Genomic DNA, 48,791 nt, shown 5'->3' on the forward strand with positions numbered 1-48,791 from the left:
ATGTTTAGAAAACTTATCAAGTTACCTAAATTATTTATTAAGGTAATCTGTTTTATACACGTTTAACCTGAATGGACGGGATAGATTTTTCATACGAAGGTAATCTGTTTTATACACGTTTAACCTGAATGGACGGGATAGATTTTTCATACGAAGTATCTATTCCAAGGGGACGTTTCAGCCCAAGCCTGAAGGCATTGGGCGATCTCTACCCCTTGACCCCGCACAAAGTATATTTTGTAAGCTGGTGCGTTTTCATCTTGGGCATGGAAACAAGCACATCACAATCGATGGCAGGCTTTGCGATGTTGGCAGTTTTCAATACCTGGCCATCGATATTTACGGAATATGCACCTGTTGACTCAAAATTAATGAGCTTCCCCCCGTATTCTTCGCAGGCTTTCTTTATCCCCGACATCTCAAGGGATTTCGCAGTGTAGCCGTAGGCGCCCGAGCTATCACCCACCCAGGGAATACCGCCTGCCTCTTTTACTATCTCTGTCATCGCGCCCACAACTGCAGGATGAGTCGTCGCGGCGCGCTCGGGTGGAAAGCCTATGATGACATTTACCTTTAGCAGCACCGAGTTTCCGGGTTTTACTATTTCCCCGATACCGCCGATGAGTTCAAGGCTCTTTATAATAGCGTTTTTAACTTTCTGGTGCTCGTAGTTTTTACATTTTACTATCGAAACTGTCATTTATTGTTCCTCCCTTTTTATTAAACTAATTTTCAGGCTCTGCAAGCTCTCCATCCTTAAGCCATATAACCCTGTCAACGTAATTTCTATCCTCAGGCTCATGCGTTACCATCAATATCGTAAGCCCAATCTCGCGATTGAGCTTCCTGAAAAGTTCAAGGACCTGTTTTGACGAGACACTGTCCAGGTTTGCGGCAGGCTCATCTGCAAACAGCATATCCGGCTTATTGATAAGCGCCCTTGCGATTGCGACCCGCTGCTGCTCCCCGCCTGACATCTCACGCGGGCGGTGATCCAGCCTTTCACCAAGCCCGACCTGTCCAAGCACTTCCTTTGCGGCCCCGACATATTCTTCCTTCTTCCTGCCAAGCGCCATCGCAGGTAAATATACATTCTCAAGTGCGGTAAGCTCAGGCAGCAGCGCGTACTCCTGGAACACATAGCCGAAACGCTCAAGCCTGAACCTTGCCTTTTGTGTTCCTGACATCTTTAAAACATTCTCACCGCCTATAATGATCTCGCCAGATGTTGGTGTATCAAGCAATCCGAGCTGGTGCAGCAGGGTTGATTTGCCGCTTCCGCTTTTTCCCATAATGGCCACGAATTCCGCGGGTTTTGTGGAAATATCGAAGGATACGTTATTCAGCGCCTTCACCTGCACCTCACCCATGACGTAAATCCTGCAAAGGTTCCTTACCATGACAGGTGCCTGATTGCCAATTTCGGCGTTCCTTGCCATATTAATTACCCCACATCGCTTCTACTATCGTTTCGCGCACTGCCATCATCGATGGCACAAGCCCGGCTGCAAGCGCCGCAATTACCAGGCTTATCGCGCTAACAGCCACCCTTTCAGGAAGTATCAGTAATGAGATTTTCCCGATGGAGAAATCCAGCGGGTGAGTAACGAACCACGGTGCGATGATAAAGAACATTATGAGCAATCCTGCAACAATCCCGCATATTACAATGAACATCGCCTGGAAAAAATACGTATTTATGATGACTGATTCTTTTATTCCGACAGCTCGCGATATGCCTATCTGCCTCTTCTTGCTGATGGTGTTCATATAAATGATTATGAATATGGTCACGCCTGCAACAAACAGCCCTATGCCTGAGATAAGCATGGCGATTACATCAAAACTTTCTGTTATGTCCCTTACCATGGATGCATAATCCTGCCATGGCTTAATTGTTTCACTTATCCCGAACCCAAGGAGCTGTTTTATGTAGCTGTCTTCATTTCCGATGTCTTCGGTCCTTACCAGTATTTGCGATGCCTTATCTTCCATACCTGTTATGGATTCCATCTCTTTCTGGCTGACATATGCAGTAGTGTCCGACCCCCTGAAGTTGACGCCAAAAATGCCTTTTACCCTGTAGCTGCGCTTAACGCCATTATTGAAAAACGCGTCGATTGTATCCCCGACTTTGACCCCACCGAGCGAACGATCCTCCTCATTGCCATACCCGCCTGCGATCTCTTTACCGAGTATGATTTCGTTTTCGTCCTGTTTGCTAAGATATTCGCCGTCAATCATGAAATTATGGATTGTTGTAACCGTAACTTCATCATCTGGATTGATCGAGTGTACGTTCCATGCCCCGCTTTTATCCTTGTAAGAGAGCACGGCGCCAGTTACGTACTGTGCAGATACGCCCTTTACACCGGGCACGCTGCTAATCTTTTGCTTCAGGGAATAAACGCCATCGATGTATTTTTCATCTTTTTTAGGTTCAATAACAACCGTACCATACATCGTATTTATGATCTGGTCGTTGATAGTGTTTGTAAGCCCGAGGAAAAGGGATGAGACAAAAACCGAATTTACAAATACAAGAGCCATAATGAATATGGTCAGGACAAGTGTGCCCTTGTTTCCCTTTGTTATTGATTTCTGTGCCAGGAACAGAGCCAGTTTATGATCACTTAACATAATCCTCTTTATTTAAACTTCGATTTACTGCCTGTCAATTAACCCTTTTTTTCCATCCGAATCGGTAAAATATCGCTGCAACAACTACTGCAATAATACTGGCCGATGACATCAGGCTATTCCCCTCTTTGCCTGAAACATACTGGTTAAGTTCCCATGTCTGCGTGTGGATCCCAAGATCATCTTCAAACTCTACAGAAGCAGAATATGGGATATTGCCACTTTCAGACGCGATGAACGTGAATATGGCAGGAGCATCATCATTTGGCTTTATTTTACCAAGAAATGCTGTTTTATTTCCCTCAAGAGGAGTTATAAACGTTATCTTTGCAGATTTAGCATCGCCTGTCCCTGAATTCTCAATCCGCATCGTAACTGTGAAATGTTCACCCTGTGAAGGATTTTGAGGTTCAGTCTTGATATTTGCGATGGAAAGTTTTGCCCTGCCAAGGACTTTAACGCCAACCATACTTTGCGAGCTGATATTTGTCCCATTTTCATCTTTATATTCCATCTTTATGGGTAGCGAGTAGGATGAAATATCTGCTTTATCTTTAACCATTATCCGGAAGCCCAGCTGATTTTCTTCATCCCTGACAAGTGTTTTTATTACTTCTGTATTAGTTCCTACTGTAACAAAAGGCAGTCCTTCTGTAACAGTACTGATCGTAACATCACGTGCGATGCCGGTTCCCCTGTTTGAAACTACAAATGCCAAGTCAAACGTATCCAGCGGGCTTATCGGTTCGGGAGCTATCGTGATATTCGAAATCGCAAGCTGCGGCATTCCCCTTACTATGACGCTGATGGTTTTATTGGATATGCGCAACTGGCCATTATTCAACCAGCGGGCACTTAAATCGATTTCATAAGATCCGGAAACTGCATTAGAATCAGCATGCAACCTGTAGGTTTTGGCGAAAGCACCGTATTTGATTATATTTCCAATAGTAGTGACACGATCGTTTTCGTTTTTCAATATAATATACGAATCAGGAAGTATAGTAAGTGCAACATCACTTACATCGCTATTTTCATTGGAAAGAGTTACTGAAAGCACAAAATCCTGACCTGGTTCCACAGGCTGGGGCGAGAGGCTATCAAGAACAACCTCAAGTTCAGCATTTACAGGATTAATGATGAAAATGATAGCAAGCGTTGCTGCAATAACATATTTTATATTATTTATAGATTTGATATCCACCATATTTTCCTCTTTTTGATTTTAAATTATAATTGCTACTATCTTAAATAGTAGCTTTTATTGAAAATAGTATTAAAAGTATTTAAGTTTTACTGTATTACGAAACTTTTATTATGAATAGTAGCTTAAGATAACAACTAATGATTGATAGCAATAAGAAAAATACGCTTAATATGAATGAGTTATTGGAAGTACTGGGGCCGCTTGAAAAAGAGATTATGGAGATAGTCTGGAACAGGGAAGAAACATCAACGCATGATGTTCTTGAGGAATTACGAAAAAAAAGGGACATTGCAATGACGACAGTGAGCAGTACCCTGAACAGGTTATATGACAAGAATCTTTTGAAAAGAAGAAGTGATAAAGGCGTAAGGGGGCTCTGTTATTATTATGCTCCTCTCTTAAATAAAGAGGAGTTTAATAATATAATAACAGTCAAAGTCATGGATAAACTCCTGAAAGATTTCCGTGAGCCTATGACTGCATACTTTATCGAGGAACTGGCAAAGAGTGACCCTATAAAGTTACAGGAACTGCGAAAAAAGATTGAGGAATCTTTGAAAGGATATGAACCCAGATAAGAGGAAATTTTATTATGATTTTAAAGCTGTTATACTGCTGGCAATACCAGTTCTCATAACTCTCCATAAATTATCAGCGCAAGAACTTATTGAGGAAAAATATTTTCAAATATCCCCCAGTTACTTAAAAATATTGGTCATGGCCACAGGAACGGTTGTGGGTATATTATTTTTTTTGATGAAATACACCAAATTTAACGATATGACTGCTAAAACCACAAGCCGCATGGAATTCCCGGAGGTTTTCACAATTATAGAAAACCTGAGCAAAAAAATCAAGATGGATGTTCCTGAAGTCGGCTTCCTGGAATCAAGTATCCCAAATGCTTTTGTGTATAAGCGCAAAAAAAAGCCTGTCCTGGTTCTGACTGTCCCGCTTATTGAGATATTAGATAATAAAGAGCTTGAGACCGTACTTGCTCATGAACTCACCCATATCAAGAATTATGATCTTGAGATTCGCAAATTCGGCCTGCTCATCAGATTTGCGTTTTTCCTGAATCCCCTTGTTCACCTGATAGAGCCTTTTATTTCAAGAAGCAGGGAGTACCTGGCTGATGAAACCGCCGCATGGATCACCAGCGCACCGAATAAACTTGCCTCAGCACTGCTAAAAGTCGAAGATTATACAAATTCGTATCATAATACGAAATTCTCAACTTCAACACCACCGGATGTTTTCTTTTTTGAATGCCATCCGTGCTCACCTTACATATTCAGCAGGTGCCCTTCAACTGAGAGCAGGGTTAAAAGATTGATGTCCTTATCTAAAATGTTACAATAAGTCTTCAATATCCTTAAAATCAATACGCGCAGTCGTATCAAGTGAAAGCGGAGTTACTGAAATATGTCCGTTTTTCATAACAGCCTTAACATCAGTTCCTTCTTCTGCATCCCTGATAAGCTCCCCGTTAATCCAGTAGTACGGTCTGCCCCTTGGATCAAACCTTTCCTCCACACCTGTCAGGAATATTTTCCTGGCAAGGCGGGTTATCTCTATCTCTGTATCCATATTCACATGTTTCGGTATATTGATATTGAGCAGATCCACGCCAGCGGGAAGGCCTTTGCAAATTACTTTACGTGCTATCCTGTTAACTATTTTTATACCTGTCTTAAAGTCGTAACTATATGTGCGGTGATCATCAAACTTATCCCCCTCATCAAGTACCTGTATGGATGCAGCAAGTGCAGGTATGCCATAGCTTGCAGCTTCAAGCGCTGCGCCGATTGTTCCGCTTGTTGTTACGGTATCCGTACTGATGTTCTCACCGATATTGAAACCTGAAAGAACAAGGTCAGGCTGCTTCTTTAGTATGGAGAATAAACCGATTATTACTGAATCAGTGGGTGTTCCTGCAACAGCGTATGCTTTAAAACCGTTCACAGGGGCAAGTGAAACCCTGAGTGGTTCAAAGATAGATATGCCGCGTCCTACACCACTTTTCTGGCTGGAAGGTGCAACAACCGTTACTTCTCCAAGGTCGCATACACTATCATAAGCCGCTTTAAGCCCGGTCGAATACACACCGTCATCATTGGTCAAGAGAATGTTTTTCATTGCTAGCAAATAAGCCGATGATAAAATAAATCTGTGTCTTCTTGACCTCCTGACAGTAAGTAAGTATTTTATACCTTTGATACATCAAGAACGCAAAAAAAAGGACATGATTTATTATGACTATTGAGAAAGGCGATTTTATAAGAGTTTCATATTCCGGAAAAACGGATGAAGGCCGTATTTTTGATACGACTGAAGAAGATGTTGCAAAAGCAAACAACATTTATAATGAAAAGGGGAAATACGGCGGAGATGTCGTTATAGTAGGTGCAAAGCATACAATTGCAGGATTGGATGAGGATTTTGTGGGAAAAGAAGCTGGATACAAAGGCAGCGTGACGATCCCTCCTGAGAAAGCATTCGGCCAGAGGAATCCTGAACTTATAGAAAACATACCTGCACACAAATTCGATAAAAAAGTACAGGTCGGAATGCCAGTAGAGGTTGAGGGCCGCCCGGGATTTGTAATAAGAGCAATCGGCAGGATGGTGCAGGTTGACTTTAACAGGTTCCTTGCAGGGCAGACCGTAACATACGACTATGAAATAAAAGAGAAAATCGAAGATGACGAGGGCAAGATAAAAGGTCTTATCGGGTTATATGTCGGAAAGGACCTGCCTGTCCAGTTAAATGATGGTACGGCAACAGTTGAGATCGAGCCTGAGATGACATATAGCCAGAGATGGCTCATGTCCAAAAGGCAGATCGCACGTGAAGTGATCGATAATACCGGAATCAAAGAAATAATTTACACTGAGAAATATAACAAGGAAATATTAGAGCCAAAAAATAGTGAATAATTAACCAATAGCAAATGCAGGTCTGATAACTTCCCAGAGGATAAGAATGACTATTGTGGCCTCCAGCAACATGGCAAGCTGTTCTGTGGAAAGTTCTCTTGCAGTTGTGTAAAGATCTTGCAGCGAGTCGATCTTATGCTGCACAACTTTTCCAAAGTCCCATACTTTGAGAGTGTTAAGCATCTTCTGATATGCTGACTGGTAATACCAGTCCTGCGTTACTTTATGGGGATTCATTATATCTTCGATTTCATCAAGTATCACAAGCCCTATCTCGCTCACTTTAAGGAGTGATTTTTCAAGTTTTCTTGGTGCCTGTGTCAGGAAATAGTATCTGGAGCTGCTTAGTTTTTTTATTGCATCAAAAGCATTACCGATTTCAGAATCAATTTTGTGGTCATATATCTGGAATAAAAGTAAAAGTGTGATCGCAAGCTCCAGCAACTCGCGCAGCTCCTTGATGTAATCCTCGCATCCTAAAATAAATGCGCCTTCTGTTGAAGCAAGGAACAGGTCTTCATCATAGTAAGAAAGGTCATTTGCAAGTTTCTCAGTAATTTCCTTACGATGAAGGGCTCGAATAGATGTTTCACCTGACAGGAAACGGGTTATTATTTCACCATATTGTTCTTTCAACCCTTTCTGGTCAAGCCTGGGTGTGAATTCCCTGAGCCTGAGAAGTGTATATTTTTTCAGATTGGGATAATATGAAATCTTCTTCCCCGGATTTAGTTTTTCACGGATCTCATTGATCTTCATATTGGCAAATGACTGGAAATCCAGTCCTTCAACAATGATAGTATTTGAATGAAGGGCTACCAGGATATCATTGAAATACATTTTGTCCCTGATCTCGATTTCAGTCCGAAGTATCGAAACACCTGCTATAAAAACATCGGTGTAAATATTTGCGGTGCATGTGATTTTTTCACTTCCCGCAACAATTACTGCCACACCTTCTGACTGTTCCACTTCTATGGGTTTATTCCATCTTTCTGCTATTACTTCACTACCGATGAATTTCTTTAACTGGATCTTGTCCAGTTCTCCTCCATGCCCAAAAGCCAGAAGAATTGTGAGTTTGCCATTTAAAATGGTCAAATCGCCTGCAGCATCCATATGTATGAATAATGTGTTGAAAAGTATATAAAGATATTATACTAAAATTATACTGAAATTATAATGAAATTATAAATACTATATTAATGATGTCCATCTTATAAATATGATATTAATGATGTCCCGGTCATCTCTTCAGGTTTTTTAATATTCAAGACCTCAAGAAGTGTCGGGGCAATATCTGCAAGTATTCCGTCCCTTAGCCTGACCCTGGTGTCACAGAAAAGGAAAGGTACAGGGTTGCAGGTATGTGCTGTGTGTATTCCGCCTGTTTCATCAAGCATCTGCTCGGCATTGCCATGGTCTGCCGACAATATCAATATTCCGCCTGCCGAGCTTACTGCTTCAAACACCTTTCCAACGCAATTATCCACAGCTTCAGTAGCTTTCACGGCTGCTTCAAATATCCCGGTATGCCCGACCATGTCAAGATTTGCATAATTCAGGATAATTATATCAAATTTGCCTGATGAGACTGCTTTTACAACTTCATCGGTTACAGGATAAGCGCTCATTTCCGGCTTATGATCATAGGTAGCTACTTTCGGGGAGGGTACCAATATCCGTTCCTCGCCATCAACAGGCATCTCTCTCCCGCCGTTAAAGAAAAATGTAACGTGCGCGTATTTTTCAGTTTCTGCTATCCGGAGCTGTTTTAAATTGTTGCGGGACAGGACATCTGCAAGAATATTTTTAAGAGACTCAGGAGGAAATGCTACCGGAACTTTGAATGTCTCATCATATTGCGTCAGGCACACAAAATGTGTATGCGGGAAAATTTTTCGTTTAAAGCCACTGAAATCGTTATCAATAAATGCCCTGGTTATTTCGCGGGCGCGGTCAGAGCGGAAATTAAAGAAAATGACAGAATCGTTATTCGAAATTACAGAAACGGGTTCATTATTTTTCAAAATAATAGTAGGGGCGACAAATTCATCATTCTCACCGCGCTCGTAGGCTTTCTCAACTGCCTGGCTGGCTGATTGCGCCGTCTGGCCTGTTCCGGTCATTGCGTCGTATGCTTTTTCAATCCTGTCCCACCTTCTGTCCCTGTCCATGGAAAAATACCTGCCAGATATTGTTGCAAATTCTCCTCCCAGTTCATTCATTCTTTTTTCCGCATCTTCAATATAAGAAAGGGCGCTCTTTGGTGGCACATCCCTGCCGTCAAGGAATGCATGGATGAAAACATGCTGGACACCATGTTTTTTTGCAAGTTTTAGAAGAGCATACAGGTGAGTGTTGTGGCTGTGTACTCCACCATCCGAGAGCAATCCCATAAGATGCAGCGATGAGCCTTTTGTTTTGACATTTTCAATTGCATCAATAAGGGTTGGATTGTTGAAAAAATCCCCCTCCTTTATCGATTTTGTAATCCTTGTCAGGTCCTGATAAACGATCCTTCCAGCTCCGATATTAAGATGCCCCACCTCGGAATTTCCCATCTGGCCTTCGGGAAGCCCGACCGACATGCCTGATGCCTGAAGGGTTGAATGAGGATAGGTTGAAAAAAGCCGGTCAATGTTAGGCTTTTTTGCGGCTGCAATAGCATTTCCTTCTTTTTTATTACTAAGGCCAAAGCCATCGAGGATCATTAGAAGGATGGGTCTTTTATTAATAATGATGCTTGAGTATCCATTTGCCATTTTGCGTGTTTTCTCCTTTATGAATTTTTCAAGAAATGTATTTTAATATTGAGTTAGCAAACTGTTTGATATCGTTGATATCTCCAGACATTATGATAAAAATCCTTTTTGTATCTATTTTACCATATCTATGCACGAGCAGATTCCTGAATTGAGCCATTTCCTGAAGCTTCGCAGATAAACCCGGGTCTATGACTCTTTCTTCTTCGAGAACCTTATAAATATCTTTGTAATCATCCGCTCTTCTGAAACCTTTTTCAGCTATTATGTGACTTCCTATGTCCAGACATGCCTCTATGGATTCCTGCAATGAGTGCTTTGCAGCCTGGATATCCCTAAAATTTTTTGAGAATGATTCAAATCCCTGCATCTTGATTTCTTCGATAAGCTTAAGATTCTCTTCAATTAGATCTATCATGGCGTTTATAACCTCATTACTTATCATATGCCTGCCCTCGCTCGCCTGGCAGCATCGTACTTTTCAAGATGGGGTTTGAAATCATAATAAAGATCTAATGAGGATGTTTCAAATTCAATTCTTTTTTTCTCATCTTTTGAGAACAGAAGCTTTCCGAATCTTAAGACCTGACTTCGAAACCTGAGGGTTGAACCATTGAGAATCCTTATGTCAACTGTCTTTTTTTCAGGCAGTGCTCTCTCAATCTTTATTGCAAGCCTTGAAGGATATAATGGATCTTTTTCAACCAGGCTCTCATCAACCAGATAAATAGCAATATCAATGTCACTGTTTTCATTTTGTATGCCTTTTGCATACGAGCCGAAAAGGAAAGAAAAGAGGATTTCAGGTTCTTTTTCAAGTATTTTTATGATTGTTTCCACGTAATATAAATGTGCAGAGGGTTTTATAAACTCTTTGAATCAAATAATTATGCAATTTTATTACCAGAACGATTAAGTAATATCAAAATAAAAGTATTACTAATATGAAATCAAAACAAAGAATAGTTGGTATTACATCAAAAGGCCAGGCAACAATTCCTGTTGAAATGAGACGGCGGCATAAACTCGAAAAACGGGCCCTCATAGTGGATACCGATAAAGGACTGTTGATTCTTCCAGTTCCAAGACCAGAGGATGAAAAAGGAAGCCTGAAGGCACTTTTTGATAAAAAAGCCCACGAACTCTTAAGGAATGCGCGAAAAAAGGATGAACTCCGGGAAAAAGCACTGGAGGAGCTTTGAAATACGTTTTTGATACCGAAGTATTGTTGAAATTTTATCTTGATGAAGACGGGGCGCAAAAAATACTGGAATTATTTAAGAGCGTTCAGGATAAAAAGATAAAGGGCTATATCAGCGTAATCAATTTAACTGAATTCTATTATATTCTTTATCGCAAAAGTCCTGAGATCGCAAGACAAAAAGTGGATAATCTTCTTTCTTTTGGATTGATACTATCTGAAATAAAAGATGATGAACTCTGGAGAGAAGCAGGAAAACTTAAGGCGATCCACAATATCCCGCTTGCTGATGCATTTGCTGCTGCGACTGCAAATCATCTGAAAGCCACCCTTGTTGCAGGAAAGGATGCTGATTTTGAAGGGGTCGATGTTGAGATGGTAAGGGTATGAGTACCGATGGTAAAATATCTCTCTGGAACTGATCACCATTTCCCTGACCTGATTATTGAAATAAGAAGCCCTAATCCCAAAAATCCCGCAATAAGGAACCCGATTATACCAAGAAGCGGTACTCCGAACACGCTCGGTGACATCCTGGTCTGGATAATAAGTGAAGAACCCACGATCAATGCAGCAATTATCATACTGAAAGATAACCTGTTGCTGATAATATCTAATTCCTCGACAAGACCGTCAAGCCCCACGTGTTCGAGTTCAAATTTGAGTGTCCCTTTTTCAGCTTTTGAAAGTAAATGATTAAACCTTCTCGGGAAATTTTTCATAAGGTTAACAAAATCTATTACTGTTTTTTCAGCGCTCTTTAATATATGTGAAGCTTTTGTGCGTTCTTCAAGCATTTTCTTGATATAAGGCCGGGTCATTTCTCCAAAATTATGATCTGGATCAAGCTTTCGGCTTATTTCATCCCTTATTATGAGTGTTTTTGACAAAAGTATTAAATTTGTCGGGATACTGCCTTTTGTTTGTGATAAAATATTGATTAAATCACGCAGGAACGCAGTCGGATCAATGAATTTGCTTGACAGGCTATAATACTTGTCCAGAAGCTCTTCAAGTTTAATCCGGAGCACAAGGTTTTCGCTACCTGAATCATAAATAAGTCCAAGTTCAGATAAAGCTTCAATAAGAAAGTCCATATCATTCAATTGTATAGCTATTAAAAGACGTGCAAGACTCTCGCGAAGCACAGGATCAATATATCCTGCCATCCCGAAATCAAGAAAGATTATTTTCTCACTCGAAACAAGAATATTCCCAGGATGCGGGTCAGCATGATAAAAACCATCCTCAAATATCATTTTCAAATATGCGTTTGCAAGGTCTGTTGATATTTTTCTCTTATCAAGCCCGGCCGCCTCAATTTTATCGATATCCGTAATTTTTATTCCATCTGAAAATTCCTGGCAAAGAACATGCCTTGTGGAATATTCCCAGTACATTTTAGGGATCTTGACGGTCTCACTTCCCTGGAAGTTGGAGTAAAACCTGTCTGCATTCTGGGCTTCATGCGCATAATCGATCTCATGCCTTATGATCCGGGAAAACTCGTCTACAAAACCCACAGGATTAAAAAATTTACTTTCTCTGATATGCTTTTTCGCAAATTTTGCCATACTGACAAGAATCGCAAGGTCGGTCTCAATAATATCCTCTATCCCCGGTCTCATTACTTTAACTGCCACTTCTTCGCCCTGGTATAATGTGGCATGATAGACCTGTCCTATTGAAGCCGAAGCTATCTGTTCCCGGTTAAATGTCCTGAAAATATCCTCGATTTTTTTCCCGAATTCTCTCTCAATGACCTTTTTTGCTTCAAGGAAGTCAAATGGCGGAACGTGATCCTGGAGCTTTTCGAGTTCCTTTATGTAAACTTCCGGAACAATATCATGTCTTGTACTTAATACCTGCCCGAATTTAATAAAAGTAGGCCCAAGTTCTTCCAGCGCCAGGCGAAGCCTTTGCGCTTCCGAAAAGATTAGCATTTCTTCCTTGAGAGGCCTGGGCCCGAACAGTCTCTCGCGAAACGATCTGAAAGGGCGAAGCCCAAACCTGTCTACAAGGTATCCGAAACCATGCTTGACCATTACGTCGATGATTTGCCGGTATCGCCTCACGTAAACGTATTGTTTATCCAGCAGGTTCACGATCTAATTCCTGGAATAATCTAATCTATTTCCTGTTTTGTTGCCATTGCCTCGATTGTCTTTTCAAGCTTCTCTATCTTTTTCTCAAGAGCGGTAATATCACTTTTCATCACTACGCCGCTTTTTCTAAGGGTTTCCTTTACTTTCTCATTGATCTTTTCTTCAAAATCTTCCATCTGTTTTTCTTTTTCTGAAAGAACTTCCTTTACGAATTTTTTCCCTTCTTCCCTACTCATCTCCCCTTTTTTTATCATTTCCTGTGAAAATTCCTCGATCTTTTCCTGTGTAAGTGATATTACACCTACCCCGAACAATCCCATTTTCTTGAACATCTCGGACATTTCAGTCATTGTACCTCCAATTTTTCAGGCGCAAGATTTATTATAACGCCCCAATATGAAATTGGTTTATTAACTGATAATCTTTTTGATAAAGGAGGCGAAATGAAATTAATTTTTAGCGGCATAGTGATTCCCATTTCCACTATAGACTGGTACGGCAGGTCTGTATCTGTGATTTTTTTTAACGGATGTAACTTTAAGTGTTTATATTGTTCCAACAATAATTTCATAAAAGTTGCAAACCAGCGCATAGAGCCCCTGTATAAAGGAGGGAGCGTTATGGAAATAGAAGAAATAGAAAAAAAGATCCTTGATGCAAGATCCTTTATTAGCGCCGTAGTTTTCTCAGGGGGGGAACCCACGACACAGTATGATGCGTTAGAACATCTTGCAAGATTCGCAAAAGAACTGGGGTTGCTTGTTGGCATCGAAACGAACGGGTATTATCCTGAGCGGCTTTCAAGGCTGATAGAGAAAAAGCTCCTTGATAAAATATTTCTTGATATTAAAGCTCCCCTTGATGATGTGCAAAAATATAGCATCATAACAGGAAGAGATGATGCTGCGGGGCGCGCAAGAAAGTCGCTGGACTTGGATGGTATTGATATTGAAGTCAGGACAACCGTTTTTCGCCCATTTTCGGATGTTCTGGGAATTTCCAGGACACTTGTGGGAAGGGAGTGCACCTATGTAATCCAGCAGGGTATTCCTGAAAATGCCCCTGAAGGTGAGATCAGGAAAGAGAAAGTGCTTACGAGGGATGAGATGATTGTCCTTGCGAAGAGCGTTTCTTTTTTGAAGAATGTGAGGATCAGGACTAAAGAGAAAGGGGAGGAAAAGATAGTTTAATGGCCTTATTTTAATTCCCCGAAAAGAAGTGATAATTTATCTGTGGCAATATTCAATGAATGTGGCTGAAAAGGTATATAATTCTTAAGCTATGTACTATATCATAAGACAACCAACACTGATTTATTTTACAGAGGTTTCAAATGCCTACACTAACAGCATATATCGAAAAAGACCCGGAAACTGGCTTGTATGTGGCTATTGTTCCGGGAATTCCTGGCGCTCATACTCAGGCAGAGACTCTCGATGAGCTTCAAGAGAACCTTAAAGAGGTACTGGAATTGTGCCTGGAAGAAATGGAGCCTGAGAACAAGCAATATTTGCCTCAATTTGTCGGAATTCAACAAGTTGAGGTGGGTGTTTGAGCAGGCTTCGGATAATCGATGCCAGAAAAATGGAAAAGTTGTTGTTCAAGCTTGGCTTTGAGAGAGTTCGTCAAAAATGGAGCCATGTGTTCTACAGGCATCCTGATGGAAGAACCACAAGTGTCCCGCATCATCGAGGAAGAGATTTAGCGCGCCCATTAATAAAAGAGATTTTAAGGGAGATAGAACTCAATTCAGATGAATATGAGGAGTTTTTGAGGACGTTGTAAACTTATATTATGTTTACTATTTCATGCCTATAGATCCCGAATCAAAAAAATATCGCTTTGATGTCCAATAAGTCTCAGAGTTTTTCATGCGTTCAACACCACAAAGGACGCAAAGACCGCAAAGCATAGCAGCAATGTTCTTTGAGTCCTTTGTGCTCTTTGCGGTGGGATTACATACGCAGAATCGCTTATTGAATTCCTTTCGCAGCAAAAAATGAATCCGTTACTAACTCTTACTCAGACTCAGAACAACTCTCTTTATCTCCTCCATACTCGCATCAGTCTTGAAGGAAATCCCTGAAAAATGCGTTCGTGAAGCTTGAAAACTCCGCTCCTTCAAAGTAGAAATAACATCGACAGTTGATATTGCAGTTATTCCCAGCGCTTTACAAACCTTATGAATGTCGTAATGCATCGGGATCTCAAGCTCATCCCTGCATGTGGCAATCAATTTCAGCACCTCCTTAAATTCCCTCTTTTCAGCCTCGATTAACACCTTCTCGCAAAAATCCCGTTCATGTAGTTTTCCGAGCCACAGCGGCCCTGCAAGCGATGTGGTATGTCCGCACACAGGACATTTTTCTTCCAGGTGGACAGCCAGCCCGAATTTCCACTTCCTATCGCCGCAATTAAAGCAATGCGAGAGAAATCCCATAACTTTTAAGGATTCATCCGCTTCCTTGATACCTTTTTTCACCGATACAAATAGCCTCACGTAATGCGCCGAGGCATAAGAGAGTAAAGGCGTCATGGCTTTATCATATTTGGCAAGCGTCCTGGCAACTGCTCCCATAAGGATCCTGACTCCCATCTCAGGATAGTATTCAGTTTTAAGAGGGAGAGCAGAATAGTTCCTAATACCTGCTTTTTTGTGTGCGCCGCAAAGAGGCGCGGTATCTGTGGCCGTTACGCAAAGCAGCCGTTTTGTTGAGTAACAGGCTGCATCCAGGAATGGCGCAGGGGTTCCGAAAGGGTCCAGATCTGTAATATCGAAACTGCCATCCAACATCACCACATTGGCATTCCTTTTCATTGCAGTGCAATTCGTGAGATTATTGAGTTCGATATTCTTTTTTATTAATTCAAATGAAGTTCCTTCCCAGTCGCTCATTGTTGTATTAATACCCACTTCATTGGCGATGCGTAGGCCACGGATCCCTGATGCTGAAAGCGCGTCAAGATACGTGTATCCAGGATAATCTTTTGAAAAACATGCTATTGCCGCAACAGCGACGTCCCGGTTGACTTTCATTGCAGGATTATAGAATACTGCAGCTGATGATGGCGGAAAACTTGAATTCTCGTCAGGAACCGGAACTTCGACCTTTGTTGTGCCTTCTGTGATGATTTTTGTGAGCATGGGATTGCCACATCTGGAATTGCTTATATAATGTATCATGTTTTAAAAGAAGCCCCGGGAGGGATTTGAACCCTCGACCTAGAGATTACAAATCTCTCGCTCTGCCAGGCTGAGCCACCGAGGCTTATGAAAAAGCTTTGGCTCGTAAGGATGGAATCCGACTTAAAAGCTTCGGTATTGTATTTTACATAATGATCATTTGATCAATTGAATAGCAAATTATTTTATCGATATCTGATCTATATATGTCGATGCGCAAGGATAATGACAGAAAAGTGGAACAAACAGAAAGATTTTCTATTGACGAAGCTCTTCACTCTCTCGATAAAAAAGAATTATTTGACCTCTTACAGGATATTCTGGGACAAAAACCTGAGATATTCGAGCTTATTCTCGAATGGTTCAAAGAAAAACAAAAAACTTCTCCTGAAAAAGGAACAAAGAAAACGTCCATAAACGACGAGCTATTAATGGAATACTGGAGTGATGCAAGAGAAATAATCTCTAAATTCAATGAATATGGCGGAGGGTCTGAAGATGATGAAGATGAAGCCTGCTCTTATTTAAATCGCATTTCAGATATAAGCAACGAAGGGAATATATCCACCGCCGCCAAGATTAGATTTTTAGATGATGCCTTTGAAGAGTACAATAATGAAAATTCGGGTCTAGAAGATGCAATGATGGATGTTTTTTTCGAAATATGCCATACAAAAGAAGAATGGGAGTACCTGGTAAAAAAACTTGATGAACACCCCTCCGACTGGAGGAAAAAACTCATAATGGATATCCAGAAAGAGCATCTTCATAATGATAAAGCGTATCTGGCAGAACGAATGAAAAAACTTCACTATGGAATGGATTACTGGGATCTGGCAAAATTTTATGTCGAGAAAGGAGATATAAAGAAAGCCGTGGAAATAGCAGAAGGGGGATTATTAAAAGGAGAAGGACGACAGACGGAACTGTTTGAATTTTTGTCTGATCATTATGCAAATAGTCAGGATACCGCAAATCTTGAGCGTGTCGTACAGTGCGCGATCAAGAAAAACAGCGACGAAAAGGAGATGCTTGACAGATTATTTGAATATTATAAAGCACAGAAAGATTATGAAAACGCCAAAAGAGCGATCTTGAAAGCATTCAAGTATGTGAAAAAAGCCGGATATATTCCAGAAGTAAGGTCATATGCACACTACAATAAAATGAAAATGTTCCTGGTTGAAGCAGATTGGAAAAAGATCGAGCCGAAAATTATCCAGGAAGTTCGAGAAAAAGACCTGGAAGAATATATGCGAATTTGTCTGGATAAAAACATGAAAAAAGAAGTGGTAGATATATTGTTAAATCCGCCAAAAAAACGACCTGGTTTCGGACACTTTTCTTATAGAGAATATGACTTTGATGAATTCGCAAATCGGTTAAAAGAAGAGTTCCCGGAGGATATCATTAAATATTACTGGCAAAAAGCATATAATTACATCCAGAATGGGAATAGAGATACATATCGTATTGCAGCAAGATATCTGGGAATGGTTAAACACGTTTATATCGATGTGTTAAATGAAAAATCGAAGTGGGAACAGCGTTTTTCCAGTCTAAAAGTAGAATTTAAGAAACGTCCCGCATTTCTGGAGGAGTTGAATAATTATGAAAGAAAGGAGTATGATGGTTTAGATGATTAATGAAAAGAATGTAAACCAGGCAATATTTGACTACTCAAACAAAAAATATGGAAAACGATTAAAGGAACTATTCAAGAGATATCTGGATGAATTCCCCGAAAAAGATGCGGAACTACCCGAAGAAAAATGGCGTAACAATTTTCTTTCGTGGCTATTTTTTGAAAAAGTGCTTCCGGAAACAGGCATGACCATTGCAGAAGAATTTGCAGAAAACACGCCTGACTTGAGTCCTGAAATGAGAGTGAACGTTATGCAGATGAAAAACATTATCCGATCCAGATTTATAGTAATTTCCAGAAAGGGTTTATTTTTAAAGATCAAGGATATGGAGGGAAACAAAGTCTATAAGGTTAAATTACATGCTTCATGTCCCGTATATCCAAACGCCGTTTTAACTGGAAGGATTCATCCATTTGGCGATCATTACCGTTTCGCCGGCGTATTTTTTATGTCAACATCGCCGCTTATATTGGATCCAGATATTCTTATGAGTGCTTATGAGAATAAAGGGCTTAAGAAGATCGAGAGCATTCTATTACGCAAGGGTTCTTCTCTACAGTCAATAATGAACAAATATCCAGCCCATTGGATAGATTGGATGTGCAAGCATTATGGTTTGAAAGAAAGACTTAAAACTGAAAAAGTCAGGGCGATTGAGAATAAAATTGCAAATGACCTCCCTCAGATCGTTTCAGAATTGCCTGAAAAGTCTAAGGAAGCGCTTGATTTTTGTATCAAACAGGGCGGATTTGTGAAATATGGTCAGCTCAAAGAATACGATGATGATATGGATTTCTTCTGGAAGGAGGGAAAAACCTTATCCACAATTGGCTTGCTGAGGCAGAAAGGACTGCTGGTTGTTGGAAAAATGGTTTATGGAGATAGACAATTCAAGGTCGCGTTTATACCTGTTGAAATCCGTGATGGTTTAAAATCTGTACTGTCCGCTAAATGATTATCTGGAACCGATGGAAATATCAGAGCCATGAACAATCGTGCCCTCCCTATCCATCTTTTATTATTCCATAAATAGAGAAAACTATGTTCAAATCAACTTTTCTTTCAATAATATCTCAAATGTCTCATCAAGGAACTCTTCCGGCGTCACATGATTTGCCCCATCGCCACTTCTATCATGAGCTTCGGGATTTTCAAAAGGATGTTTATGCCAATCTCCACCCACGCAGTCCCTGCCATATAACCTGTTTCATCTTTAGTTCATCAAAATCCATTTTATACCGTTCATGAAAAGTCTTATCCATCAACTTATATTCGGCAAGACGCCTGCGCAATTCGTTTATTACAAGCTGGATCGTCCCCTCCTCAGGTTCTTTTTTTAAGAGATTTTTATAGATATATTGGAATTCAGAGGGAAGTTTTACTGAGACGGGCATAATTTTATCACGAGTTCGTATTTGATTCTAATGCTTTATTAAGACTTCTTCTTATTATATATTTAATTGAGATGCTAGATATTATAATTAAGTCATGTCTATTATATTCCTATTAGTTCAGGATATCATATTGATTTTTCTTTCCATCCTATAAACCCAGGATTTTTATCCCGATGTTTAAAATAAATATCCATGTTTTCTTTCGTTTTTTCAAGATAAAACAAGGTTTCATACGTGAGACCATGCATTCTTTCTTCAATCTCTATTCTTAATTCTTTAGATTGATCCTTTTTCCACCAGGGGACGATGTCTACTTTATACTCTTTTGGTAAACCTTTAATCAAGAAAGGTTCAGTTTCATGATATATCGGAGATATACTATGCATATTATTTTCATAAACTATTAGCAATGTATGACCCTTGACATGATAATCCTCAGCAAATTTTGAGTAAAAAAGACCTGAGCCAATGGTATAATCCAAGTTATTGTTAGGATCAGGCCGATATGTGAAATCTCCTATACCAATAGTTCCTCTTAAAGGAATTTTTTTACAAAAAGATTTATAGAAAATTTGTTTGGAATAATCAACAGCTTCTTTAAGTTCTTTAAATCCTGCAACAACCTGATCCGAAAATACTCTATAAAAAATTTTTTTTCCATCAGATTCTTTAAAACAATCCTTTATTATCCCATGAAATTCTATAAGAACTGAATCTGCTGTTTCTCTATGCTTTGAAATAAGATTTGAAAAACCCAATATGTCTGCATAAAGTACATTCTTGCATGTAAAAGATTCAATCTCATTAGTAATCATATTTTGTTTTCCTTACTCCACCTTCTCCCTCACCATCTCCACGCCCTTCTCCAGCGCCTCCTCTATCCTCGCAACATCCGTCCCCCCGCCCTGAGCTATCCCCGGCTTTCCGCCACCGCCTCCGCCCAGGAACTTTGACATCTCGCGCACGATTGCGCCTGAGTTCACACCCATTTTCTGCGCGCGCGCACCCGCCGCCACAACGATCTTAACGCCCGTCTTGTCACTTACAAGGATCGCTACAACATCGTCGTTCTTGCCAAACTCGGTGGCTGCCTTGATAAGCTCCTCAACGTCAGCATTAGGTATCTTCTTTGCAAGCACTTTCAGGCCATTAATACCAGCAGCATCGCTCATCATCGCCTTCACTCTGGCTTGCGCAAGTTCTGCTTTTAAGCGTTCGTTCTCTTTCTTGAAATCCTTCCATTCCTCAAAGAACCTGTTCACGGTATCAGGAAGCTGGTCAGGTGAAACACGAAGCGCTTCTGAAGCTTTATTTAAAAGCTCATCCCTTTCCTGCATGCGTTTTACAGCAGCCTCACCTGCCGAGAATTCGATACGTTCAACACCATCCTGGATCCTCTCTGTCTTTATGAGCTTGATAGGGCCTATCAATCCTGTATTTGGAACATGAGTTCCGCCGCATGCTTCCACATCATTCCCCACCCGCAGAATGCGTATCTCCTTTCCCGGTGGCACACCGCCCTGGTAAAGAACAAAACCGTAACGCTGTTCAGCCTCGATCCTGTCCATCCAGTCGATGAGTACTGGCTGGTTCTTCATCACTGCCCTGTTCGCAAAAAGTTCTATCTCTTTGAACTCTTCATCAGTAATACGTTTAAAATGCGTCAGGTCAAGCCTTGCCCTGTCTGTGGACTTCTGCGCGCCTGTTTGCCAGATATGCTTTCCTAACACGGATTTGGCGGCCTCGTTCACAATATGCGTGGCAGTGTGATGTCTCATATGCGCCATCCGCCGCTCCCAATCGATTTTCCCTTTTACAGTATCGCCTTTCTTAAATCCGAAATCAGAATCAGTCTCATGGACTATAACCCCATTTAGATTCTGCACATCCACCACGTTTGCAACATAATCATTGACCAAAAGGGTCCCATGGTCAGAAGGCTGGCCTCCGCCTTCAGGATAGAACATTGTCCTGTCAAGTATAACATTGTTCTCAATAACATCAAGAACCTTTGCCTCAAACTCCATTTGTTCGGGATATTCATAATAGAGCTTCCGGGTTGACGGTAGATCTAATGGAAGCTTCTCTTCTTCCTCTGTTTGCGCCTTGCTGTGCGATTGCGCTACAAGTGAATAGAACGTATCAGGGAGTTCCACTACGACACCTGCTTCTTTTGCGACTTCACGGGTTATCTCAGGAGGGATACCATGCGTATCATATAACTGTATAATTTCACCAAGAGGGATTGCCTGTTTTTTCTCCTTGAAATGCGATGCAGTCTTCTTCACAAGTTTCGTTCCGCGCTCAATGGTATCTGCATATTTCTCTTCTTCAAGCGCCACAATTTCCCTTATCGTATCAAGCCGCTCCCTGAATTCAGGGTATTCTGGGAAATTCCGTATCTGCATCTCGATAATTTCAATCAGGGGTTCCCTGATATCCAGTTCTTTCATAAGCCGGAGCGTCCTGCGAAGCACCAGTCTTGTGAGATAACCTGCTTTCACATTCGACGGGATTATGCCATCACCCAGCATGAATGCAAGGCATCTTGAATGGTCGGTAATAGAATAAACGGTCTCAACAGGAACCATGATTCTCTGGAGTTTTTCAACCGTCGTGCCAATGCTGTCCGCCACTTTCTTCCTGAGCTGTAGAAGGTTTGCCTGTCCGCTTATATCCATTACACCGGCTAATCTTGCATTTTGCGAGAAGATCTCTGCGTATTCGGGATTTTCAATAGAATGCTCAATACCCGCAAGGTCCATGAGTTCGTTCACAATTTTAGGGAACACGGCATCATATATTGTAGGCGAGCCTTTTGATGCCCACACGAACCTCTCAAGACCATATCCCGTATCAACAATATAATTGTCCATCTTTTCGTAGGTCTCACCTTTTATATTTATTGAGCCGCCTTTTGTCTGCTTTAAATCCATGAAAACAAGTGTGGCAAGTTCAAGTCCTCCCACCAGTACTTCAACGCTGGGACCTGCATTTCCCCCGCCTGCCCAGGGCGCTTCCTTATAGGTTACTGCATTCAGGTCAAGGCCAAGACTGGCAAGCAGGGAATCACATAACTCAACAGTCCTGTCCTTCCAGTATATTTCCTGCCCTCGTTTGTTAAAGCAGTGGTGAGCCATCATCTCAAATGTCGTAAGATGGCGTCCGCTGCGGCCTACTGCATCAAGATCATCAAGACGGATGCAGGGCTGCGATATTGTGAGAGGATTTGCAGGCGGCGGGACAAGGCCGGATGTAACGAAAGGCTGGAAATCCGCAATGGAAGCGATTGTTAGATAAATATCATCACGCCAGCGTGCGATAACAGGATAACGGTTTACGCGTGTATGTCCCTCTTTCTCGAAAAATGAAAGATACGCTTCCCGCATCGATGATATTTCAAATTCTTTCTTGAAAACCGGCTTTCCTATAAATGAATATGAAACGCAGGGCGGGTCTCCGCAGAATTCAGTTTCAGGATCCCTGGTCCAGAAATTCTTGCCGCACTTTGGGCACTGTTTTCGTACAAATCCATTATCTTTGAAATAATCAAGCTGGTACTCGTCCATAATATCTGGGGGTAGTTATTGTTAAGGAAATAGATAACTATTCTGGAAAAACATCTGAAATTCTAAATAATCCTGGAAAATCAACTTGTTTCTTTCTGCATCCCTATGACAGTCAGGAATCGTTTTACTACAGCCTCCTCAGCCAGTTTGAGAAGCGTCTGTTTATCTTTTGTACCGCTGAAAACCCCAAGAGGGATCTGTGCGCCTCCAAGCGTGGCATGTCCTCCGGCCTTATCAGCACCGAATGCATCTGTCAGGATCTTTCCGATATTTATCCTGTCGTCCCGCGATCTTCCGGAAATATATATCGTATCTTCACTGAGACCAAAAACCAGGGTTGTGGTTATTCCTTCAAGGGTCAGCATGTAATCCGCAGCCTGGGCAAGAGTATCCCTGTCGCGTATCGTCCCGACATTTGAGATAAGGTAACTGCCTTTTATCTGCCTGTTCTTGATAGCTTCACCAAGAATATCTATCGACTCAGTAGATTTTGAGGGCGTTTCTATGCGGTTCAGTATATCATGATTTGCAAGAGGAAATAGATATGCTGCGGCGGTCATGTCAGCAGGATCGGTATTTCTGCGAAAGTCATTTGTGTCCACTTTTATACCATATAATAGCGCTGTTGCAAGCTCGGTTTTTATAGGTATCTCAAGTTCCTGGAGATATTTTGTCATTATGGTAGCAGTCGCACCTATGTTTGGTCTTATGTCTATGTATTCTGCATCTACTTCTTCCAGATTGGCCTGGTGGTGGTCGATCACAATGCTGACCCTAGTTCCAGGGGGAAGTAAATTATTTACGCCTGGCGCCGATGATTCAATGAGTGCTATTTTCTTATAATCTGATGCCTTGAAGTCTTTTGACTGGTCCATCTCTATATCAAGGAGGTTTACAAAAGCTTTGTTTTCATGATGCCCTATTACTCCCCTGTACAGGATGTCCGCTTTGACCCCTACGCTGTTCGCGATTTCCTTCAGGCCCATAGCGCTTGAGATGGCATCCGGGTCAGGATTATCATGGACTATGATCGCAAGTTTTCCTTCACCTACAGTATTGATTAATTTCTTCAGGTCCTGGGCAAGTTTTACGGATTTCATTTTTTCTATATACTGTACAATAGCTGATGCTATCGCTTTTATTGGTAAATTTGAAGGGAGGACCACCAGGTCAGCGCCGGCAACTTCCATTTCTTCCTTTTCCTGGTAAGTATTGACTCTTGTAACTATCTGGACATCTGGAGCTTTTTTCCGGATAAAATTCAAAGCTTTCTTATTTGCTTCGATGTCAGAACTCATTATAAAAACAGATTCGATATTCTGGAGATCCAGACTTGAGAGAATTTCAGTATCACCGATATTTCCCTGCACAGCATTGAGGTTTTGTTCTTTTAATGTCTGGACCTTTGCAGCATCATTATCTACAAGGATAATATTCTTAGTCCTGGTCTCAAGCTCTTTCGCAAGAGCAAGACCAATGCCTCCGCTACCAAGAACCGCATATATTGCTTTAACGGGTTTCAATTCACTTGAGTTCTCCTCGATATGAAAGCCTCCTATCTTACTCTCTATATTAAGTAGCTTGTATTATGGATTTACAGCGTTTTATATTTATGGTTTTAGGACGGTTAATTTTTGATCAAACGAACGATCTTTCCCCCGAAGATGACCTGCCCTGAGAACAGCGAATACATACGCCTTCTCCTGTGATGCACCGGGAACATACTAAACTTCCGCATAACATGCATGTATGCAGCTTTCCCGGTCGTCCACATATACTACAAACTCCAGTTACTTCCATATACTCCCTCCAGGTAAATACTAAAAATTAAATATTAAAAATTAAGATGCTTGATATGGGACATAATATTCCTCTATCATCCATGATTCAAGCGCCACAGGTTGTTTTTTCCCCATATTTTTCATCAAAGCAGAGCGTTTTTGTTGGATTTCTGATATTTTGTTATTCATTTATACCAATGTCATCCCGGATGACAGTCTCCATGTGATTTTAGTCCTTATAAGAATTTAAAGTTATCGATTCGGTCGTGTATCTTGAGTATCATGATGAAAGCTTGTTATTATGACTTTATCGCTTTCACAAGTTCTTCTATCTTACTTCTGACATCATCGACCTGTTCGACGATTGTGCCTGTAACTATCATGTCGGCTCCTGCTTTTACTCTCTCTTTTGCGGTGTTCCCATCACGTATTCCACCGCCAACGATTAGTTTTGTTGACTTTCCAACCACTTTTTTTACAGCCCGGATCATTTCAACAGGTATGGGTTTATCGGCGCCTGAACCTGCCTCAAGATATATGTAATGCATTCCCAGGTATTTTGCCGCAAGAGAATAAGCCACAGCCAGCTTAGGCCTGTCCCTCGGAATAAGGCGGGCATCTCCCACCCATCCGGCAGCACCTCCTGGTTCTATTACAATATATGCCATAGAGATCGGTTCAATATTATGTTTATAAACTACCGGTGCTCCAATTGCCTGGTTTGTTGTGATGTAATTGACATCTCTTGAATTAAGAAGGCTCATAAAAAAAACCGCATCAGCTCCTGGTGCAAGCCCTGCGGCATTTCCCGGGAAAAGAATGACCGGAAGATCACAGGCAGACTTTATAGCCTGCACTGTCTGTTCAACAGTACTTCCCGTAGCCCCGGTAGAACCGCCGACCATAATTGCATCTGTGCCGCCAAGATACGCTTCTTTTGCGGTTTTTCCGGCTATTTCAGGCGACTGTGAGTCAGGGTCTAAAAGGGTAAGGTGAACAGCGCCTTCTTTTTCAACTATCTGGTTGAGACGCTCCTCAACTGACATCAAGTTATGTTCCCTTAAGTTCCTTTGATTTCATTCTAAGATTCTTATATCCGCATTTTCTGCATCGTGTTGCGCGAACTGAATTCCTTGCATTGCATTTCATGCAGATTTTCATGTGTAATAGTACTTTTTCCGCTTCTGGAAATCTTGCCATGGTTCACCTCTGGTGGACTGCTTACTTGAATGTTAAGACATTTAATACTTTGGTATAAAAATTCCTTAACTCGATTTCAGGTTATAGTAAAAGATACGGTCAGACATTATTCTTTTGATTATCATTATGCTCATCTATATGGAAAAATATATATAACATATTGTGTATACCTATATTGATAATTTATGCGCGAGGGGATTTATGAAAAAAGAAAATCTACAATATACCTTACAAATATTAGCCGGTCTCTTTGAGAACACGGCTGAAAAGTCGCATATCGAGGAATTCAAGACAAAATACAAAGGAGTCCGCTGGCGTGGCGGAGTCAAAAATAGCCTGTTGGATTATGCCAAGACTAAACTGGCAATGCAAATATGGATAGAGAACTTAATTAATTTTATGAAGGATAAGGGAATAATACTTACAGCGCAAAGAATCTGGTAGCATTAATTTGTTAATGCTTCTTGCTTTCTTCAACCTGCCGCACAATCTGCGGGTAATTCCCGAATACTGAAGCAAGGTCGATCGTACAAATCACATCCACAATACCCAGAGCTGCTATAGGTTTACCTTCTTTGTCCTGGATAGGGGTAACAACAACAGGTATTCCTTTATACTCGCCACTCGTCGGTATGGTATGGATCACATGGTTTTTTTGCATTGCCTCTTCAAGCACAGGTCCGGTATAGTCTGTATCAATTAAAATTCCTTTTTCAAGCCTGACACCTTTTTTATTTTTACTTCGCATAGTAACGGGAAGTGAAAAAAGTTCATGCACCATTTTCGCAAACGGAAGTATCTCATCACTCGAAGAATTCTCGGATATATGTAATTCAGACATTTTATTGTTCTCCTGTGCTATTAAAATGAATTTTGGGGCTAACACTCCATATTAATAATCATTCTCCGCGCTTAATATCTTTTTCCCTTATTTCTATGCCAGGTTTTACTTCCTCAAATATCTGTCCTTCAAAAGAATAAACCTGCGCCCCTTCAAGCCATGCATCGGGCATGAGTCCTGCTTTTATGCATGTCTGGGAAAGAAATTCAGTACTATCAAACCCATATTCCACTGCGACCTGGGGGAGAAGAAGCCCTGAACTCCTTCCGTTTGAAATAATAAGACCATCCCGCCCGATAACTATTTTATCAGGGATATCTCTGGGTTTTGCATTAATGCGTTTGGGAACTGTAAGTATGGTGACTTCAATAACGATTTGATCAAGTTCTTTTAGCTCTACAGGATTAAACCGCGGATCTTCACGTGCGGCATTGATGGCTGATAAGATTATAGCTTCACCGAGAGGAAGGACAGGATAAGGTCTTCCAATACAGCCCCTAAGCTCTTTTGAAGCGATTTTCTTATTCAATGTTACAAAAACACCGCGCTTTTCCTTGAAAATATCCGGAAGGTTTTCCGGTGTGATCTTTTTTCCATTTGTAAGGCATTCTTTTATTGCTGTTCTTGCCAGGCGTACAGCTGCCTCACCCTCTGATTTTGTAAGCATAGTTAAAGATTAACCTGTGGAGATATATGTTTTTTGAAACGAGAACTCTTCACGCTTCATATTCATGCCCTGCCAGAATATCAACATCCTGTATCATCATCAATTTATCCTTTGCCATTTTCCTGATCTGGGGGATAACCGGCTCCAGGCGCTCCTCTGTATCCACTACCTCAATAATTACCGGAAGATCTTCACTCAGTCGCATTATGCTTGCAGTATGAAGAATACTGTGAACACCGTACCCTTCAAAACCCCGGAATACAGTAGCACCTGCAATTCCTTTGCTTCTTAAGTATTCAACAATCGCATGATAAACAGGTCTTCCTTCGTACCGTCCGGATTCCCCGATGTAAATCCTGAGTAATTTTGCTTTCATAAAACCATCTCTGTATCCTTTATTCATAATACTATCCATTTTCCTAAGGCTACACCTGCTCCGCATATAAGCAGGCTCAACATGATATTAGCTCCAAAAACATTATACTCCCTGCGTTCAAGGAGCTTCCAGCTCTCATAACTGAAGGTGGAAAATGTAGTAAATCCGCCAAGTATTCCTGCATCAGCAAAGTATGGAAGGGGATTTGTCCCGAATGTGATCACAGAAAGGATCGTTGAGCCAAGAAAATTCACAAGCAATGTCCCTGTTGGAATATCCTTCCAGACAGGACATATCCCTGAGACCAGATAGCGCAGCACTGCACCAAGTGCCCCTCCGGCGCCTGCCAATAATACAGGGATCAAGTTCATGCTCCCAGCCCCTTTTTTGCAAATACCCTTCCCAGGAAAACGCTAACCAGGCAAAAACCAATGCTAACCATAATATTTAATAAGGCAATTGAACCCGGAAGTTGCATTGTCTGAACAATGAATGTTGAAAATGTTGTCAGGCCACCGCAAAAGCCGAAACCTACGACATATCGTTCACGTTCGCTAAAAAAACCAAGTTCTGTTGCATACATCAGGTAGCCAAGGACAAAACTCCCGGTAATATTTACGAGTAAAGTACTGAAAGCACCGGGAAGCGACAACAAGAGAGATTCTCTTAATGCAGAACCAAAAAATCCCCCGATCAAAATATAAACAAACCTGGTTTTATCCATTTTTGGTTTAATAACGGGATTATTTAAATATTTTAAGTTCGCCTGGAATTTAATAAAATCGGGTTGGTCCGAGGGGGGATTTACACCCCCATATAGCGAACAGAGGAGCTACCCGTTAGGAGGTCGGGCTCGGACACTGATTATTCAATCATCATAATCATATAAATCATATTGTGTTATGTTGTATTTAAGGTTATCCGTCGGACTGATTTTGTGTGTATTTTTGTATTTTTTGTAATAATTTTCACTGGATTTCAAGATGCAGAAAAAAACATCATTTTAATATAATAGATCTACCGTTTTATAACCATCGTACTGCAAAAACGTCATAAAAAGTAGCCTTTGCTATCGCAGGGTTAGATAAAAGAGGTTCATGAATGACCGTAAGTTGAATGATGTAGAAGAGAATAATAGAAAAAGTATATTAAAATTACAGCGGACCGTACGGTTTTTCGAGGTGCTGCTTCATGCATCAACTGATGGCATAGTGATCACTGATGCGGCTAAAAACATCATTTTTGTTAATGATACATTCTGTAAATTTATTTCATGTAACAGGCATAATGTGATCGGAACAAACATTATAGTATGGCTTGGAAAGCTAAATGCCAATGCCAGTGATATCTGGAAAGAACTGGAAAGTCAGATCAAAAATAACGGCATAGCTAAAGATATTGAGTTCCGGATGAAGACAGAAGCCGGAATGAGATACTTCAATATTAACTCCTCTTTTCTTGAACATGTTGATATTGGAAAGCCGGGTCTTATTATCAGTATCTGGAGGGATGATACAGAACGCATACTGACAGAAAAAGCACTTGCTGGCGCATACGCTGAAAAAATGGAATTTTTCAAATCCATCGGTCATACAATATTGCTCCTGGATCCGAAACATAATATACTGGCAGCTAACAGGATCACAGAAAAAGTTTTTGGAAAATCCGAAGTTGAAATCGTGGGCAAGAAATGTTACGAATTATTCCATGGAACAACCCGGCCACCGAAGAATTGCCCTATGGAAAAGATGTTAATATCCAACTCAATTGAGACAGGTGAGATGGTAGTGCAAGCCTTAGATGGTGTATATCTTGTCTCCTGTACACCTTTATTTGATGAGAAAGGTAACCTTGAGAAGATCATCCATATAGCAACTGATATCACCGGGCGCAAGCATGCAGAGAAGAGATTAAATTTACTAAAAAAGACTATCGATACAATATCAGATGCGGTATTCTGGCTTGATCCGGAAGGTAATTTCATTTATGTCAATGAGTCTGCATGCAAATCTCTGGGTTACGATCATGACGAATTGATGAAGTTAAAGATATTTGATGTGAATCCACGGGCTGATTCCGCCAGGTGGAACGCTGTGGTTAAGGAATTCCGCAGAAAAAAACTATTCCATGCCGAATCGATACATCGCCGTAAAGATGGCAGTGAGTTCCCGGTAGAGATTATCTCAAGTTATATCAAGTTTGATAATAAAGAATATTTCTGCGGATTCGCCAGGGATATCACTGAACGAAAGCAGGCCGAGGAATTCGTATCCCGGCGGAACATCCAGCTTCGCATCCTGTCAAAGGCGGCACAGAAAATAAATACCGTTCTTGAAATTCCGGTCATAATGCAAAATCTTATAACTTCGGCAATGGAAATTACAGATTCTACAGCCGGGACTGCAGGTTTGATCGTCAACGGAAAAATGGTGTTTTCCGAATATAATGAACATGGAAAGCTTTTTCCCATAGATTATGTTTTCGAGAAGGGATACGGTGTCCCGGGGCATGTAATGGAGACTAAATCGCCTTATATTTCAAATGATGCCCGGAATGACCCTTATGTGATCCAGTATATCAGGAAAACTCTTTGTTTCCATAATCTCGCCAATGTTCCTATACTGGACAGGAAAGGCCGGATGCTGGGTTCATTCCAGATCCATAATACAAAAGAACACCGCCAGTTCGATCAATCTGACATCGAGATGCTGCAGGGTCTTGCTTCAAGTGCAGCAATCGCGCTTGAAAATGCACAACTGATGGAAGATATCAGAAAAGGGGAAGAAGAAAAAAAGAGTCTCTCATTAATTCTTGATAAAAGCCTTAATGAAATTTATATTTTTGATTCTGAAAAATTCCGGTTCACGTATGTAAATTCAGGGGGATGCCAGAATCTGGGTTATTCTCTGGAATCTTTGAGATCGATGACTTTTCTTGACATCACATACGAATATGATGAAGTGTTATTCCGCAAATATATTATACCACTAATTCAGCATGAAAAAAAGAAACTATTGTTATATACTGATCTTCGAAGGGCGAACGGGAGTCATTATCCGATAGAGTTGCATCTGCAATTGATAGAGCAGGAAGGATCACGTCTTTTCCTGGCAATCATCATTGACATTACCCAGCGAAAGCGCGCTGAGAAAGCTCTAAGCTTATCAGAGGAGAAATATCGAAACCTGTATGAAACAATGGCACAGGGAGTAATTTACCATAATGAATCCGGAACAATAATTTCAGCGAACTTTGCAGCGCAGAAGATACTCGGTTTATCAGTGGGCCACCTGGTAGGACGGACATCCATTGATCCGCTATGGAAAGCGATCCATGAGGATGGTTCCGATTTTCCGGTTGAGAAACATCCGGCAATGATGGCTCTTCGTACCAGAAAGGAAGTAAAAGATGTGGTTATGGGTGTATTCAATCCTGAAGTTAAGGAATACCGGTGGATACAGGTAAATGCAATACCACAAACCAGGTATGCGGAAACAAAGCCATATCAGGTTTATACAACAATCAATGATATTACGGAGCTAAAACGTGCGAAAGACCAAATGCAATTAGCAAATGAGGAACTCAGTATTATCAATAAAATAATATCAACTGCGACCGGATTGCTTGATATTGATAAACTACTTGAAACTGTACTTGATGAATGCGTCAAGATCGTAGGGCTTGAAGGGGGAACTATTTGCTTTGTAAAACCGGATGAAATATTGCAGTTGGTTGCTCACAGGTGCACATCAGAGGAGACCATTATTGACCTTACCACAAATAAGATCAGGATAGGTGAATGCCTGTGCGGGGCAGCAGCACGCGACCTTAAACCCCTTATTCTTCCTGACCGTGAAGCTGTGATCAAATTTGCCACAAGGGAAGCTACACGCAAAGAAGACATACGGTATCATGCGGCATTCCCGCTTATCACGGGGGGAAAGTGCGTGGGAGTACTATGTTTATTCACCCGCACTGATAAAAAACCTGATGTGAAAAAATTGAAAATCATTGAACTTATTTCTTCACAGGTTGCGCTTTCGATACGGAACGCACAGCTTTACGAAGAAACAAAAGAATACACATTAACACTTGAAAAAAAAGTAGCACAAAGGACAAAAGAACTACAGGAGAGCCAATTAAGTCTTCTTAATCTCGTGAATGATATAAACAGCACAGCGGCTGAACTTGATAAAGCTAACAAGCGTCTTATTCAACTTGACCTCATGAAATCGATGTTCATAGCAAGCACAAGTCATGAGCTCAGGACGCCACTTAATTCGATAATCGGGTTTACGAGCATTCTCCTTGAGGGCTGGTCAGGAGAACTCACACCTGAACAAAGAGAACAGATCCAGATAGTTAACACTTCTGGAAAGCATCTTCTTTCATTAATAAACGATGTTATCGACATTTCGAAGATAGAAGCAGGGAAACTTGAGGTCTGTGTTTCCAGGTTCGATTTAAAAGAAGTAATAGATGAAGTAGTTTCTACACTGGAACAAGAAATTAATGGAAAAGGGCTTTTTGTGAGTATTGATGTGCCAGATATAGAGTTAAACACCGACCGCAGGCGACTGCTCCAGTGCATAATGAATCTTTTTTCAAACGCAGTGAAGTTCACAGAAAAAGGTGAAATCAAAATAATAGCAAAGTCTACAAATAATGAAATCGAAATATCTATTGGAGATTCAGGGATTGGGATAAAGAGAGAAGATATTCCGAAACTTTTTACCGCATTTGTAAGACTTGATTCACCACTCACAGCCAAAACTTCCGGAACCGGGCTTGGATTATATCTTACCAGGAAGCTCACACAGGAAGTTCTTGGCGGTATAATCAACGTGGAAAGTGAGTATGGAAAGGGCAGTATATTTTCCCTGCGCATACCACGGGAGGTTAAAATTTGAAAATACTGGTAATAGAGGACAATCCACAAAATATGAAGCTATTAACTTTTGTCCTGAAAAAGTATGGACATGATGTTATTGAGGCTTTGTGCGGTCTTGAGGGTGTGGAAAAAGCAGTTGATTTGCGCCCTGAACTCATTCTTATGGATATACAGCTTCCTGATATCGATGGGCTTGAAGCCACAAAGAGGATCCGCGCTAAAGAATCAGTACAGAAAATACCGATAATTGCAATAACTTCATACGCAATGGCAGGAGATCGCGAAAAAGTAATGGAGGCCGGATGCAATGGATATTTTGAAAAACCCATAAATCCCCTTACAATCATGAAAGATATTGAAAAATTCCTTGAGATGAAAAACCCATGAAAGCGCTGTTCATGGAAAAATACTATCAAATTCAACAAAAAAGAGGAAAGTAGAAATAGATGCAGGTAGAAAAAGAAAAAGTGAATATATCCAGGTCTGTTTCAAAGATACAAGGATATATATTCCCAATGATTAACTGGTAAGGTCTTTGATAAAATATACCAGGTGGATTCAGAAAGTACACGCATATATGGTGGCGTAGGGTTTGGTCGTGCAATATCGAAAATATAATCGAATCTTACAGAGGATGAATATGGGTATAAAACATGGTCGGATAAGGGAATACATTTCTGATTCAGGACTCCAGCGGGGATAAGAAATGAAAGTCCTGGTAGTGGATGATAACAGGCTTGACAGGATGATGTTATCTAAAATGCTCTCATCTAACAACTATGTGGTAGTCGAAGCCGGGAACGGGGTAGAGGCATTGAAACTCGTATCATTGGAAAAACCTGACATCGTGGTTTCAGATATCATGATGCCTGAAATGGATGGGTTTACACTGCTTCGTGAGATAAGGAAAAGCATATCTTCGAAAGAATTGCCATTTATTTTCTATAGCGCATCCTATGTAACCGAAAAAGACATGGAACTGGCTGAGGCGCTTGGGGTCTGCCGGTTCATAATTAAACCTATTGAGCCCAGGGAACTCGTGAAAGAAATTACACAGGCTCTTCTTGATATTTCCAGTGGCAAACTGAAAATATCACAACCAACCCCAATAAAAGAAGAAGAGTACCTTGAACGGTACAGCCGCCGTATCTTCAATAAGCTGGAGGAGAAAGTGAGCCAGCTTGAAAGGGAAATCGAAGAGCGAAAGCGGATTGAAGAAAAGCTTCGAAAAAGCGAGGCGAAATTCAAAGCTACTTTTAAAGAGGCACCTATCGGTATGTCCCGTGTGGATTCACAGGGGCGAATCCTGGAAACAAACCATATACTTCAGCAGATGCTGGGGTTTATGGATGAAGAAATTAAAGGTAAGCTGTTTACCGAATTCACTTATCATGATGATGTGGAACTTGATATAGACCAGTTCAATGAATTGATCCTCGGGAACAAAGATCAATACATGATAAAGAAACGCTATATCCGGAAAAACGGCATGGTGTTCTGGGCCAGGATGACAGTTTCCCTTGTCCGGGATATAAAAGGTGATCCGCAATTTGCAATCATTATGGTTGAGGATATCACGGAACGTAAGGAAGCTGAAGAAAAACTCCACCAATCAGAAGAAAAATACCGGACTTTGATCGAACATATCCAGGATGGGGTTTTTATTATCATTAATGGGAAGTTCCAATTCGTAAATGAAGCTTTTGCGAGGTTGGCCGGGTATGAAGTGGAAGAAATAATAGGAATGGATTTCAGGCAATTCATTGCGCCTGAGGACATGGCAAAAGTTTCCGATTATTATATACGCAGGCAGGCAGGTGAAAATGTACCCACTGAATACGAATTCAATGCCCTTCATCGGGACAGGAAAACACGTTTGATACTGAATATGACTGTGGCGCTTATAAATTTCGGCGGAAAAGTAGCGACCATGGGGACACTTAAAGATATAACAGAGCGTCGGAAGGCAGAAGAAAAGCTTCGTTTATTCAGAACGCTTTTTGAGACCTCAACAGATGCCGTTTTTATTGACGATCCGGAAACAGGACTGATCATTGACTGCAATGAAACGGCATGCAAGAACCTTGGATATTCTATTGGAGAAATCCTGAATATGCATGTTTTTGATTTTGAAGCAGCAATTCCTGATAAATTTTCATGGGAAGATCATGTGAAGGATCTGATGAAAAAACGGAATGTGACAATGGAAGGTCTTCATAAACGCAAGGATGGGTCGGTTTTTCCAGTTGAAGTAAATACAAACATTTTAGACATCGGGCAAAAAAGTTATACGATGGCAGTCGTTCGTGACATTACCGAACGCAAGCATGCTGAGGAGCTCCTGCACCAATCAAAGGAATTCTCAGAAACCGTACTTAACAGTATCAATGATTTAATTACCATAATTAACGTAAAAGATTTCACAATAATTGACGCTAATAAGGCTTTCCTGAAATTCTATAATCTTACGAAAGAACAGGCTATCGGAAAGAACTGTTATGAATTAACACATAATAGTAATCATCCCTGTCCTCTTGATAATTGCCCTCTTCAGAATACATTGAAAACAGGATCTTCTTCAATATACGAACATATTCATTATGCAAGGAATGGCAATATTCAATATGTTGAAGTTTCTGCATATCCGATCAATAATGAAAATGGAGAAATTGGCAGTATTGTACATGTAACAAGAGATATCACAGAGCGTAAGAATGCAGAGAAGTTGCAGAAGGAAAAGGCACGGGCAGAATTGCATGGCTTTATTGTGAGCGCGCTTCCTGTTTTTGCATCCGGTGTCCCATCCCAGGTAAGAGATATCCTTATTAAAAATTTTTCTGAAAGGTTTGAGATGAATGTGAAGCCCAGGTTTAAAGAGGAAATGAAACAAAAGGATGTTAATCATGATCCTTCTCAATTGATTACAGCATATATGGTATGGGTCTCTGGATTGTTTTCAAATTTCGGGATTGAAAATAAAAGAACAATAGATGGGAAAAAGGAAGTGCTTGAGTTCATTAATTGTCCCTGGAGAAATGAAGCTCACAGCAATCCGATATTTTGTTTTATATGCAGGAGTCTTGCAAAGCGCAGTTTCACATGGACCGGTCTTAAAGGCAGCGTAGAGCAAAAATCAAGTATTGCCAGCGGTTCAAAGATGTGCAGATTTGAAATTCAAGTCAGGGACGAAAAAAAATGAAGGAGAAATGAACATGGAAAGGATAAAAACAGGTATTTCGGAACTGGATGAAATAATAAGAGGTTTTCCCGCTGGAAAAAATATCATCATCACGGGTGATCCGGGAAGCGGAAAAACTATTTTTGGACTTCAATTCGCACATACAAATTGCCTGGATGGCAAAAAGACAGTATATGTTTCCACGGAGGAAAATGCGCCGGAGCTCAGGCAGCAGGGGAAATCATTTGGCTGGGACCTTGAAGCTATGGAGAAAAAGGGATTGTTACATTTCGTTGAGCTTGCAGGGTACAGGGCAATGGAAATAAAGACAGCATTATCTATCAGTCTGGAAGCAGTTAAAGGCGATTTTACACAATTTTCGGATAATCTGCCTGTTGATACCAATATTCTCATTATCGATAGTCTCGGCAGCCATGTATCAAATCTTACTTCATCCGAGTTCCGTGACAGGTTCAATCTTCTTATTTATAACATGGCACAAAAAGGCATTACTACATTTATCCTTCTTGGTGGGGTTGTCTCCAGGGAATTAGTTGAATTTGCACTTTTCTCAGCTTACGGCGCTATCCAGCTCATGAAACGAGAAAATCCTTATACCGGACGCAGGGAAAGGGTGATGGATATTGTGAAAATGAGAAATAATAAGACTCCGGTCCAGCTATTACCTTATGAAATCTCATCTAAAGGAATAATTATTACTATTCCTGTTGATTCATCCGATTGACTGGATTTACCTTTTCCCGGATATTGCGTTCAATCTCATCAAAAGCTGGAGGCCTTATCTGGAAAATATCAATATCTTCAGGGAATTCTATTGGTCTTCCATCAGTAATGATGAGAACACCGCTTGAATCAGCAGGTAATTCTCCAAGGATCCTGGTTGTGGATTTTCCCATTTCGTCCTGCATTTCCTGTATCTTTTTTGTCAGGTATTCCCGCCATTTATCAAAATTGGTGTCTTTGCCATAATAACCTTTATGGATTTCCTGCACTTCAGGATAAAAAGATTTTGAGTATTCCTCAAATAGCAGCTTTGACCGCTCCAGTTGTCCGGCTTTTTCAATGCCTTTCACAACCGCGCCATTGTCCAGGAGGTTTTTTATTAACTTGTAATGATTACTATCTTTTCCGGTTTTTTCAAAATATTCAATGCCTGCTTTTTCGTCTTCATTTATTCCTTCTATATAAATTATACTGATCTTTCCATAAGTTGAGATGAAATAATTTATCTTTTCCCTCACTTCTCCCCAAAACCGCTCCACTTTTGCCAGATCAATATTATATTGTGAAGCCAGCTCTTCAAAAGGAAGTGTGGGGATAACGTATAATTTACGTTTTGCCAAAAAGGTTGATGCTTCCGGTTTTTCAATTTTCCCTAACTCTGCCATAATACTCTTCTTATCGATAAAGTAATATAAACATTACCGACCATTCAAACATATCCCAAACATAGAAAGGCTTAAATGTTACAACCACGATTATACTATACGGGAGTAGAACCGACCTGATGCAGGTTTGTTTATTTACGATTTCATTTAAATGGAAATCTGAATTGGGATTCAATGGGTAAATTAAGGTTAGTATTTCATCTAAATGGTCTTAAAAAATATGATCTTGGATAGGTTCGAAGTTTTCTACTCTATCAATGGGGGTATAGAAATGAGTCTGATGGATAAGAAAAAGCAGATGAAAAAAATTAGTGTGGTAATACCAACTATGAATGAATCTAAAAATATCAAGGAAGTATTTTCAAATATTCCTGATTTTGTGGATGAGATTGTCGTTGTGGATGGGAACTCAACCGATGGAACAATAGAAGAGATCAGAAAATACAGGAGTGACACGAAAATCATAATAGAACAACCATCTGGAAAAGGTGCTGCAATGAAAACCGGTTTTGAAACAGCAACAGGTGATTTAATAATTATGATGGATGCGGATGGCAGTCATGACCCTGCAGAAATTCCATTGCTTCTTGACCCCATCCTCGATGGATTCGATGTTGCAAAAGGTTCACGTTTACTGCCAGGTGGAGGATCTGCGGATTTTACGCCTTTCAGGAGACTGGGCAATAAAATATTTGTGTCAATGGTTAACACCCTGTATAATACAGATTATACAGACCTCTGCTATGGTTATCGTGCTTTTAAGAAAGAAGCACTGGACCGGATATATTGCAGTTCAAATGGATTTGAAATAGAGACAGAACAATCGATACTTATGAAAAAAGCAGGGCTAAAAATCAAAGAAGTGCCCTCCTTTGAAGCAAAAAGGAAGAATGGGGATTCAAATCTTAATTCTATAAGAGATGGATTCAAGATTCTTAATGTTATATTGAAAGAGTATTTGAAACCATCCAATAAAATAAATAAAAAGGATGAGCATATTATTAGTTTTACTAATAAGATTAACAGTAAAGCAGGCAGGCGAATATCCAGGCCTGACCATTATCCATTGAATCTCAAATAGTTTTAAATGTTTATACCAAAAACGTACATTTTTTGTATGTGGGGCCTTTAATTCTATACTCGGACAACCGATTATATTTTTAACAACCACATAACCAAAAACCGAAAAAGATAATAAGAAGAAGTTCAATAATAGTATTGGATGCGGGGGCGGGAATATTTCAAAACCGCTATTTGATAGTATCTTGATATATGAACATAGGGGGTTAAGATGAATATCGCACTTTTGGCACCTGAGTTTATGCCAAATTGGGGAGGAGCCGGAACTTATACAATCGGACTGGCTAAAAACCTGTCAAAAAAACATAATATCCATGTTGTGACAGTTAGAAGAAAAATCGATAATGATTCTGTTTATACTGATGAAAAAATCCTTGATTTTTTTGAAAATAAAATCCAGATCCACACAATTTCAAATGCTAATGATACCTTTCTTTATAATGCTGCCTTTCAATATTCATGTTTCAGGGAACTTCCCATAATATGCAAAGAAAATAGAATAGATATTATCCATGCTGATGTCCCTCATATGTCTGATGTGATCTTGAGATTATTAAAATCAAATAAGAACATGGTAACAACAGTACATACTATTATTGAAGGGCATAAAGAGGGGATTCTGGCTTCCGGTCTTGATTTCAGTCAAATGGAGGCCTCTGAGAAATATACACTTGAGTTATATCCCATGCTAAAACTTATCCAGGGGCTTTATTTGAAAAGATCCCGGACAATTATAGCAGTTTCAAATTGGATGAAAGGATTACTGGAGCACAACTACAGAATTAAGGATGTGAATGTCATCCATAATGGGGTAGATCATGAACAATTTTCACCTGATAGAAAAAATACGGCAGGAAGATTTGAAACAAGTAAACCTGTTATACTGTTTTCAGGAAGGTTCATTGCATTAAAAGGGATCAATATTCTGGTAAGAGCCATGCGGTATGTGATTAGCAAAACCAAATGTGTTCATTTTGCTTTTGCCGGTCCGGAAGCAAATAGAAAGTGGGTAAGCATGTTTGAAAATGAAGGTATCCCACCAGAGTACTATTCTCTCTTAGGATATATTCCACATGCCAGGATGCCTGAAGTATATTCAAACTCATCGATTTTTGTTCTTCCAAGTTTAACAGAAAGTTTTCCGTTTAGTATTCTTGAAGCAATGAGTTCAGGAGTTGCAGTAATTGCATCAAATGTTGGCGGTGTCCCTGAAATCATAGAAGATGGGGTTGACGGGCTATTGGTCCCCCCCGGTAATTCGGAAATATTAGCTGAAAAGTTATTATTTTTATTGGATAATGAATCTGAGAGAATTAAAATATCAAAGAAAGCACGTGAAAAAGTATTGGAGAAATTTACGTCTAAAATAATGACAAATCAAACTGAGAAAATTTATGAACAAATATTGAACGGGGGTTAATATATGAATGTTCTATTAGTTAATCCACCCAGGTTTAATAAAATATCTGTTATCAGGGAAGAGCGGTGTGAGATTATTGAACGAAACTCGGTCTTACCCCCATATAGCCTTCTTCAGATTGCATCTCTTCTTCGGGAAAGAGGGCATAAGATTGATCTTATTGATGCAAACGGTGAGGATATTGAATATCCAGCCCTTGAAAAATTGCTCTCTGAAAAAGATTATGAAGCAGTTATTTTCAGGTTTACACCCACAACTTTTGACTGGGATATGAAAGTTGCATCAATTTCAAAAAAGTGCTCTGATGCTCCTACAATTGGCATCTGTTATACTCTTAGCGATTTTGCACGGACTATACTGAACCAGGCAAAAGATCTGGATTTTTATATATGGCATGAATATGAAGTTGTGACACCAGAGCTTATTGACCAGATCTCTACTGATGGAAATCTCCCAGATGTGGCGGGAATCGCATATCGCCTCAATGGTGAAATACAGGTTAACAAAGATTCTCATCCTATAAAAAATTATGATGATATACCCTTACCTGCGTATGATTTGCTAAAATCGTTTCAATTTTACTACGAAAATACAAAACATGGGCAGCCCTTCACAATAATGTACACAAGTAAAGGTTGTACATATTCTTGCATTTACTGTACTGTTGCTAAAACAAAGTGGAAGGCAAGGTCTGCTGAGAGTGTAATCAGGGAATTGCTGTATCTTAAGCAGAATTACAATATTAAAACCGTAATGTTTTTTGATGAAACTTTCACCATGGATAGGAAACGAGTTGAGAGAATTACTCAGGCAATCGTAGATGAAAAGCTGGATATCAAATGGTATTGTAATTCCAGGGTTGATCTTATAGACATGGATCTTCTTGAAAAAATGAAGATGGCCGGGTGTGGAGCCGTTAGCCTGGGAATAGAATCCGGCAGTCAGAAGATTATGGCCGGAACGAATAAGAAAACATCAGTTGAAATGGCGGGTGAAGCAATTAAAATGGTAAAAGATGCAGGGATCAAAGTAAATTGCAGCTTTATTTTTGGATTGCCAGGTGAGAACTGGGAGACTGTGAATGATACAATTAATTTTGTCAGGCAGACTCTTCCTACTGGCGCTCAATTCAATGTTGTGGCGCCTTATCCGGGAACAAAGTTGTATGACATTGCTATGGAAAAGGGATGGATAACGAAAAAGACAGATTTCAGAAGCATGTTTCAGCATGAATCGATTATGAGAACAGATGAATTAACAACAGAGGAACTGGAAAGTGCAAGAAAAAAAGCATATAAGGCAATATATTTTTACCCCAGATGGTGGATTCAGAATATTGGATACGTACTTAAGAATCCGGATGATTTCATACTTGCGAGTAATCATATTATTAAAATACTAAGCAATTATTTAATTAATAAAATGGATTTTGCGCATTGAAAGGATAAAGGATAGGATTATGGAAAATAGAATTAAAACAATATTAGTCTCTCCACATTCGGACGATATTGCATATTCACTTGGTGGAAGTTTATTACAAAATTTTTTCAATCGACCTATTTTAATGGTGACTATTTTTACAAGATCTAATTATTCACCATCTATTAAGATATCTGGTCCTGAGAAAATATCAAAAGTAAGGCATCTGGAGGATGTTGGATTTACGGATAAATTAGGTATTAATTTTCAGTGTTTAAATTTCAATGAACCGCCACTTAGAGGGTATTCACGCCCGGAAATATTCGCAAAAAATAATCCTGCTTCAGATCCGATTTATACAGATGTGTATAATACTTTATTAAAATTAATAAAATCATATCCATGTGATTTAATAGCAGCGCCAATGGGTCTTGGGAACCATATAGACCATATTATGTTATGTGATATTTGCAGTAGAATTGCCAAAGAAAATAATATAAGAATTGTTTTTTATGAGGATCTCCAGTATGCGTCGATGTTAACTTTGAAACAAATAAAAATCAGAGCAAAATCTATTAATCCAAATCTTAAATTTTCTAACATAAATATTAGTTCTATATTTAATGATAAAATTGAAAATATGAAATTTTATAAAACGCAAGCACGCAGGACTTTCTTTACATTGATCAAGTCACATGCTCTTCGTCTTGCTATCGAAAATAAAAGTTTGATAGATATGTTCGGACCATATAATTTATATAAATATATATTATTTTTATTTACTAATAAAACAGTAGATATCCCATTATACGAACGTATATGGTATTATGACAATGGTGAACAAAAAGAACATAATGAATATAATATATCTGAAATAAATACATCTGAAATAAGAATTAATAAAACAGGAAAAATATATGGACAAATATTAAAAGGGGAATAGATATGAAAGTTTTACTTGTGAATCCACCAAGATTTAAAAAAATGTCTGTTATCAGGGAAGAACGGTGTGAGATTATTGAGAAGAATTCAGTTTTGCCTCCATACAGTCTGCTTCAGATTGCATCTCTTTTACGAAGTCAGGGACATAAAGTTGACCTTATTGATGCAAACGGTGAGAATATAGAGTATCCAGCTTTTGAAAAAATGCTTTCTGAGAATGATTATGAAGCAGTTATTATTAAGTTCATTCCTTCAACTTTTGACTGTGATATGAAAGTTGCATCAATTTCAAAAAAGTACTCTGATGCACCCACAATTGGCATCTGCTGGACTCTTGGTAGTTTTGCCAGGAATGTTCTTGATGAAGCAAAAGATCTTGATATTTACATAAGACATGAATATGAAGTAGTGGCGCCAGATCTTATTAACAGGTTAGCTGCAGGACCTGAGCTTTCGGAGGTGGCAGGGATTGCGTACCGTTTTGATGGTGAAATTAAAGTCAACAGGGATGCTGATCCTATAAATAATTATGACGATATACCTATCCCTGCTTATGATTTGTTAAAATCCTTTGATTTATATTATGCGGATACCAAACATGGTCAACCTTTCACTATAATGTATACGAGTAAGGGCTGTCCCAATTCTTGTATATATTGCACAATGGCAAAAACCAAATGGAAAGCAAGGTCTGCCAGGAGCGTACTTGAGGAACTGAGATACCTTAAGCAGAATTACAATATTAAAACTATAATGTTTTTTGATGAGGTCTTCACGATGGATAAAAAACGTGTTGAGACTATTGCACGAACAATGGTCTCTGAAAGGTTGAATATAAAATGGTATTGTAATTCCAGGGTTGATCTTATAGACATGGATCTTCTTCAAAAAATGAAGCAGGCAGGATGCACGGCCGTTAGCATGGGAATAGAATCCGGCAGCCAGAAGATCATAGGCGGGGCAAATAAGAGAATATCTGTTGAAGAATCAGCTAAAGCAATACAAATGGTCAAAGATGCAGGAATTAAGGCATATTGCAGTTTTATTTTCGGATTACCGGGTGAAAACAGGACGACTGTCAAAGAAACGATCGACTTTATCAAACGAACACTTCCCACAGGGGGTGAATTCAATGTTGCAACGCCTTATCCGGGAACAAAATTGTATGAAATCGCTCTGGAAAAAGGGTGGATAACAGAACAAACAGATTTCAGGACCTTGCATCAGAATAAATCGATTATGAGAACTGAGGAATTGACAAGTGAAGAGATAAATAAAGCCAGGGAAATGGCACATCAGGCGATATTCTTGAATCCCAGGTGGTGGATTCAGAATATTGGATACGTTATCAAGAATCCGGATGATTTCAATCTTGCAAGTAGATACGCCATCGGTGCATTAAAATTAGCTTTTGGGCAATAAATAAACCAAAGGACGAATATTTATGGAGAAAAAAATATTTCTTATGACCTCTTCTTACTATCCGCCATATCATATAGGAGGAGATGCTACACATGTAAAATATCTCTCAGAAGAACTGGTGAAGCTTGGACATGAAGTGCATGTTATGTTCAGCCTGGATGCATATCGTTACAAGAAACCGGATTTTAATGGGGATTTTAAAGAAACTGATGAAAGTAATGGTGTTTTTCTTCATCCTCTGAAATCGCCTTTAGGTAAATCAGACTTGTATCTCACCTATCTCACAGGAAAATCAACGTATGTTAAGAAGACATTCGATAGTCTGTTAGGTGAAATCAAACCTGATGTTGTCCACCATCATAACATCTTCTTTCTTGGATACAATATCCTGAAAAAGCAGGGAAGTTATACCAATCTTTATACTGCCCATGATTATTGGCTGATATGCCAGAGATTCGATTTGATGAAATATGGCCAAAAAGAGTGTGAAAAACAAAGCTGTCTTTCATGCACCTTCCATTCAAAAAGGTTACTTCAGACATGGCGGGGAAGTAAAGAGTTTATTCGGGCAATGGGAGATATCGATACTATTATTGCTCCGAGTAACTTTATGAAAAAAAAACTTTCTAAGTGGCTACCTGTAAAGACTAATATTGTACATATACCCAACTTTGCTCCTGCTCCGCCCAACAATATAAAAGAATCCGGTTATTCAAACTATTTTTTATTTGTTGGAGTGCTTGAAAAGTATAAGGGAATCTGTAATCTCCTTAAAGTATTCATAGAGCACGAGAAGGAGATAGATGCAAAGCTTATTATCGTTGGAGAAGGCAGTTTCAGGGAAAAAATCACGGATCACATAGCCAGGAATAAATTGGATAATAAAATCATTGTTTTGGGGTGGATAAGTCATCATGATCTCTGGTCGCTTTATAATGATGCTCGGGCGTTAATAGTTCCTTCAATCAACCTTGAAAATAATCCTCTTGTTGCACTGGAGTCAATGTCAGTGGGTACTCCTGTAACCGGAAAGGATTCCGGTGGAATTGGGGAAATTATCGGAAAAGTGGATAAAGATATAATTTTTAAAGGTGAGGGGATAGAGGAGATTAGACTATTTTTGCAGAATAAAAAATTTTATTCCAAGGAAAAAATCAAGCAAATCTATGCCAGATATTATTCTCTGGATGGATTTATGAGAGAGTATGTATCGCTTATCAGGAATAAAACCGAAAACAAAGATGAAAATTATGAAAGAACTTAAAAATCCGCAGAAAGGAAATATGCCTGCATATATAAGAAAATGGTTCTCTTCTCCCACCAATTCAAAAACATATATATATATTGTACTTATAAGTTTCTTATTTTTATTTTATAGTATCTGGGAAATAAAACCTGTTATAATTGATATAGGAGATTTTCTCGGATTGTTATCTCACTTAACCTTAGCATATTGGATAGGATATGTCCTTATGTTGGTGTTCTCTATCAGACTGTTTTTAGACAAACAAATAAAACATGATAGTATATATTTAGTATTTCTAATTGCTATCGGATTATTCCTTTTTGGAGTGCCGATATTTGCGGAAGAAAATCCGCGATTCCCTTGGTCTTACTATCCCGCAGGAGAAGTTCAGACAGTTTTAGATACAAATCATGTGGACATTGCATCAAATTATCCTCTTATGACATATCGTTCCTGGCCATCTATGCATCTTACTTCCGCAAGCATTTTGTATTTGATGGATATCAAAATAGCTGATTTATTAAAATATATGCCTTTATTTTGGGTTTTCTCAGTAATCTTAATTACTTTCAGTATCGGAAAACGTCTTGGATTGTCACCGAACCAATATTTTGCATCATCTTTTCTCTTCCTAGCATCATTCTGGACTGGTCTTTACTACTATGGACCTCCGTCTCTTGCATATTTGCTATATCTTTTGTTATTTCTGTTTATCGTTACATTCAGTAGAATTAATCCTAATTCAAGTTTGATAGAACCCCACAAGGATAAAAAAAGTGGCAGAATTGAAAATACAATACTGATAAGTCTGACTTTTACATCATTGGTCATAACACATATATTGACTCCAATTGCAGTAATAGTAGGATTTATTTTTTCATCATCATTTATTAGAGCACTCAATAAACAACGTGTTAAATTCATAACACTTTTTTTTCTAATTTTTATTGTGTGGCATATATATTTTGCACCTGCTATGTTTAAAACCGGCTTATTAGAGTTTATGAGAATAGTTACTGAGGTTGATTTTTTTGGCTTTTTTAAAACTGAAAAATACAGTCCAGGGGAGTTTTTGACACGATGGATAGTACATTACAGTCGTCTTTTTTACTTAGTAGTATACGCTATTGCTATGATTGCCGCAACTTTTCTCTACCTAACCCGCCGAATCAAAGAAAATTATATGGAATCAACTAAAATTTGTTTTTTTTGGCTCATTGGTATTTTGACCCTTTTTGCATTAAGGTATGGTCGAAATGAAATAGATGATAGGATTTTCCTATTTTCATTAGTACCAATGGTGTTTATCATATCTTTTGCATTTGATAGGAAAATCATTGCCGTCATGGCAATTTTGCTGGTACTTTTCCACATGCCAGCGCATTACGGGACTGAAAGTTTTGATTCGATACGAACAACTGAACTAAGCGGTACGAAGTTCTTTACAACAAACGCGGTATTTGCTGACAGGGAAACATATTTTTCTATGTGGGATACGTTCATAGATTACTATAATCCTGAGATGATTAAAGTATTATACTGGACAATGCCAGTCTGGGACAAACCAGAACCCTCAATTATCGGTAATGCAACATATATAATAAATAGTATTGGAAGTCATAATTTTATATATTATTCTTTTGGTTCAGACCCACTTGAAGAATGGATACAGGTGAATAAGCAAACCTTAAATGGCCTTTACGATAATGGTTATTATCAGATATACAGAAATAATAAATGATGAAAATCGAGAATCAGTCATGAGATATATTGAAAAGCTCCGATGTCATAACCCGCATTTTGGGAATATATTTTACCGTCAAAATCCATGTTTGGAACATTTATGACCGATCCCCTATTTATGGCTGGGGAAGTGTTCATTAGACGGAAGTCTGCATTGTCTTGATTAACGAACTCGGGGTCTCCTTCAACATAATTGCTGCCTTTGGTTTCATCCTGCCTTCCTTTGTAATCATTTATAAGATTGTGATCAATTACTGCATTGACATTATTTACTTTGATCGAATAGTGATTGTTCTTGCTGACTATATTATTCCTGATAGTTACATTAACAGCAGAGGAATAATCTAAAGAGATCCCACCTCCCCAATCATCGACCAACCCGTTGTTATACACAGTATTACCTATTATCGATATGTTTTCCATAAGGCCGTTACTATACCATGAAATATCTATCCCTGTTGCTGCATTGTTATAGATTAAATTGCTGTATGCGTTGACATTTCTGAGGCTGCCTCCATTTTCGATAGCAATAGCTATTCCGCGGCCGCTTCTTCTACCATCATGTACCCTGTTACTAAATATCTCAATGTCACTGGAAGATCTATTCCATGAATCTATATAAATACCTGCACTTTCATGCTGGCTTATATCATTGTGATGTATCCTTCCATTGCCTGACCCATCTTTTACGTCTATGCTTTCGGCATTATTCAGGTAAAGTTTATTATTTTTTATTTCGAATCCATTAACATTTGCCAGTGAAATAGTCTCATGCTTCCTCTGGCTTAAACCTTCCAGAGTCTGAGCTTTTGTGATTTCATTCCCATCTATAGTAATGTTTTTCCCGTCTTCTGCATATATTGCAGAAGATGCAGTATTCCGAATGTAGTTTTTCTCGATAGTTATGTTTGTTGGAAAATTCGATGCATAATCACTTGTTACTACGATCCCCATGAACATGGAATTTATTATCCTGAATCCTGAAATATTTATATAACTTGAGCCATGGATTTGAACCAAGCCATCCCAATATGATACAGGTATACCCATACCATCAATAGTAACGTTATCGCCCGGATATGCGGAAAATGTAATATAATTTCCTTGATCTCCTGAGTTTTTAACGTCAATTTTTTCATTATAAGTCCCATTCTTGATGTAAACAGTATCTCCGGCGACCAAAGTGTCTGTGGCTTTCATAATAGTCTTCCACGGTTGTTGCTCTGTGCCAGGATTATAATCGTTTCCGTTTTTGGCTACAAAATAGGTTTTTGAAGAAACCGGTGTTGGTGGTAAAGAAGTGGGGGTAGGTAACAATATGAGTGATAAAAAGTAGACGAGTATTGATAACATGAGAGTTAATAATAATACAAGTTTCAAAATGTTCATTTTGATCATTATTTTTTCCTTGTCACCTTCATATCTATTCGAAATAATTCAATAAACTTTATAGAAACGGAATTTCTATCTAATTACTTATAAAGATTGATTATATATGAGCATATTGGTTTCCAAAAATAAAAGGTTTGGCTTTGGACAGTTTTCATTCAAAATAACAGCTTTTACAAAACTCAGGTATATTATGGGTTCTAATCTTCTCACGTAATACCATATATTCTCTTGAATTCCAAATATCACTAAAACTTGTTTCAAAAAGATTTCCCATTTTTAACGTATGGGAATCAGCAATATTGCAGCAGGGAATGACGTCACCATTCACTGCAATATAAGCACTGGTCCAAGGCCAATAACATTTATTCTTTCTTGAAAAACCTGTGCTTATTATCTCCAAAATTATTTTTTCTTTTTCAGCAGCATTTTTTGCTTCTAGCCATATATAGTCAAATTCTTTAGACTTTGAATCTATTCTAATAGTTTTATTATATCGGTCAATATTGTTTTTTCCCCAATTTACAAGAGTGGTTTGTAAATAAATGGAATCTAAGTTTAATAATTTTGACATTTTGACTATTTGGGTTGTTTCATGAATGTTACTTTTAGTAATTACAGACCATATTGATAAACGAGGATATATATTCAAACCTCTATGATTAATCAAATCTCCAATATTTCTGAGGATTTTTTCAAAATTACTCCCTATTCTAATCTTTTCATGGGTTTCAGAGGTTGCTCCATCAATACTAAAACAAATATGAGTATTTTTTAATTGAATCAATTTTTTAGCTAAGTGTTTATCATAAATAGTTCCATTAGTAAAAACTATCATTGAAATTCCACGCTCTTCTCCTTCTTTCAACATAAAAGGTAATTGTCTGTTAAGAAAAGGTTCTCCCATCCCCTGTAATTTAGCTGATAACAGACAAGGAAATTGGTTTAAGATGTATCGATAAGATTTTATATCCAAATATCTGATGTCTTTTGTCCAATGGCTCACTTGACAATGCTCACATCTTAAATTACAATTGTTTAGGACTTACGCATTTATCCTCAAATAATTATTTACAGCGTATCTATTGATAGTCGCCTTTTGCTCATACCACGATATATGCTCCTTTAACCGTCTAA

General features: G+C 39.3%; 49 protein-coding genes and 1 tRNA gene. 22 read left to right on the forward strand and 28 right to left on the reverse strand.

The window, feature by feature from the left end:
* Positions 1-208: 208 nt before the first annotated feature.
* The 4 genes from FIB07_14710 to FIB07_14725 are packed head-to-tail and all read right to left on the reverse strand — an operon-like array spanning position 209 to position 3,847.
* Entirely contained in the window at positions 209-700 is a 492-nt protein-coding gene (locus tag FIB07_14710) for a DUF362 domain-containing protein (GenBank protein NJD54104.1), read from the reverse strand.
* Positions 701-725: 25 nt separating this feature from the next.
* Positions 726-1,400, reverse strand: a complete 675-nt coding sequence (locus tag FIB07_14715) for an ABC transporter ATP-binding protein (protein ID NJD54105.1) — start codon at positions 1,398-1,400, stop codon at positions 726-728.
* Between the two features lie 40 nt (positions 1,401-1,440).
* Entirely contained in the window at positions 1,441-2,640 is a 1,200-nt protein-coding gene (locus tag FIB07_14720) for an ABC transporter permease (protein NJD54106.1), read from the reverse strand.
* Positions 2,641-2,674: 34 nt separating this feature from the next.
* Entirely contained in the window at positions 2,675-3,847 is a 1,173-nt protein-coding gene (locus FIB07_14725) for a hypothetical protein (protein ID NJD54107.1), read from the reverse strand.
* Between the two features lie 137 nt (positions 3,848-3,984).
* On the opposite strand from FIB07_14725, the gene FIB07_14730 reads away from it, so the two are divergent.
* Both FIB07_14730 and FIB07_14735 read left to right on the forward strand, forming a co-directional pair.
* Positions 3,985-4,425, forward strand: coding sequence for a BlaI/MecI/CopY family transcriptional regulator (locus tag FIB07_14730; protein NJD54108.1), 441 nt, complete (start codon positions 3,985-3,987; stop codon positions 4,423-4,425).
* Entirely contained in the window at positions 4,412-5,209 is a 798-nt protein-coding gene (locus FIB07_14735; GenBank protein NJD54109.1) for a hypothetical protein, read from the forward strand. The genes FIB07_14730 and FIB07_14735 overlap by 14 nt, the downstream gene beginning before the upstream one ends.
* Here FIB07_14735 and surE read toward each other — a convergent pair.
* Entirely contained in the window at positions 5,201-5,986 is a 786-nt protein-coding gene (gene surE / locus FIB07_14740) for a 5'/3'-nucleotidase SurE (protein ID NJD54110.1), read from the reverse strand. The genes FIB07_14735 and surE overlap by 9 nt on opposite strands.
* Positions 5,987-6,102: 116 nt before the next feature.
* Here surE and FIB07_14745 point away from each other — a divergent pair, with 116 nt between their 5' ends.
* Positions 6,103-6,786 carry a peptidylprolyl isomerase gene (locus FIB07_14745; GenBank protein ID NJD54111.1) on the forward strand — a complete coding sequence of 228 codons (684 nt, stop codon included), beginning with the start codon at positions 6,103-6,105 and terminating at the stop codon, positions 6,784-6,786.
* On the opposite strand, the gene FIB07_14750 is transcribed toward FIB07_14745, so the two are convergent.
* The 4 genes from FIB07_14750 to FIB07_14765 form a co-directional block, all read right to left on the reverse strand.
* Entirely contained in the window at positions 6,787-7,905 is a 1,119-nt protein-coding gene (locus tag FIB07_14750) for a hypothetical protein (GenBank protein ID NJD54112.1), read from the reverse strand. It abuts the gene before it with no gap.
* A gap of 98 nt (positions 7,906-8,003) precedes the next feature.
* Positions 8,004-9,524, reverse strand: coding sequence for a 2,3-bisphosphoglycerate-independent phosphoglycerate mutase (locus tag FIB07_14755; protein NJD54113.1), 1,521 nt, complete (start codon positions 9,522-9,524; stop codon positions 8,004-8,006).
* Positions 9,525-9,579: 55 nt separating this feature from the next.
* Entirely contained in the window at positions 9,580-9,996 is a 417-nt protein-coding gene (locus FIB07_14760; GenBank protein NJD54114.1) for a DUF86 domain-containing protein, read from the reverse strand.
* Complete coding sequence (locus tag FIB07_14765; protein NJD54115.1) at positions 9,993-10,418, reverse strand: nucleotidyltransferase domain-containing protein; 426 nt, start codon at positions 10,416-10,418, stop codon at positions 9,993-9,995. Before FIB07_14765 ends, FIB07_14760 begins: the two co-directional genes overlap by 4 nt.
* A 77-nt stretch (positions 10,419-10,495) precedes the next feature.
* Here FIB07_14765 and FIB07_14770 point away from each other — a divergent pair, with 77 nt between their 5' ends.
* Both FIB07_14770 and FIB07_14775 read left to right on the forward strand, forming a co-directional pair.
* On the forward strand, positions 10,496-10,753 hold the full coding sequence (locus FIB07_14770; protein ID NJD54116.1) for an AbrB/MazE/SpoVT family DNA-binding domain-containing protein: 258 nt from the start codon (positions 10,496-10,498) through the stop codon (positions 10,751-10,753).
* Entirely contained in the window at positions 10,750-11,142 is a 393-nt protein-coding gene (locus FIB07_14775) for a type II toxin-antitoxin system VapC family toxin (protein ID NJD54117.1), read from the forward strand. Before FIB07_14770 ends, FIB07_14775 begins: the two co-directional genes overlap by 4 nt.
* 32 nt (positions 11,143-11,174) lie before the next feature.
* Here FIB07_14775 and FIB07_14780 read toward each other — a convergent pair whose 3' ends face one another.
* A complete protein-coding gene (locus FIB07_14780; GenBank protein ID NJD54118.1) occupies positions 11,175-12,857 on the reverse strand; it encodes an AarF/ABC1/UbiB kinase family protein in 1,683 nt (560 codons plus the stop codon).
* 20 nt (positions 12,858-12,877) lie between these two features.
* A complete protein-coding gene (locus tag FIB07_14785; protein ID NJD54119.1) occupies positions 12,878-13,207 on the reverse strand; it encodes a hypothetical protein in 330 nt (109 codons plus the stop codon).
* A gap of 93 nt (positions 13,208-13,300) precedes the next feature.
* Between FIB07_14785 and FIB07_14790 the strand changes: the two genes are divergently transcribed.
* The 3 genes from FIB07_14790 (at position 13,301) to FIB07_14800 (ending at position 14,642) form a co-directional block, all read left to right on the forward strand.
* Positions 13,301-14,047, forward strand: a complete 747-nt coding sequence (locus FIB07_14790; protein ID NJD54120.1) for an anaerobic ribonucleoside-triphosphate reductase activating protein — start codon at positions 13,301-13,303, stop codon at positions 14,045-14,047.
* Between the two features lie 143 nt (positions 14,048-14,190).
* Positions 14,191-14,412: a type II toxin-antitoxin system HicB family antitoxin gene (locus FIB07_14795; protein NJD54121.1), complete on the forward strand. Its 222-nt coding sequence runs from the start codon at positions 14,191-14,193 to the stop codon at positions 14,410-14,412.
* On the forward strand, positions 14,409-14,642 hold the full coding sequence (locus FIB07_14800) for a type II toxin-antitoxin system HicA family toxin (protein NJD54122.1): 234 nt from the start codon (positions 14,409-14,411) through the stop codon (positions 14,640-14,642). Before FIB07_14795 ends, FIB07_14800 begins: the two co-directional genes overlap by 4 nt.
* Before the next feature lie 226 nt (positions 14,643-14,868).
* Here the strand turns inward: FIB07_14800 and FIB07_14805 are convergent, their stop codons facing one another.
* Together FIB07_14805 and FIB07_14810 are read right to left on the reverse strand one after the other, a co-directional pair.
* Entirely contained in the window at positions 14,869-16,002 is a 1,134-nt protein-coding gene (locus FIB07_14805; GenBank protein NJD54123.1) for a tRNA (guanine(10)-N(2))-dimethyltransferase, read from the reverse strand.
* 50 nt (positions 16,003-16,052) lie between these two features.
* Positions 16,053-16,126 (reverse strand) — tRNA-Thr (locus FIB07_14810).
* A gap of 127 nt (positions 16,127-16,253) precedes the next feature.
* On the opposite strand from FIB07_14810, the gene FIB07_14815 reads away from it, so the two are divergent.
* Positions 16,254-17,687: a hypothetical protein gene (locus FIB07_14815; protein ID NJD54124.1), complete on the forward strand. Its 1,434-nt coding sequence runs from the start codon at positions 16,254-16,256 to the stop codon at positions 17,685-17,687.
* The gene (locus FIB07_14820; GenBank protein NJD54125.1) at positions 17,680-18,642 is read left to right on the forward strand and encodes a hypothetical protein; all 963 of its coding nucleotides are present in this window, start codon (positions 17,680-17,682) and stop codon (positions 18,640-18,642) included. The genes FIB07_14815 and FIB07_14820 overlap by 8 nt, the downstream gene beginning before the upstream one ends.
* Positions 18,643-18,850: 208 nt before the next feature.
* On the opposite strand, the gene FIB07_14825 is transcribed toward FIB07_14820, so the two are convergent.
* The 7 genes from FIB07_14825 to FIB07_14855 form a co-directional block, all read right to left on the reverse strand.
* Positions 18,851-19,081 carry a hypothetical protein gene (locus tag FIB07_14825; GenBank protein ID NJD54126.1) on the reverse strand — a complete coding sequence of 77 codons (231 nt, stop codon included), beginning with the start codon at positions 19,079-19,081 and terminating at the stop codon, positions 18,851-18,853.
* Between the two features lie 125 nt (positions 19,082-19,206).
* The gene (locus tag FIB07_14830) at positions 19,207-19,896 is read right to left on the reverse strand and encodes a hypothetical protein (protein ID NJD54127.1); all 690 of its coding nucleotides are present in this window, start codon (positions 19,894-19,896) and stop codon (positions 19,207-19,209) included.
* A 12-nt stretch (positions 19,897-19,908) separates the two neighbouring features.
* A complete protein-coding gene (alaS, locus tag FIB07_14835) occupies positions 19,909-22,650 on the reverse strand; it encodes an alanine--tRNA ligase (GenBank protein ID NJD54128.1) in 2,742 nt (913 codons plus the stop codon).
* Between the two features lie 80 nt (positions 22,651-22,730).
* Positions 22,731-24,209, reverse strand: a complete 1,479-nt coding sequence (locus tag FIB07_14840; protein ID NJD54129.1) for a potassium transporter TrkA — start codon at positions 24,207-24,209, stop codon at positions 22,731-22,733.
* Between the two features lie 79 nt (positions 24,210-24,288).
* Positions 24,289-24,450 (reverse strand): orotate phosphoribosyltransferase, encoded by a 162-nt coding sequence (locus FIB07_14845; GenBank protein ID NJD54130.1) that lies wholly within the window; start codon positions 24,448-24,450, stop codon positions 24,289-24,291.
* A gap of 280 nt (positions 24,451-24,730) precedes the next feature.
* Positions 24,731-25,477 (reverse strand): geranylgeranylglyceryl/heptaprenylglyceryl phosphate synthase, encoded by a 747-nt coding sequence (locus FIB07_14850; GenBank protein NJD54131.1) that lies wholly within the window; start codon positions 25,475-25,477, stop codon positions 24,731-24,733.
* 4 nt (positions 25,478-25,481) lie between these two features.
* Positions 25,482-25,631 (reverse strand): 50S ribosomal protein L40e, encoded by a 150-nt coding sequence (locus FIB07_14855; protein ID NJD54132.1) that lies wholly within the window; start codon positions 25,629-25,631, stop codon positions 25,482-25,484.
* Positions 25,632-25,832: 201 nt separating this feature from the next.
* On the opposite strand from FIB07_14855, the gene FIB07_14860 reads away from it, so the two are divergent.
* Entirely contained in the window at positions 25,833-26,075 is a 243-nt protein-coding gene (locus FIB07_14860; GenBank protein ID NJD54133.1) for a hypothetical protein, read from the forward strand.
* Between the two features lie 10 nt (positions 26,076-26,085).
* Here the strand turns inward: FIB07_14860 and FIB07_14865 are convergent, their stop codons facing one another.
* From FIB07_14865 to FIB07_14885, 5 genes are read right to left on the reverse strand one after another with little or no spacing between them, the layout of a single operon-like run.
* The gene (locus FIB07_14865) at positions 26,086-26,472 is read right to left on the reverse strand and encodes a DUF2111 domain-containing protein (GenBank protein ID NJD54134.1); all 387 of its coding nucleotides are present in this window, start codon (positions 26,470-26,472) and stop codon (positions 26,086-26,088) included.
* 58 nt (positions 26,473-26,530) lie between these two features.
* On the reverse strand, positions 26,531-27,139 hold the full coding sequence (locus FIB07_14870; protein NJD54135.1) for a TIGR00296 family protein: 609 nt from the start codon (positions 27,137-27,139) through the stop codon (positions 26,531-26,533).
* Between the two features lie 49 nt (positions 27,140-27,188).
* Positions 27,189-27,515 (reverse strand): DUF190 domain-containing protein, encoded by a 327-nt coding sequence (locus FIB07_14875; protein ID NJD54136.1) that lies wholly within the window; start codon positions 27,513-27,515, stop codon positions 27,189-27,191.
* A 23-nt stretch (positions 27,516-27,538) separates the two neighbouring features.
* Positions 27,539-27,880: a CrcB family protein gene (locus FIB07_14880; protein ID NJD54137.1), complete on the reverse strand. Its 342-nt coding sequence runs from the start codon at positions 27,878-27,880 to the stop codon at positions 27,539-27,541.
* A gap of 2 nt (positions 27,881-27,882) precedes the next feature.
* Entirely contained in the window at positions 27,883-28,239 is a 357-nt protein-coding gene (locus tag FIB07_14885) for a hypothetical protein (GenBank protein NJD54138.1), read from the reverse strand.
* A 373-nt stretch (positions 28,240-28,612) separates the two neighbouring features.
* Between FIB07_14885 and FIB07_14890 the strand changes: the two genes are divergently transcribed.
* The 4 genes from FIB07_14890 to FIB07_14905 all read left to right on the forward strand — a co-directional run bounded on the left by FIB07_14890 (position 28,613) and on the right by FIB07_14905 (position 36,329).
* The gene (locus FIB07_14890; GenBank protein ID NJD54139.1) at positions 28,613-32,425 is read left to right on the forward strand and encodes a PAS domain S-box protein; all 3,813 of its coding nucleotides are present in this window, start codon (positions 28,613-28,615) and stop codon (positions 32,423-32,425) included.
* Positions 32,422-32,793 (forward strand): response regulator, encoded by a 372-nt coding sequence (locus FIB07_14895; protein ID NJD54140.1) that lies wholly within the window; start codon positions 32,422-32,424, stop codon positions 32,791-32,793. Before FIB07_14890 ends, FIB07_14895 begins: the two co-directional genes overlap by 4 nt.
* Before the next feature lie 319 nt (positions 32,794-33,112).
* Positions 33,113-35,605, forward strand: a complete 2,493-nt coding sequence (locus FIB07_14900) for a PAS domain S-box protein (GenBank protein NJD54141.1) — start codon at positions 33,113-33,115, stop codon at positions 35,603-35,605.
* A gap of 13 nt (positions 35,606-35,618) precedes the next feature.
* Positions 35,619-36,329 carry a recombinase gene (locus tag FIB07_14905; GenBank protein ID NJD54142.1) on the forward strand — a complete coding sequence of 237 codons (711 nt, stop codon included), beginning with the start codon at positions 35,619-35,621 and terminating at the stop codon, positions 36,327-36,329.
* Here FIB07_14905 and FIB07_14910 read toward each other — a convergent pair.
* Entirely contained in the window at positions 36,304-36,993 is a 690-nt protein-coding gene (locus tag FIB07_14910; GenBank protein ID NJD54143.1) for a hypothetical protein, read from the reverse strand. The genes FIB07_14905 and FIB07_14910 overlap by 26 nt on opposite strands.
* Positions 36,994-37,198: 205 nt before the next feature.
* On the opposite strand from FIB07_14910, the gene FIB07_14915 reads away from it, so the two are divergent.
* The 7 genes from FIB07_14915 (at position 37,199) to FIB07_14945 (ending at position 46,263) form a co-directional block, all read left to right on the forward strand.
* On the forward strand, positions 37,199-38,074 hold the full coding sequence (locus FIB07_14915; GenBank protein ID NJD54144.1) for a glycosyltransferase family 2 protein: 876 nt from the start codon (positions 37,199-37,201) through the stop codon (positions 38,072-38,074).
* A 210-nt stretch (positions 38,075-38,284) separates the two neighbouring features.
* A complete protein-coding gene (locus FIB07_14920; protein ID NJD54145.1) occupies positions 38,285-39,493 on the forward strand; it encodes a glycosyltransferase family 4 protein in 1,209 nt (402 codons plus the stop codon).
* Positions 39,494-39,496: 3 nt separating this feature from the next.
* On the forward strand, positions 39,497-40,933 hold the full coding sequence (locus FIB07_14925; protein NJD54146.1) for a radical SAM protein: 1,437 nt from the start codon (positions 39,497-39,499) through the stop codon (positions 40,931-40,933).
* A gap of 19 nt (positions 40,934-40,952) precedes the next feature.
* The gene (locus FIB07_14930) at positions 40,953-41,855 is read left to right on the forward strand and encodes a hypothetical protein (GenBank protein ID NJD54147.1); all 903 of its coding nucleotides are present in this window, start codon (positions 40,953-40,955) and stop codon (positions 41,853-41,855) included.
* A 2-nt stretch (positions 41,856-41,857) separates the two neighbouring features.
* Positions 41,858-43,276 (forward strand): radical SAM protein, encoded by a 1,419-nt coding sequence (locus tag FIB07_14935; GenBank protein NJD54148.1) that lies wholly within the window; start codon positions 41,858-41,860, stop codon positions 43,274-43,276.
* Positions 43,277-43,298: 22 nt separating this feature from the next.
* Positions 43,299-44,540 carry a glycosyltransferase gene (locus FIB07_14940; protein ID NJD54149.1) on the forward strand — a complete coding sequence of 414 codons (1,242 nt, stop codon included), beginning with the start codon at positions 43,299-43,301 and terminating at the stop codon, positions 44,538-44,540.
* Entirely contained in the window at positions 44,527-46,263 is a 1,737-nt protein-coding gene (locus FIB07_14945) for a hypothetical protein (protein NJD54150.1), read from the forward strand. The genes FIB07_14940 and FIB07_14945 overlap by 14 nt, the downstream gene beginning before the upstream one ends.
* Positions 46,264-46,280: 17 nt before the next feature.
* Here FIB07_14945 and FIB07_14950 read toward each other — a convergent pair whose 3' ends face one another.
* Positions 46,281-47,663 (reverse strand): DUF1565 domain-containing protein, encoded by a 1,383-nt coding sequence (locus FIB07_14950; GenBank protein ID NJD54151.1) that lies wholly within the window; start codon positions 47,661-47,663, stop codon positions 46,281-46,283.
* Positions 47,664-47,808: 145 nt separating this feature from the next.
* Entirely contained in the window at positions 47,809-48,660 is an 852-nt protein-coding gene (locus FIB07_14955; protein NJD54152.1) for a radical SAM protein, read from the reverse strand.
* Positions 48,661-48,791: the final 131 nt, after the last annotated feature.

Origin of the sequence: Candidatus Methanoperedens sp., from assembly GCA_012026795.1 — an archaeon.
GTDB lineage: Archaea > Halobacteriota > Methanosarcinia > Methanosarcinales > Methanoperedenaceae > Methanoperedens.

What these genes read in the sequence shown, in the direction of transcription:
- FIB07_14710 (NJD54104.1), bottom strand. Translation starts at nt 700, where the DNA reads ATGACAGTTTCGATAGTAAAATGTAAAAACTACGAGCACCAGAAAGTT.
- FIB07_14715 (NJD54105.1), bottom strand. Translation starts at nt 1,400, where the DNA reads ATGGTAAGGAACCTTTGCAGGATTTACGTCATGGGTGAGGTGCAGGTG.
- FIB07_14720 (NJD54106.1), bottom strand. Translation starts at nt 2,640, where the DNA reads ATGTTAAGTGATCATAAACTGGCTCTGTTCCTGGCACAGAAATCAATA.
- FIB07_14725 (NJD54107.1), bottom strand. Translation starts at nt 3,847, where the DNA reads ATGGTGGATATCAAATCTATAAATAATATAAAATATGTTATTGCAGCA.
- FIB07_14730 (NJD54108.1), top strand. Translation starts at nt 3,985, where the DNA reads ATGATTGATAGCAATAAGAAAAATACGCTTAATATGAATGAGTTATTG.
- FIB07_14735 (NJD54109.1), top strand. Translation starts at nt 4,412, where the DNA reads ATGAACCCAGATAAGAGGAAATTTTATTATGATTTTAAAGCTGTTATA.
- surE (NJD54110.1), bottom strand. Translation starts at nt 5,986, where the DNA reads ATGAAAAACATTCTCTTGACCAATGATGACGGTGTGTATTCGACCGGG.
- FIB07_14745 (NJD54111.1), top strand. Translation starts at nt 6,103, where the DNA reads ATGACTATTGAGAAAGGCGATTTTATAAGAGTTTCATATTCCGGAAAA.
- FIB07_14750 (NJD54112.1), bottom strand. Translation starts at nt 7,905, where the DNA reads ATGGATGCTGCAGGCGATTTGACCATTTTAAATGGCAAACTCACAATT.
- FIB07_14760 (NJD54114.1), bottom strand. Translation starts at nt 9,996, where the DNA reads ATGATAAGTAATGAGGTTATAAACGCCATGATAGATCTAATTGAAGAG.
- FIB07_14770 (NJD54116.1), top strand. Translation starts at nt 10,496, where the DNA reads ATGAAATCAAAACAAAGAATAGTTGGTATTACATCAAAAGGCCAGGCA.
- FIB07_14785 (NJD54119.1), bottom strand. Translation starts at nt 13,207, where the DNA reads ATGACTGAAATGTCCGAGATGTTCAAGAAAATGGGATTGTTCGGGGTA.
- FIB07_14790 (NJD54120.1), top strand. Translation starts at nt 13,301, where the DNA reads ATGAAATTAATTTTTAGCGGCATAGTGATTCCCATTTCCACTATAGAC.
- FIB07_14795 (NJD54121.1), top strand. Translation starts at nt 14,191, where the DNA reads ATGCCTACACTAACAGCATATATCGAAAAAGACCCGGAAACTGGCTTG.
- FIB07_14805 (NJD54123.1), bottom strand. Translation starts at nt 16,002, where the DNA reads ATGCTCACAAAAATCATCACAGAAGGCACAACAAAGGTCGAAGTTCCG.
- FIB07_14815 (NJD54124.1), top strand. Translation starts at nt 16,254, where the DNA reads ATGCGCAAGGATAATGACAGAAAAGTGGAACAAACAGAAAGATTTTCT.
- FIB07_14820 (NJD54125.1), top strand. Translation starts at nt 17,680, where the DNA reads ATGATTAATGAAAAGAATGTAAACCAGGCAATATTTGACTACTCAAAC.
- FIB07_14825 (NJD54126.1), bottom strand. Translation starts at nt 19,081, where the DNA reads ATGCCCGTCTCAGTAAAACTTCCCTCTGAATTCCAATATATCTATAAA.
- FIB07_14830 (NJD54127.1), bottom strand. Translation starts at nt 19,896, where the DNA reads ATGATTACTAATGAGATTGAATCTTTTACATGCAAGAATGTACTTTAT.
- alaS (NJD54128.1), bottom strand. Translation starts at nt 22,650, where the DNA reads ATGGACGAGTACCAGCTTGATTATTTCAAAGATAATGGATTTGTACGA.
- FIB07_14845 (NJD54130.1), bottom strand. Translation starts at nt 24,450, where the DNA reads ATGGAAGTAACTGGAGTTTGTAGTATATGTGGACGACCGGGAAAGCTG.
- FIB07_14850 (NJD54131.1), bottom strand. Translation starts at nt 25,477, where the DNA reads ATGTCAGTTGAGGAGCGTCTCAACCAGATAGTTGAAAAAGAAGGCGCT.
- FIB07_14855 (NJD54132.1), bottom strand. Translation starts at nt 25,631, where the DNA reads ATGGCAAGATTTCCAGAAGCGGAAAAAGTACTATTACACATGAAAATC.
- FIB07_14860 (NJD54133.1), top strand. Translation starts at nt 25,833, where the DNA reads ATGAAAAAAGAAAATCTACAATATACCTTACAAATATTAGCCGGTCTC.
- FIB07_14865 (NJD54134.1), bottom strand. Translation starts at nt 26,472, where the DNA reads ATGTCTGAATTACATATATCCGAGAATTCTTCGAGTGATGAGATACTT.
- FIB07_14870 (NJD54135.1), bottom strand. Translation starts at nt 27,139, where the DNA reads ATGCTTACAAAATCAGAGGGTGAGGCAGCTGTACGCCTGGCAAGAACA.
- FIB07_14875 (NJD54136.1), bottom strand. Translation starts at nt 27,515, where the DNA reads ATGAAAGCAAAATTACTCAGGATTTACATCGGGGAATCCGGACGGTAC.
- FIB07_14885 (NJD54138.1), bottom strand. Translation starts at nt 28,239, where the DNA reads ATGGATAAAACCAGGTTTGTTTATATTTTGATCGGGGGATTTTTTGGT.
- FIB07_14890 (NJD54139.1), top strand. Translation starts at nt 28,613, where the DNA reads ATGAATGACCGTAAGTTGAATGATGTAGAAGAGAATAATAGAAAAAGT.
- FIB07_14900 (NJD54141.1), top strand. Translation starts at nt 33,113, where the DNA reads ATGAAAGTCCTGGTAGTGGATGATAACAGGCTTGACAGGATGATGTTA.
- FIB07_14905 (NJD54142.1), top strand. Translation starts at nt 35,619, where the DNA reads ATGGAAAGGATAAAAACAGGTATTTCGGAACTGGATGAAATAATAAGA.
- FIB07_14910 (NJD54143.1), bottom strand. Translation starts at nt 36,993, where the DNA reads ATGGCAGAGTTAGGGAAAATTGAAAAACCGGAAGCATCAACCTTTTTG.
- FIB07_14915 (NJD54144.1), top strand. Translation starts at nt 37,199, where the DNA reads ATGGTCTTAAAAAATATGATCTTGGATAGGTTCGAAGTTTTCTACTCT.
- FIB07_14920 (NJD54145.1), top strand. Translation starts at nt 38,285, where the DNA reads ATGAATATCGCACTTTTGGCACCTGAGTTTATGCCAAATTGGGGAGGA.
- FIB07_14925 (NJD54146.1), top strand. Translation starts at nt 39,497, where the DNA reads ATGAATGTTCTATTAGTTAATCCACCCAGGTTTAATAAAATATCTGTT.
- FIB07_14930 (NJD54147.1), top strand. Translation starts at nt 40,953, where the DNA reads ATGGAAAATAGAATTAAAACAATATTAGTCTCTCCACATTCGGACGAT.
- FIB07_14935 (NJD54148.1), top strand. Translation starts at nt 41,858, where the DNA reads ATGAAAGTTTTACTTGTGAATCCACCAAGATTTAAAAAAATGTCTGTT.
- FIB07_14940 (NJD54149.1), top strand. Translation starts at nt 43,299, where the DNA reads ATGGAGAAAAAAATATTTCTTATGACCTCTTCTTACTATCCGCCATAT.
- FIB07_14945 (NJD54150.1), top strand. Translation starts at nt 44,527, where the DNA reads ATGAAAGAACTTAAAAATCCGCAGAAAGGAAATATGCCTGCATATATA.
- FIB07_14950 (NJD54151.1), bottom strand. Translation starts at nt 47,663, where the DNA reads ATGATCAAAATGAACATTTTGAAACTTGTATTATTATTAACTCTCATG.